Annotated in this window: 64 protein-coding genes (2 of these 64 running past the window's edge); 7 read left to right on the forward strand and 57 right to left on the reverse strand. The window is 71.6% G+C overall.

All coding sequences use genetic code 11. The features are described from left to right. The 3 genes in view from tsaE to IEW03_RS14765 are tightly spaced (at most 8 nt apart) and all read right to left on the reverse strand, a layout consistent with a single transcriptional unit that may run on beyond the window. Positions 1-323, reverse strand: the 5' portion of a protein-coding gene (gene tsaE, locus IEW03_RS14755) for a tRNA (adenosine(37)-N6)-threonylcarbamoyltransferase complex ATPase subunit type 1 TsaE (RefSeq protein WP_188524464.1). The gene continues 217 nt to the left of window position 1, outside the view; the window shows 323 of its 540 coding nt (coding positions 1-323); it begins with the start codon at positions 321-323; the stop codon falls past the left edge of the window. Further along, positions 320-1582 carry an alanine racemase gene (gene alr, locus IEW03_RS14760; protein ID WP_188524465.1) on the reverse strand — a complete coding sequence of 421 codons (1263 nt, stop codon included), beginning with the start codon at positions 1580-1582 and terminating at the stop codon, positions 320-322. The genes tsaE and alr overlap by 4 nt, the downstream gene beginning before the upstream one ends. A gap of 8 nt (positions 1583-1590) precedes the next feature. Further along, positions 1591-2619, reverse strand: a complete 1029-nt coding sequence (locus IEW03_RS14765) for a pseudouridine synthase (RefSeq protein ID WP_229738172.1) — start codon at positions 2617-2619, stop codon at positions 1591-1593. 40 nt (positions 2620-2659) lie between these two features. On the opposite strand from IEW03_RS14765, the gene IEW03_RS14770 reads away from it, so the two are divergent. Next, complete coding sequence (locus tag IEW03_RS14770; RefSeq protein WP_188524467.1) at positions 2660-3142, forward strand: glutathione peroxidase; 483 nt, start codon at positions 2660-2662, stop codon at positions 3140-3142. A gap of 26 nt (positions 3143-3168) precedes the next feature. Here the strand turns inward: IEW03_RS14770 and IEW03_RS14775 are convergent, their stop codons facing one another. Genes IEW03_RS14775 through IEW03_RS14790 form a run of 4 tightly spaced genes read right to left on the reverse strand, consistent with a single transcriptional unit; the run spans position 3169 to position 7083 of the window. Next, entirely contained in the window at positions 3169-3774 is a 606-nt protein-coding gene (locus IEW03_RS14775; RefSeq protein ID WP_188524468.1) for an acetyltransferase, read from the reverse strand. A gap of 38 nt (positions 3775-3812) precedes the next feature. Next, complete coding sequence (locus tag IEW03_RS14780) at positions 3813-4601, reverse strand: class I SAM-dependent methyltransferase (RefSeq protein ID WP_188524469.1); 789 nt, start codon at positions 4599-4601, stop codon at positions 3813-3815. Continuing rightward, positions 4598-6238, reverse strand: a complete 1641-nt coding sequence (locus IEW03_RS14785) for a bifunctional ADP-dependent NAD(P)H-hydrate dehydratase/NAD(P)H-hydrate epimerase (protein WP_188524470.1) — start codon at positions 6236-6238, stop codon at positions 4598-4600. Before IEW03_RS14785 ends, IEW03_RS14780 begins: the two co-directional genes overlap by 4 nt. Beyond that, entirely contained in the window at positions 6235-7083 is an 849-nt protein-coding gene (locus IEW03_RS14790) for a formylglycine-generating enzyme family protein (RefSeq protein WP_188524471.1), read from the reverse strand. Before IEW03_RS14790 ends, IEW03_RS14785 begins: the two co-directional genes overlap by 4 nt. A gap of 48 nt (positions 7084-7131) precedes the next feature. On the opposite strand from IEW03_RS14790, the gene IEW03_RS14795 reads away from it, so the two are divergent. Continuing rightward, positions 7132-8187 (forward strand): LLM class F420-dependent oxidoreductase, encoded by a 1056-nt coding sequence (locus IEW03_RS14795; protein WP_188524472.1) that lies wholly within the window; start codon positions 7132-7134, stop codon positions 8185-8187. Positions 8188-8206: 19 nt separating this feature from the next. Next, positions 8207-9052: an alpha/beta fold hydrolase gene (locus tag IEW03_RS14800; RefSeq protein WP_188524473.1), complete on the forward strand. Its 846-nt coding sequence runs from the start codon at positions 8207-8209 to the stop codon at positions 9050-9052. Between the two features lie 8 nt (positions 9053-9060). On the opposite strand, the gene IEW03_RS14805 is transcribed toward IEW03_RS14800, so the two are convergent. Next, a complete protein-coding gene (locus tag IEW03_RS14805; protein WP_188524474.1) occupies positions 9061-9411 on the reverse strand; it encodes a holo-ACP synthase in 351 nt (116 codons plus the stop codon). A gap of 80 nt (positions 9412-9491) precedes the next feature. On the opposite strand from IEW03_RS14805, the gene IEW03_RS14810 reads away from it, so the two are divergent. Continuing rightward, complete coding sequence (locus tag IEW03_RS14810) at positions 9492-10319, forward strand: alpha/beta fold hydrolase (RefSeq protein ID WP_188524475.1); 828 nt, start codon at positions 9492-9494, stop codon at positions 10317-10319. Between the two features lie 40 nt (positions 10320-10359). On the opposite strand, the gene IEW03_RS14815 is transcribed toward IEW03_RS14810, so the two are convergent. Next, complete coding sequence (locus tag IEW03_RS14815) at positions 10360-10701, reverse strand: nucleoside triphosphate pyrophosphohydrolase family protein (RefSeq protein ID WP_188524476.1); 342 nt, start codon at positions 10699-10701, stop codon at positions 10360-10362. Positions 10702-10738: 37 nt separating this feature from the next. After that, positions 10739-12646, reverse strand: a complete 1908-nt coding sequence (glmS, locus tag IEW03_RS14820) for a glutamine--fructose-6-phosphate transaminase (isomerizing) (RefSeq protein WP_188524477.1) — start codon at positions 12644-12646, stop codon at positions 10739-10741. A 90-nt stretch (positions 12647-12736) separates the two neighbouring features. Between glmS and coaA the strand changes: the two genes are divergently transcribed. Then, on the forward strand, positions 12737-13762 hold the full coding sequence (coaA, locus tag IEW03_RS14825; RefSeq protein ID WP_371870633.1) for a type I pantothenate kinase: 1026 nt from the start codon (positions 12737-12739) through the stop codon (positions 13760-13762). A gap of 3 nt (positions 13763-13765) precedes the next feature. Here coaA and IEW03_RS14830 read toward each other — a convergent pair whose 3' ends face one another. The 5 genes from IEW03_RS14830 to rplM all read right to left on the reverse strand — a co-directional run bounded on the left by IEW03_RS14830 (position 13766) and on the right by rplM (position 17806). Beyond that, positions 13766-14440 carry a DedA family protein gene (locus tag IEW03_RS14830; protein ID WP_229738173.1) on the reverse strand — a complete coding sequence of 225 codons (675 nt, stop codon included), beginning with the start codon at positions 14438-14440 and terminating at the stop codon, positions 13766-13768. A gap of 169 nt (positions 14441-14609) precedes the next feature. Continuing rightward, positions 14610-15287 (reverse strand): peptide deformylase, encoded by a 678-nt coding sequence (locus tag IEW03_RS14835; protein ID WP_188524479.1) that lies wholly within the window; start codon positions 15285-15287, stop codon positions 14610-14612. 10 nt (positions 15288-15297) lie between these two features. Further along, the gene (gene glmM, locus IEW03_RS14840) at positions 15298-16662 is read right to left on the reverse strand and encodes a phosphoglucosamine mutase (protein ID WP_188524569.1); all 1365 of its coding nucleotides are present in this window, start codon (positions 16660-16662) and stop codon (positions 15298-15300) included. Between the two features lie 176 nt (positions 16663-16838). Then, positions 16839-17324, reverse strand: coding sequence for a 30S ribosomal protein S9 (gene rpsI, locus IEW03_RS14845; RefSeq protein ID WP_188524480.1), 486 nt, complete (start codon positions 17322-17324; stop codon positions 16839-16841). 32 nt (positions 17325-17356) lie between these two features. After that, the gene (rplM, locus tag IEW03_RS14850) at positions 17357-17806 is read right to left on the reverse strand and encodes a 50S ribosomal protein L13 (RefSeq protein WP_188524481.1); all 450 of its coding nucleotides are present in this window, start codon (positions 17804-17806) and stop codon (positions 17357-17359) included. Between the two features lie 256 nt (positions 17807-18062). On the opposite strand from rplM, the gene IEW03_RS14855 reads away from it, so the two are divergent. Then, positions 18063-18476, forward strand: coding sequence for a DUF5709 domain-containing protein (locus IEW03_RS14855; protein ID WP_188524482.1), 414 nt, complete (start codon positions 18063-18065; stop codon positions 18474-18476). Between the two features lie 111 nt (positions 18477-18587). Here IEW03_RS14855 and truA read toward each other — a convergent pair whose 3' ends face one another. Next, positions 18588-19499: a tRNA pseudouridine(38-40) synthase TruA gene (gene truA, locus IEW03_RS14860; protein ID WP_229738176.1), complete on the reverse strand. Its 912-nt coding sequence runs from the start codon at positions 19497-19499 to the stop codon at positions 18588-18590. A 28-nt stretch (positions 19500-19527) separates the two neighbouring features. Here truA and IEW03_RS14865 point away from each other — a divergent pair, with 28 nt between their 5' ends. Further along, positions 19528-20373, forward strand: coding sequence for an ROK family protein (locus IEW03_RS14865; protein WP_188524483.1), 846 nt, complete (start codon positions 19528-19530; stop codon positions 20371-20373). Positions 20374-20399: 26 nt separating this feature from the next. Here the strand turns inward: IEW03_RS14865 and IEW03_RS14870 are convergent, their stop codons facing one another. The 41 genes from IEW03_RS14870 to IEW03_RS15070 form a co-directional block, all read right to left on the reverse strand. Then, positions 20400-21203 (reverse strand): alpha/beta fold hydrolase, encoded by an 804-nt coding sequence (locus tag IEW03_RS14870; protein WP_229738178.1) that lies wholly within the window; start codon positions 21201-21203, stop codon positions 20400-20402. Positions 21204-21292: 89 nt separating this feature from the next. After that, positions 21293-21823 (reverse strand): 50S ribosomal protein L17, encoded by a 531-nt coding sequence (gene rplQ, locus IEW03_RS14875; protein WP_188524484.1) that lies wholly within the window; start codon positions 21821-21823, stop codon positions 21293-21295. Between the two features lie 76 nt (positions 21824-21899). After that, complete coding sequence (locus tag IEW03_RS14880; RefSeq protein WP_188524485.1) at positions 21900-22916, reverse strand: DNA-directed RNA polymerase subunit alpha; 1017 nt, start codon at positions 22914-22916, stop codon at positions 21900-21902. Positions 22917-23064: 148 nt separating this feature from the next. Beyond that, positions 23065-23472, reverse strand: a complete 408-nt coding sequence (rpsK, locus tag IEW03_RS14885) for a 30S ribosomal protein S11 (RefSeq protein WP_188524486.1) — start codon at positions 23470-23472, stop codon at positions 23065-23067. 71 nt (positions 23473-23543) lie between these two features. Continuing rightward, on the reverse strand, positions 23544-23918 hold the full coding sequence (gene rpsM, locus IEW03_RS14890) for a 30S ribosomal protein S13 (protein ID WP_188524487.1): 375 nt from the start codon (positions 23916-23918) through the stop codon (positions 23544-23546). A 176-nt stretch (positions 23919-24094) separates the two neighbouring features. After that, on the reverse strand, positions 24095-24208 hold the full coding sequence (gene rpmJ / locus IEW03_RS14895) for a 50S ribosomal protein L36 (RefSeq protein ID WP_003956441.1): 114 nt from the start codon (positions 24206-24208) through the stop codon (positions 24095-24097). 70 nt (positions 24209-24278) lie between these two features. Next, entirely contained in the window at positions 24279-24500 is a 222-nt protein-coding gene (gene infA / locus IEW03_RS14900; protein ID WP_012877432.1) for a translation initiation factor IF-1, read from the reverse strand. A gap of 256 nt (positions 24501-24756) precedes the next feature. Next, the gene (gene map, locus IEW03_RS14905) at positions 24757-25653 is read right to left on the reverse strand and encodes a type I methionyl aminopeptidase (protein WP_188524488.1); all 897 of its coding nucleotides are present in this window, start codon (positions 25651-25653) and stop codon (positions 24757-24759) included. A gap of 14 nt (positions 25654-25667) precedes the next feature. Further along, a complete protein-coding gene (locus IEW03_RS14910; RefSeq protein ID WP_188524572.1) occupies positions 25668-26225 on the reverse strand; it encodes an adenylate kinase in 558 nt (185 codons plus the stop codon). A 92-nt stretch (positions 26226-26317) separates the two neighbouring features. Further along, positions 26318-27616: a preprotein translocase subunit SecY gene (gene secY, locus IEW03_RS14915; protein WP_188524489.1), complete on the reverse strand. Its 1299-nt coding sequence runs from the start codon at positions 27614-27616 to the stop codon at positions 26318-26320. 305 nt (positions 27617-27921) lie between these two features. Beyond that, entirely contained in the window at positions 27922-28386 is a 465-nt protein-coding gene (gene rplO / locus IEW03_RS14920; RefSeq protein ID WP_188524490.1) for a 50S ribosomal protein L15, read from the reverse strand. A 2-nt stretch (positions 28387-28388) separates the two neighbouring features. Next, positions 28389-28571, reverse strand: coding sequence for a 50S ribosomal protein L30 (rpmD, locus tag IEW03_RS14925; RefSeq protein WP_106267288.1), 183 nt, complete (start codon positions 28569-28571; stop codon positions 28389-28391). Beyond that, positions 28571-29239 (reverse strand): 30S ribosomal protein S5, encoded by a 669-nt coding sequence (gene rpsE, locus IEW03_RS14930; RefSeq protein ID WP_188524491.1) that lies wholly within the window; start codon positions 29237-29239, stop codon positions 28571-28573. Before rpsE ends, rpmD begins: the two co-directional genes overlap by 1 nt. A gap of 43 nt (positions 29240-29282) precedes the next feature. Beyond that, positions 29283-29654, reverse strand: coding sequence for a 50S ribosomal protein L18 (gene rplR, locus IEW03_RS14935; RefSeq protein WP_188524492.1), 372 nt, complete (start codon positions 29652-29654; stop codon positions 29283-29285). Next, a complete protein-coding gene (gene rplF / locus IEW03_RS14940; RefSeq protein WP_188524493.1) occupies positions 29654-30190 on the reverse strand; it encodes a 50S ribosomal protein L6 in 537 nt (178 codons plus the stop codon). The genes rplR and rplF overlap by 1 nt, the downstream gene beginning before the upstream one ends. A gap of 19 nt (positions 30191-30209) precedes the next feature. Beyond that, on the reverse strand, positions 30210-30608 hold the full coding sequence (gene rpsH / locus IEW03_RS14945; RefSeq protein ID WP_188524494.1) for a 30S ribosomal protein S8: 399 nt from the start codon (positions 30606-30608) through the stop codon (positions 30210-30212). A gap of 79 nt (positions 30609-30687) precedes the next feature. Then, positions 30688-30873 carry a type Z 30S ribosomal protein S14 gene (locus IEW03_RS14950; RefSeq protein ID WP_188524495.1) on the reverse strand — a complete coding sequence of 62 codons (186 nt, stop codon included), beginning with the start codon at positions 30871-30873 and terminating at the stop codon, positions 30688-30690. A gap of 1 nt (position 30874) precedes the next feature. After that, positions 30875-31447, reverse strand: a complete 573-nt coding sequence (rplE, locus tag IEW03_RS14955; RefSeq protein ID WP_188524496.1) for a 50S ribosomal protein L5 — start codon at positions 31445-31447, stop codon at positions 30875-30877. Further along, positions 31447-31788 (reverse strand): 50S ribosomal protein L24, encoded by a 342-nt coding sequence (rplX, locus tag IEW03_RS14960; RefSeq protein WP_188524497.1) that lies wholly within the window; start codon positions 31786-31788, stop codon positions 31447-31449. Before rplX ends, rplE begins: the two co-directional genes overlap by 1 nt. Before the next feature lie 2 nt (positions 31789-31790). Continuing rightward, positions 31791-32159, reverse strand: coding sequence for a 50S ribosomal protein L14 (rplN, locus tag IEW03_RS14965; RefSeq protein ID WP_188524498.1), 369 nt, complete (start codon positions 32157-32159; stop codon positions 31791-31793). A 140-nt stretch (positions 32160-32299) separates the two neighbouring features. Continuing rightward, a complete protein-coding gene (rpsQ, locus tag IEW03_RS14970) occupies positions 32300-32590 on the reverse strand; it encodes a 30S ribosomal protein S17 (protein WP_188524499.1) in 291 nt (96 codons plus the stop codon). 7 nt (positions 32591-32597) lie between these two features. Next, on the reverse strand, positions 32598-32837 hold the full coding sequence (rpmC, locus tag IEW03_RS14975; RefSeq protein WP_188524500.1) for a 50S ribosomal protein L29: 240 nt from the start codon (positions 32835-32837) through the stop codon (positions 32598-32600). Beyond that, on the reverse strand, positions 32837-33256 hold the full coding sequence (rplP, locus tag IEW03_RS14980; RefSeq protein WP_188524501.1) for a 50S ribosomal protein L16: 420 nt from the start codon (positions 33254-33256) through the stop codon (positions 32837-32839). The genes rpmC and rplP overlap by 1 nt, the downstream gene beginning before the upstream one ends. A 3-nt stretch (positions 33257-33259) precedes the next feature. After that, entirely contained in the window at positions 33260-34099 is an 840-nt protein-coding gene (gene rpsC / locus IEW03_RS14985; protein ID WP_188524502.1) for a 30S ribosomal protein S3, read from the reverse strand. Then, the gene (gene rplV, locus IEW03_RS14990) at positions 34099-34467 is read right to left on the reverse strand and encodes a 50S ribosomal protein L22 (RefSeq protein ID WP_188524503.1); all 369 of its coding nucleotides are present in this window, start codon (positions 34465-34467) and stop codon (positions 34099-34101) included. Before rplV ends, rpsC begins: the two co-directional genes overlap by 1 nt. A 58-nt stretch (positions 34468-34525) precedes the next feature. After that, the gene (gene rpsS, locus IEW03_RS14995) at positions 34526-34807 is read right to left on the reverse strand and encodes a 30S ribosomal protein S19 (RefSeq protein ID WP_188524504.1); all 282 of its coding nucleotides are present in this window, start codon (positions 34805-34807) and stop codon (positions 34526-34528) included. A 14-nt stretch (positions 34808-34821) separates the two neighbouring features. Next, entirely contained in the window at positions 34822-35658 is an 837-nt protein-coding gene (gene rplB / locus IEW03_RS15000; protein ID WP_188524505.1) for a 50S ribosomal protein L2, read from the reverse strand. A gap of 31 nt (positions 35659-35689) precedes the next feature. Further along, positions 35690-35992: a 50S ribosomal protein L23 gene (gene rplW / locus IEW03_RS15005; RefSeq protein WP_188524506.1), complete on the reverse strand. Its 303-nt coding sequence runs from the start codon at positions 35990-35992 to the stop codon at positions 35690-35692. After that, positions 35989-36687: a 50S ribosomal protein L4 gene (gene rplD / locus IEW03_RS15010; RefSeq protein ID WP_188524507.1), complete on the reverse strand. Its 699-nt coding sequence runs from the start codon at positions 36685-36687 to the stop codon at positions 35989-35991. Before rplD ends, rplW begins: the two co-directional genes overlap by 4 nt. A 5-nt stretch (positions 36688-36692) precedes the next feature. Beyond that, positions 36693-37346 (reverse strand): 50S ribosomal protein L3, encoded by a 654-nt coding sequence (rplC, locus tag IEW03_RS15015; RefSeq protein ID WP_188524508.1) that lies wholly within the window; start codon positions 37344-37346, stop codon positions 36693-36695. A gap of 14 nt (positions 37347-37360) precedes the next feature. Next, positions 37361-37669 carry a 30S ribosomal protein S10 gene (gene rpsJ / locus IEW03_RS15020; protein WP_013837837.1) on the reverse strand — a complete coding sequence of 103 codons (309 nt, stop codon included), beginning with the start codon at positions 37667-37669 and terminating at the stop codon, positions 37361-37363. 469 nt (positions 37670-38138) lie between these two features. Beyond that, positions 38139-39335 (reverse strand): elongation factor Tu, encoded by a 1197-nt coding sequence (gene tuf / locus IEW03_RS15025; protein WP_188524509.1) that lies wholly within the window; start codon positions 39333-39335, stop codon positions 38139-38141. 128 nt (positions 39336-39463) lie between these two features. Next, positions 39464-41566: an elongation factor G gene (fusA, locus tag IEW03_RS15030; RefSeq protein WP_188524510.1), complete on the reverse strand. Its 2103-nt coding sequence runs from the start codon at positions 41564-41566 to the stop codon at positions 39464-39466. Between the two features lie 113 nt (positions 41567-41679). Continuing rightward, positions 41680-42150 (reverse strand): 30S ribosomal protein S7, encoded by a 471-nt coding sequence (gene rpsG / locus IEW03_RS15035; RefSeq protein WP_188524511.1) that lies wholly within the window; start codon positions 42148-42150, stop codon positions 41680-41682. Further along, positions 42150-42524 (reverse strand): 30S ribosomal protein S12, encoded by a 375-nt coding sequence (gene rpsL, locus IEW03_RS15040; RefSeq protein ID WP_188524512.1) that lies wholly within the window; start codon positions 42522-42524, stop codon positions 42150-42152. Before rpsL ends, rpsG begins: the two co-directional genes overlap by 1 nt. 394 nt (positions 42525-42918) lie before the next feature. Then, complete coding sequence (locus tag IEW03_RS15045; protein WP_188524513.1) at positions 42919-46800, reverse strand: DNA-directed RNA polymerase subunit beta'; 3882 nt, start codon at positions 46798-46800, stop codon at positions 42919-42921. Between the two features lie 57 nt (positions 46801-46857). Next, positions 46858-50370 (reverse strand): DNA-directed RNA polymerase subunit beta, encoded by a 3513-nt coding sequence (rpoB, locus tag IEW03_RS15050; protein WP_188524514.1) that lies wholly within the window; start codon positions 50368-50370, stop codon positions 46858-46860. Between the two features lie 533 nt (positions 50371-50903). Continuing rightward, entirely contained in the window at positions 50904-51293 is a 390-nt protein-coding gene (rplL, locus tag IEW03_RS15055) for a 50S ribosomal protein L7/L12 (protein WP_188524515.1), read from the reverse strand. Positions 51294-51412: 119 nt separating this feature from the next. After that, positions 51413-51943 (reverse strand): 50S ribosomal protein L10, encoded by a 531-nt coding sequence (gene rplJ / locus IEW03_RS15060; RefSeq protein WP_188524516.1) that lies wholly within the window; start codon positions 51941-51943, stop codon positions 51413-51415. A 277-nt stretch (positions 51944-52220) separates the two neighbouring features. Next, on the reverse strand, positions 52221-54782 hold the full coding sequence (locus tag IEW03_RS15065; protein WP_188524517.1) for a CHAT domain-containing protein: 2562 nt from the start codon (positions 54780-54782) through the stop codon (positions 52221-52223). A 17-nt stretch (positions 54783-54799) separates the two neighbouring features. Then, positions 54800-55382, reverse strand: the 3' portion of a protein-coding gene (locus IEW03_RS15070; RefSeq protein WP_188524518.1) for a S8 family peptidase. 1220 nt of this gene lie beyond the right edge of the window; only the last 583 of its 1803 coding nucleotides appear in the window; its start codon lies off the right edge, out of view; the stop codon is at positions 54800-54802.

A 55382-nucleotide genomic window follows, 5' to 3' on the forward strand; every position in this document is an offset into this window, starting at 1 on the left:
AGGTCCAGGGCGTCGAGCTCGTCCAGCCCGCCGAGCCGGTACGCGTCGACGTGCACGAGCCCGGGCCCGACGGTCCCGTCGGCGCGGGGCAGCGGCGGGTGCTCGCGGGCGACGATGAACGTCGGCGAGGCGACGTGGCCGCGCACGCCCAGCGCGGCCCCCAGCCCCTGGGTGAGCGTGGTCTTGCCCGCGCCCAGGTCGCCGGTGAGGATCACCAGGTCCCCCGCCCGCAGGACGGCGGCCAGCGCCGCCCCGAGGGCGCGCGCGGCGTCGGCGTCGGGCAGGTCCACCCGGGCCTGCGGCGTGCTGGTGGTGTCGGTCATGATGCGTCCTTCCCGGCAGCCGCCTCCGGCTCGCCGACGTGCACCCGCGGGACACGGCTCCCGATGCCGGTGACGATCTCGTAGCTGATGGTGCCCGCCGCCTGCGCCCAGTCCGTGGCGTTCGGCACGAGCGCGCCGCGCGCGACGCCGTCGGACTCGCCGAACAGGGTCACGACGTCCCCCGGCCGCTCCGTGGCGGCCGGGCCCAGGTCGAGCACGAACTGGTCCATGCAGACCCGGCCCGCCACGCGCAGCACCCGGGCCGCGCTCCCCCGGCCGACGCCCACCGGCCCGCCGACGCCGAGCTCGCCCCCCGACGCGTGCCGCTGGATGCCGTCGGCGTAGCCGAGCGGGACGACGCCGAGCCGCGTGTCCTGCGTCGTCGTGTACCGGTGGCCGTAGGAGACGCCGTGCCCGGCCGGGACGTCCTTGACGGTCACGAGCCGGGCCTGCAGCGTCATCGCGCCCCGCAGGCCGAAGTCCCCGGGCGCCCCCAGCTCCGGGGCCGGGCTGTGGCCGTAGACGGAGATGCCCGGGCGCACCAGGTCGTAGTGCAGCCGCGGGTCGGTGAGGACGGCGGCGGAGTTGGCCAGGTGCCGCACCTCCGGCGCCAGGCCCGCGGCCTCGACCGTCGACACCGCGTCGTCGAACGCGCGCGCCTGGAGGGCGATGGACGGGTGGCCGGGCTCGTCCGCGCACGCGAGGTGCGACATCACGCCGACGACGCGCACGTCCCCGGCCGCCTCGAGGGCGGCCGCGCGGCGCACGACGTCCGGCAGGTCGGCCGGCGTGATCCCGTTGCGCCCGAGCCCGGTGTCGACCTTGAGGTGCACCCGCGCGGGCCGTCCCGCGGCGCGGGCGGCGGCGACGACCTCGTCGAGGGCCCACGGGGCGGCGACCCCGACGTCGACCTGCGCGGCGACGAGCCGTTCGAACGGCGCACCCGGGGCGCAGAGCCAGGTGAGCACCCGCGCGTGGTCGGGGGTGACGCCACCGGCACGCAGCGCCAGCGCCTCCGCCGGGACCGCGGTGCCGAGCCACGTCGCGCCGCCCGCGAGCGCCGCCCGGGCCACCGGCAGCATGCCGTGCCCGTACCCGTCGGCCTTGACCACCGCCATCACCGCCGCGCCCGACGCGTACCCGCCCAGCGTGCGGACGTTGTCGCGCACGGCGACGAGGTCGACGACGGCGCGTGCGGACGCCTCCGCCGCGAACGGCAGGTCGGCGGCACGGGGGACGGCGAGGGCGCTCACGGTCATGGATTCTCTCACCGGCCGGGCGGTCCCGGCTCCGGGGCCGGCTCCGAGGCCGGCCCCGCGGACGACCTGGACCATGCAGCGAGCGTGCGGCGCGAGACGAACCGGCGGCGCTCGCCGGTCAGCGGGTCGTCGAGCTCCACGCTGCGGGACAGCAGCTGCAGCGGAGCGTCCGGGTCGTCGGGGGCGTCGGCGCGCAGCTCGGGCCAGAACGTGTCGCCCAGGATCGGCAGGCCCAGCGACGCCAGGTGCAGGCGCAGCTGGTGCGTCTTGCCGGTGTGCGGCTCGAGCCGGTACAGGCCGACGCCGCGGTCTTCGTCGCGCGCGACGAGCTCGATCCGGGACTCGGCGTTCGGCTCCCCGGGCTCCTCGACCGCCCGCACCACGCCGCGGTGCTTGACGATGCGCGACCGCACCACCTGCGGGCCGTCGGCGAGCGCCGACCCGGCGGGCGGCAGCGGCGCGACCGCCTCGTACGTCTTGCGCACGGCGCGGTCCTGGAACGCCGTCTGGTACGCGCCCCGCACCTGCGGGCGCACGGTCAGCACGAGCACGCCCGCCGTCGGGCGGTCGAGCCGGTGCGCCGGCGCCAGGTCGGGCAGGTCGAGGGTGGCGCGCAGGTGCACCAGGACCGTGCGGGTCACCCACCGGCCGCGGGGCATCGTCGCGACGAGGTGCGGCTTGTCGACGACGAGCAGGTCGTCGTCACGGTGCAGGACCTCGAGCTCCGCCAGCGCTGGGACCTCGGGCTCGTCGGCGGGCGGGTCGCGGTACAGGTAGAGGAAGCCGCGCGGCTCGAACGGCGTGGACGCGTCGACCACTGCGCCGGCCCCGGTGACGACCTCGCCCGCCGCGAGCTTCTCGGCCAGCCGGGCGGCGTCGTGCGGGAACCGGTCCAGCAGGTACGCGGCCGCGGTCGGGTAGCGGGCGACGCTGGCCGCGTCGTGGGGCAGCACGAGGCGGGTCGGGTTGAGCCCGTCGCGCACCGGCAGCGGCGGCCGGTGCGGGCGCGGGCCGCGGCGGGTCGGATCGGCGGGCACTCCTCCATTGTCTCGCCCCATGAGGCGGCATGATGGGCGGATGAGCCTCTACGACATCCCGTTCGAGCGCATGGACGGCACCACCACCTCCCTGGCGGACCACCGCGACGACGTGGTGCTCGTGGTCAACGTCGCGTCCCGGTGCGGGCTCGCCCCGCAGTACGAGACCCTCGAGCAGCTGCAGAAGACGTACGCCGCCCGCGGGTTCACGGTGCTCGGCTTCCCGAGCAACCAGTTCCTCCAGGAGCTGTCCACCGACGAGAAGGTCGCCGAGTTCTGCTCCACCACCTACGGCGTCACCTTCCCCGTGCTCGCCAGGGTCCGCGTGAACGGTCGGCACACCCACCCGCTGTACGCCGAGCTGAAGAAGTCCACCGACGACGGCGGGCACACCGGCCGCGTCCGGTGGAACTTCGAGAAGTTCCTCGTGCTCCCCGGCGGCGACGTGCACCGCTTCTCCCCCAAGACGGTGCCCGACGACCCGGCGCTCGTCGGCGTCATCGAGAAGGCCCTGCCCCGGTAGCCGACCCTCGCCGGGTCGGTCCGGCGTCAGGGCGCGACGAGGTGCAGCCAACGCTCGGTGACGGCGTAGCCCAGCGCCTCGTTCGCCCGCCGCGACCCGACGTTGGCGCCCGCGCCGCCGGTGCCGAAGCGGACGTGCCCCGCACCGGCGAGCGCGAGCAGCGCCGCCGCCTTGACGGCGGTCGCCAGGCCACGGCGACGCACCTCCGACCGCGTGACCGTGAAGTCGGTGTCGATCCGATCGGACGCCGGGTACAGCACGGTCGCGGCGTCCAGCCGGCCGTCGGCGGCGAACGCCCCGAAGGCCCAGCGGTCCCCGCCCTCGAGCGCGGCCGCGAGCACCGCCCCATCGGGCACGTCGTGCGAGGTCGCCACGGTCACCGGGTAGTCCGCCGCGGCGCCGGCGTCGAGCTCGACGAGGGCCGCAGCCTCCTCGGGCACGAGCTCGCGGACCGTCCACCCCGCACCGCGGACGGCGGCCACGGCGGCGCGGCAGGTCGCGGCCACGGCGGGCGTGACCGTGAGGCGCGCGCCCCACGACTCCCCCTGGACCTGAGCCCCGGCGGCGAGCAGGCGGACGGCCTCCGGGTCGTCGGAGCGCAGGACCCGCACGGCGGGGACGTTCGTCGTCACCGGCACACCGTAGCGACGTCGTCCCCGGTGGTGTGCCCTCAGTCCGACGGCCGGCTCACGACCAGCACGAGCGAGCCGTCGAAGGTCGGCTGCGTGCGCAGGTGCCCGTACCGGCGGTCCCACTCCCCGGAGGCGAGGTCGCCGCCCAGCCGGTCGGTGAACCGCTCCTGGACCGCGGGGCCGACGAAGCTCCACGCGGAGTTCGCACGGCGCGCCTCCGGGTCGAGCAGGCCCTCCGGGCGGCCGTAGTAGGCCTCCCCGAAGCGGTCGACGCAGCCGAGCGGGACCGGCAGCCCGATCACCTCGACGCGCCCGCCGAGCCCGGCGGCCACCCGATCGAGGCTCGGATAGCGGGCCGCCTCCGTCGCGATCACCTCGGGCGCGTACTCGTGCAGCCAGAACCGGTCGAGGAGCGCGGGGTCGCACGTCATGACGACCACCGGCCCGGCGGCCACCCGGCGCAGCTCCCGCAGTCCACCCTCGAGGTCGGCCCACTGGTGCACGGAGAAGGTCGTCATGGCGGCGTCGAACGCGTCGTCGCCGAACGGCAGCGCCTCGGCCGTGGCGTCCACCGCGGGGACGAGGTCCGGCGGCCGCTGCGCGCGCATCGACGCCGACGGCTCGACGGCGGTCACCGTTCGGTCCCGCGGCTCGTACGAGCCGGCGCCGGCGCCGACGTTCAGCACGGCGGCGGCGTCGCCGAGCGCCGCGGCGATCGCCGCCTCGAACGCCGGCTCCGGCTGCCGGTACCGGGTGTACCCGCCACCGATCGTCGCGTAGTCGGCGTCGCCGGCGGAGCCGTCGGGCGTGCGGGCCGAGGGCGTCATGCGGGTTCCTCGGGCCGGCGGGTCGGCGGGCAGGTCCCCCGGGGGCGTCGTGACGACAGCAGGCGGGCGACCTCCGCGGGCACGGCGTGCGCGACGTCCAGCGCCGCGACCGGCCCGCCCGGGTTCGCCCGGTGCGCCGCGCGACCGTGCACGAGGGCGGCGGCCGCGGCCACCTCGGCGGCCCGCTCCGGATGGCGGACGACCTCGTCCGCGCGGGCGGCGAGCATCGCCCCCAGCAGGCCGGCCAGCACGTCGCCGGCTCCGGCCGTGGCGAGCCAGCCGGGGCCGTCGGACTGCGCGTACGCCACGCCGGGCCCGGCGACGACGGTCACGCCGCCCTTGAGGAGCACGGTCGCGCCGGTCAGGTCGTGCGCTCGGCGGGCCCAGCGCAGCGGCTCCGCCTCGACGTCCGCGCGCCGCACGTCCTCGCCGCGGGAGCGCAGCAGCGCCGTCAGCTCGCCCGCGTGCGGGGTGACGACGAACCACGGCGGGGAGTCGTCGTCCAGGAGGCCGAGCCCGCCCGCGTCGACGACGGCCGGCACCGGCCCGCCCGCCAGGCCCCCGAGCCCGCCCGACGCGGCCACGAGCCCGGCCCGGCCGCGCTCGTGCTGCCCGTCGTCCTGTCCCTCGTCCTCCGCCTCGGGGCCGCCGGGGACGCCGGGGCCCACCACCCACGCCTGCACGCGGCCGGGGACGGTGACCACCTCCGGCCGCGCCCCCACCACGACCCGCCCGACCTCGACCGACCCGCGGTAGCGCACCATCCCGGCCCCGGCGCAGACGGCGCCGGTCGTCGTCAGCACCGCCGCACCCGGGTACGTCGCCGTGCCCGCGACGACCCCCACGACGCCGCGCGTGTACTTGTGGTCCGCGGCGCCGGGGACCGGCCACGACCGCGCGACGTCGTCGGGCTCCAGACGCCGCACCGCCGGCGGGTCGTCGAGGTGCAGCCCGATGTCGACGACGGCCACCTCCCCCGCCAGCCCGGCCGCGGGCGGCAGCAGCAGCCCCGGCTTGGCGGCCCCGAACGTCACGGTCCGGTCCGCCGCCAGCACGGGGCCGGCCACCGCGCCGTCGTCCACCCCGATCCCGGACGGCACGTCGACGGCCACCACCCACGCCCGCCTCGTCGCTCGGGGTGCGGCCTCGTCGAGGGCGGGCGCCTGGGCCGTCTCCAGGGCCCCCACCAGGGCCGCCACCAGATCGGCGGCGAGGCCGCGCAGCGGCCCGCGAGCGCCGAGGCCGACAAGTCCGTCGAGCACGACGTCGGACCGTGCGACGTCGCCGGCCACCGCGCCGACCCGCCCGGGGGCCGCGAACAGCTCGACCACCCGTCCGCCGGCACGCCGCAGCGCCGTCAGCCCGCCGGGGTGCGCGCGCTCGTCGACGAGGACGGCGGTCACCCCCAGACCCCTCCGCGCGAGCACCGCCCCCGCGTGCAGCGCGTCGCCGCCGTTGTTGCCGGCGCCCACCAGCAGCACGACGCGGGCGCCGCGGACCGTGCCCCGGCGCGCCGCGACGTCACGCACCACCTGCGTCGCGAGCGCGAACGACGCCCGCTCCATCAGCGGCACCCCCTCGGCCAGCAGGGGCTCCTCGGCGGCGCGGACGTCGGCGGCGGACCAGGCGGAGATCATGAGTGGCATCCTGCCCCGTGCGGGGCGTCGTCGCCGGTCGCGGCGCCCACCTCGCCGGCCGCGGGGTGGTCCACGAGCTCGCGCAACGGCGTCCATCCGAGCGGGAGCGGCCCGCGCACGTCGGCCCGCTCACGGTCCCGCCGGGCCGACCATCCCTGGGCTGTGTCCCCGCCGGGCGCTCCCACGACGCCGCGGGCGACACGGAACCCCACGTCCTCGAGCCGGGCCTCCGGCAGGCTCCCGCGTCGTACGGACGCCCGGACGCTCCACCGCGGATCCGCCCAGCCGCCGCCGCGCAGCACCCGGTAGTCGGCGTACCGCGCGGGGTCGGCGTAGTCCCAGCACCACTCCCAGACGTTGCCGAGCATGTCGAACGCGCCGAAGGCGTTCGGCGCCTTGCCGGCCACGGGTTGCGGACCCGGCACGTCGTCCAGGGCCGTCCACGCCGTCGTCTCCAGCGGGCCGTAGGTCGGTCCCGTGCTCCCGGCACGGGCTGCGTGCTCCCACTCGCCTTCCGTCGGCAGCCGGTAGCCGTCGGCGTGGACGTCCCAGGCGACCCGCCGCCCGGCGACCCGGTAGGCCGGCCGCAGGCCCGCGCGGGCCGATGCGGCGTTGCACCAGGCCACGGCGTCGAACCACGAGACCGGTTGCACGGGCAGCCGGCCACCGGCGGGGCCCGTCGGCCGGGGAGACCCTGCGGCCGTCCACGCCTGCGCCGTGACCGGGGTGCGCCCGATCTCGAAGGGCATCAGGTCGACGGCGCGCGAGGTCCCGGAGCGCGCGTCCCGCAGCGTCACCGTGCCGCCCGGCACCGCGACCGTCTCGACGGCGTTCTCGGTCGTCATGCGCCCAGGCTAGGCGCCCGTGCCGTGGGCGGGCATAGGCTCGGGGCCATGCGATTCGGACTCTTCATCCCGCAGGGCTGGCGCCACTCGCTCACCGACGTCCCCCCGGAGCAGCACTGGGAGACGATGCTGTCTCTCCTCCACTACGCCGACAACGCCGCGGCGGGCGAACCGGTCCCGGGCGGACCCTGGGCCTGGGACTCGGTCTGGGTGTACGACCACTTCCACACGGTCCCGGTGCCCAGCACCGAGGCGACGCACGAGGCGTGGACGCTGATGGCGGCGTTCGCGGCCGCGTCCCAGCGCGTCAAGCTCGGGCAGATGTGCACGTGCATGTCGTACCGGAACCCGGCCTACCTGGCGAAGGTCGCGGCCACGGTCGACCACGTCTCCGGCGGCCGCGCGCAGATGGGCATCGGCGCCGGCTGGTACGAGCACGAGTGGCGGGCGTACGGCTACGGCTTCCCCCGCGCCGGGGAACGCATCCGCGCGCTCGACGAGGGCGTGCAGATCATGACGCAGATGTGGCGCACCGGGTCGTCGGGCCGGTTCGACGGCGAGACCTACCAGGTGGACGGCGCCCTGTGCTACCCGCAGCCGCTGCAGCGCCTGCCCGTCGGCGACGGCGGCGCCGAGGTGCCGAGCATCCCGCTGTGGATCGCAGGCGGCGGCGAGAAGAAGACGCTGCGGGTCGCGGCACGCTTCGCGCAGTACACGAACTTCGCGGGCGACCCGGAGACGTTCACGCACAAGTCGCGGATCCTGGAGCAGCACTGCGCCGACGTCGGCACCGACTTCGGGGCGATCACCCGCAGCTCGGACTACAACGTCGTCATCGGCGAGAACCAGGCCGAGGTGGACGACCGGTTCGCGTGGATCTCCTCGCACTTCCGCAAGCACGCGCCCGGCGAGAAGGGCGAGAACGAGATCGCGAACTGGCGCAACAGCCCGTTGGTGGGCACGCCCGAGCAGGTCGTCGAGGCCCTGACCGACCTGCAGCAGCGCGGCATGACGTACGCCATCACGTACTTCCCGAACGCCGCCGCGGACCGCGACCAGATCGAGCTGTTCCAGCGGCAGGTCGTCCCCGCGCTCCAGGACTGACCGGGGCGTGACACCGCCCGTGACCAGACGCCACGAGCTCGACCTCCCCGACGGGCGGCGCCTGGTCGTGCACGACGACGGCGGGCGCCCGGGTGCGCCCGCCGTCGTCTGGCACCACGGCTCGCCCCAGTCCGGCGCGCTGCTGCCGCCCGTCGCCGAGGCCGCGGCGGCCCGCGGGCTGCGCGCGGTCTCCGGCGCCCGCGCCGGGTACGGCGGCTCCACGCGCCGGCCCGGGCGGACCGTGGCCGGCTCCGCCGCCGACCTGGCGCACGCCCTGGACGAGCTCGGGGTGACGCGCTGTGTCGCCGTCGGCGCCTCGGGCGGGGGTCCGCACGCCCTGGCCCTCGCGGCGCTGCGCCCCGACCTGGTGGCCGGCGTCGTCACGCTCGCGGGACCGGCCCCGTTCCCGGGCGCCGACGCCGGGAGCGACGTCGAGGGGTGGTTCGCCGGCATGGCGGACGACGGCGGGCTGCGGTCCGCGCTCGAGGGCACCGCCGCGCGTGCGGCGCACCAGGAGACCGCCGAGTTCGACGAGTCGAGCTTCACCCCCGCCGACCACGCGATGTTCGCCGGCCCGTGGGGCGCCCTCGGCGAGGACGCCGGCCGGGCCGGCGAGGCCTGGCCGGGCGGGCTCGTGGACGACGACGTGGCGTTCGTCCGGCCCTGGGGCGTCGAGCTCGCCGACGTCGCGGCACCCGTCCTCGTGGTGCAGGGCGGCGCCGACCGCGTCGTGCCGCGCCGGCACGCCGACCTGCTGCTGGACGCGCTGCCCGCCGGCGAGCTGTGGCTGCGCCCCCGCGACGGTCACATCAGCGTGCTCGACGCGCTCCCCGTCGCGCTCGACTGGTTGCGCCCGCTCGCCTGAGGCGGGGCTCAGCCCTCCGCCACGACCATCGCCGAGGAGATGCCGGCGTCGTGCGAGATCGACAGGTGCCAGGCCTTCACGCCGAGCTCGTCGGCCCGGGCCAGCACGGTGCCGCGCAGCTCGACCTGGGGAGGCCCGCCGACGGTGCGGTGCACGGTCGCGTCGTGCCAGTGCATGGTGCCGGGAGCTCCGAGTGCCTTGGCGATGGCCTCCTTGGCCGCGAACCGCGCGGCCAGCGAGGACGCCGGCAGGTCGCGCTCGGCCTCGGTGAACAGCTTCTCGCGCAGCCGCGGCGTGCGCTCGAGGGTCGCCATGAACCTCTCGACGTCGACGACGTCGATGCCCACCCCGATGATCATGGGCCTCAGCCTAGGACCCTGCGAGGCTCGCCCCCCGGGCCGGCGGGCGGATGTCGGTGCCTGCTCCTAGGGTCCGGCCCATGCTCGTCGACGCCGCAGGCTCCCCGGTCCACTACGTCGAGCGCGGCGCCGCGGCCGGCCCCGACGCCTCCACGACGGTCCTCCTGCACGGGTTCCCGGTCGACCACCGCCTCATGCTCACCGCGTTCGAGGGCGCGTTCGCGGCCCGTCCCGGGCAGCGGCGCCTCTACCTCGACCTGCCCGGCATGGGTGCGAGCCCGGCGTCCGGGGTCGCGAGCACGGACGACGTGCTCGCGGTGGTGCGGGCCGCGATCGACGCGCTGGTCCCGGGCCCGTACACGCTGGTGGGCGAGTCGTACGGCGGGTACCTGGCCCGCGGCCTCGTGGCCGCAGACCCCGAACGGGTCCGAGGGCTCGGCCTGCTCTGCCCGATGATCGTGCCCGAGCACGCGGCCCGCGACGTCCCGGAGCACCGGGTGCTCGTCCGCGACGAAGGGCTGCTGCGGGAGGTGGGCGCGGCCGCCCTCGACGCGGACGACGTCGGCGTCGTGCAGACGCCCGAGACCTGGCGGCGCACCGAGGTCGAGGTGGCTCCCGGCCTCGCGGCCGCCGACGACGCCGCCGTGGCGCGCATCGGGTCCCGCTATGCCGGGACGTTCCCGCTCGAGCCGGAGCCCTACGACGGCCCGACCCTCTTCGTGCTCGGCCGACAGGACTCCTCGACGGGGTACCGCGACGCCTGGCACCTCCTCGAGCACTACCCGCGCGCCACGTTCGCCGTCCTCGACCGCGCCGGGCACAACCTGCAGATCGAGCAGCCCGCGCTGTTCGAGGCGCTCGTGGGCGAGTGGCTCGACCGCGTCGACGAGGCCGCGGCCGCCGGGTAGCCGAGGGCGGGCCGCGCAGGTGCCGCGCGGTCGCGGTGGGCTACGGCGCGCGCACCCCTGCCTCGTCCTGGGGCTCCACGAGGTGGCGGAACCTGAACCACTTGCGCTCGATCTCCGCCTCGAGGTCGACGTCGAAGCGGCGCGCGACCAGCAGCACCTGCGCGAGCACGTCCGCCAGCTCGGCCCGGAACGCCGCGTCGACGGTCGCGCCGTCGCCCCGGTCCCGCGAGCGCCCCGACCGGGCGAGGTAGGCCTGGGTGAGCTCGCCGATCTCCTCGTGCAGCTTGAGCACGAGCCAGTCGTCGGTGCGGGGCACGCCGAAGCGCCGCTCGTACACCCGCGAGATGATCTCGACCTCGTCGGTCAGCTCCGCCAGCTCCATGCCCGCAGACTACGCGCGCGGGCCGGCCGCGCGACGGTCACTCGACGGTGACGGACTTCGCCAGGTTGCGCGGCTGGTCGACGTCGAGGCCCTTCGCCGTGGCGAGCTCCATCGCGAAGATCTGCAGCGGCACCACGGCCAGCAGCGGCTGCATCAGCGACGGGGCCTTGGGGATCCAGAAGATCTCGTCGGCGTACCGGCGCACCTCGTCGTCGCCGTCCTCCGCGATGACCAGCGTCCGCGCCCCGCGGGCCCGGATCTCCTGGATGTTCGAGGTGACCTTGGCGTGCAGCTGGTCGCGCCCGCGCGGGGACGGCACCACGACGAACACGGGCTGGCCGGCGTCGATCAGCGCGATCGGTCCGTGCTTGAGCTCGCCGGCGGCGAAGCCCTCGGCGTGGATGTAGGCGAGCTCCTTGAGCTTGAGCGCCCCCTCGAGCGCGACCGGGAAGCCCACGTGCCGGCCGAGGAAGAGCACCTTGTCGGCGTCCTTCATCGACCGCGCCGTGGCGCGCACGTACTCGCTGCGCTCGATGACGGTCTGCACCTTGCGGGGCATGTCCCGCAGCTCGTCGAGGAGCGCGGTGATCTCGTCCGCGTACTTGTTGCCGCGCAGCTGCGCGAGGTAGAGCCCGAGCACGTAGGCCGCGGTGATCTGCGACAGGAACGCCTTCGTGGAGGCGACGGCGATCTCGGGGCCGGCGTGCGTGTACAGCACGGCGTCCGACTCGCGCGGGATGGTCGACCCGTTCGTGTTGACGATCGACAGCACCTTGGCGCCCTGCTCGCGCGCGTGCCGCACGGCCATGAGGGTGTCCATGGTCTCGCCGGACTGCGAGATGGCCACCACGAGCGTCTTCTCGTTCACGATCGGGTCGCGGTAGCGGAACTCGTGCGCCAGCTCGACCTCGACCGGGATGCGGCACCAGTGCTCGATGGCGTACTTGGCGACGTGCCCGGCGTAGGCGGCGGTGCCGCACGCGATGACGATGATCTTGTCGACGGCGCGCAGCACCGACTCGTCGATGCGCAGGTCGTCCAGCACCAGGCGGCCCTGGGCGTCGGAGCGCCCGAGCAGCGTGTCGGTGACGGCCTGCGGCTGGTCGTGGATCTCCTTGTCCATGAAGGACGCGAAGCCGCCCTTCTCCGCGGCGGCCGCGTCCCAGTCGACCGTGAACCGCTTGCCCTCGGCGGGGGCGTCGTCGAAGTCGGACACCGCCACCGTGGTCGGCGTGATCGTCACGACCTGGTCCTGACCGAGCTCCAGCGCCTCCTTCGTGTGCGACACGAACGCGGCGACGTCGGAGCCGAGGAAGTTCTCGCCCTCGCCCAGGCCGACGACCAGCGGCGAGTCGTGCCGGGCGCCGACCACGGTGTCGGGGGCGTCCACGTGGACGGCGAGCAGGGTGAACGTGCCCTCGAGGCGGCGGGCGGTGGCCGCCATCGCGGCCGTCAGGTCGCCGGTGCGCCGGTACTCGCGGGCGAGCAGCTGCGCCGCGACCTCGGTGTCCGTCTCGGAGACGAAGACGGCGCCCTCGGCGTGCAGCTCGGCACGCAGGGCGGCGAAGTTCTCGACGATGCCGTTGTGGATGACCGCGAGGCGGCCGTCGTCGGCCAGGTGCGGGTGCGCGTTGACGTCGGTCGGCCCGCCGTGCGTGGCCCAGCGCGTGTGGCCGATGGCGGCGGTCGCCGCCGGCAGCGGCTGCGCCTCGATCTCCGCGACGAGGTTGTTCAGCTTGCCCGACTTCTTCGCGGAGCGGACCCGCGGCTGCCCCGGGCCGACGAGCGCGACGCCGGCCGAGTCGTACCCGCGGTACTCCAGGCGGCGCAGGCCCTCGAGGGCGACCTCCAGGGGACGCCCCGACGGGCTCGGGGAGGTGGTGTCCCCTGAGATGGACGCACCTTCGGCGAGTCCCAGACCGGTGTATCCGACGATGCCGCACATGGGGGCGAGTCTACCGGCGCGCCCACCGTGGCCCGACGCCCGGTTGGGGATGCTCGGCGCGCATCGGGCAGAATCGGGCGGGTGGTACCTCTGCCTCCCGAACCGGCGCCCGCGGACGCCCCCGGCACCGCGCCGTCCCGCACGTCCCCGCAGCCGCTCGGCGACCACCTCACGCGCCTGGCGCCCGCCTCGCCGTACGTGGACCTCGACCGCGCGGCGTGGAGCCGGCTGTCCGCGTCGACGCCGCTGCCGCTGACGGACGCAGACGTCGAGCGGCTGCGCGGCCTGGGCGACCCGATCGACCTCGCGGAGGTCGACGCCGTCTACCGGCCCCTCTCGCGGCTGCTCAACCTGTACGTGTCGGCGACGGCGGGCCTGCACCGCGCGACGTCCACGTTCCTGCACGAGGAGCCGCCGCGCACCCCGTACGTCATCGGCGTCGCCGGCTCGGTCGCCGTCGGCAAGTCGACCACCGCCCGCGTGCTGCGGGAGATGATGGCCCGCTGGCCCGACACCCCGCACGTGGAGCTCGTGACCACCGACGGGTTCCTGTACCCCAACGCCGAGCTGCAGCGCCGCGGGATCATGGACCGCAAGGGCTTCCCCGAGTCGTACGACCGGCGCGCGCTCATCCGGTTCCTGTCGAAGATCAAGGCCGGCCACTCCGAGGTGCGCGCCCCGGTGTACTCGCACGTGGTCTACGACATCGTGCCCGGCGAGGAGGTCGTGGTGCGGCGCCCCGAGGTGCTGATCGTCGAGGGCCTCAACGTGCTGCAGCCCGCGCGCCCCTCCTCCGTCGACGAGTCGACGGTCGCCGTCAGCGACTTCTTCGACTTCTCCATCTACGTCGACGCCCGCACCCGCAACGTCCGGCAGTGGTACGTCGAGCGGTTCCTGCAGCTGCGTCGCACGGCGTTCAGCCGGCCGGAGTCGTACTTCCGGCGCTACGCCGACCTGTCGGACGCCGAGGCGACCGCCAAGGCGCTGTCGATCTGGGAGTCGATCAACGCCCCGAACCTGGAGCAGAACGTACTGCCCACCCGCGGTCGGGCGACGCTGGTGCTCACGAAGGGTTCCGACCACTCCGTCCAGCGGGTGCGCCTGCGCAAGCTCTGACGGTCACGCCGCCTGGCGCGTCTCGTCGGTCTCCTCGCCCTCCGGGGTGGCCGGCGGCCGCTCGGCGAGGGCGGGCAGCCGCCCGGCGCCGGTGATCCGCTGCACCACCTGGTCGACGAGGATGCCGAGCAGGATGCCCGCCACGACGCCCACGGCCATGGCGAGCAGCGTGTTGTGGCCGAGCCAGGACGCCGCGGCCAGACCGATGAGCATCGAGTAGATCCCCCAGGTCACGGCGGCGATCGCCGAGACCAGCATGAACCGGGCGCGCGGGTAGCCCACCGCCCCCGCGGTCATGTTCACCGCGACGCGCCCGATCGGCACGTACCGCGCCGCCATGATGAACGACGCCCCCCGGTGGTCGAGGGCGTGCCGCGCCCACGCCACGGCCTTGCGGCCGCGCGCGGAGCGCAGGAAGCCGAACCGCTCCGTGCCGACGGCGCGACCGATCTGGTAGGCGATCTGGTCGCCCGTCCACGCCCCGGCGACGGCGAGGGCGAGGATTCCCGGCAGCCAGGGCACCCCCTCCGCGTGCGCGAGCACGGTGAGGGTGATGACCACGGACTCGCTGGGGATCGGCGGGAAGAACCCGTCGATCGTGGCGAAGACGTACATCGCGGGGTAGATCCACGCGGACGCACCCAGGTGAATGATCCAGGTCTCCAGCTGACCCAGCATCGTCGACAGCGTCTCCAGCACGGTCCCTCGGTTCGTCGGCCGGCAGGGTGCCTCCGGCGGTCGCACGACGCCGGACGGCGTCACGGCACCAGCCTAGGCAGAGGTGGCGCCCAGGAAGCATGGGGATTTCCCCCGGTTCCACCCTGAACCCGGAAGATTCACCCGGGGTTCACGAGTCGCCGCGCGCGACGGGCAGCGCGAAGCCCAGACCTGCCGCGGCGGGCGCCGGGTCCGGGCTCGCGGCCCAGTACCGCGCGAGGTTCTCGTTCGACGTCAGCGAGCGGGTCTCGGCGTGGTCGAGGTAGAGCTCGCCCGCCAGGTGGTCGGTCTCGTGCTGCACGATCCGCGCCGGCCAGCCGGTCAGCACCTCGTCGACGGGCTCCCCCGCCTCGTCGGTGCCCGTGAGCCGCACGCGCCGGTGCCGCGCGACGACCGCCGACCAGCCGGCGACCGACAGGCACCCCTCGAAGAACGCGACACGCTCCGCCCCTGCGCCCCCGCCGGCTGGGCCGGGCAGCGGCTCGTAGCGGGGGTTGACCAGCACCCGGAACGGCACCGCGGTCCGCTCCCGCGGGTCGTCGTCCACCGTCCCGGCGTCCTCGACCACGGCGATCGCCAGGGAGATGCCCACCTGCGGCGCCGCGAGCCCGACCCCGGGCGCGGCGCGCATGGTCCGGCGCATCGCCTCCACCAGCCGGGGCAGGAGGTCGCCGAGCTGACCGTCGTAGCGGGCGGCGGGCGCGCGCAGCACGGGCGCGCCGGCCTGGACGATCGGCAGGACGCCCTCGGACCGCTCGTCGGCCCGGTCCAGCAGGTCCGCCACGGCGGCCCGCAGCGCGTCGCTCACCGGCCGGCGCTCACAGCGCGAGGCGGTCGCGCACCACCGCCGCGAGCGTGTCGGCGACGCCGTCGGCCTGCGTCTGGGTGGAGGCCTCCACCATGACGCGCACCACGGGCTCGGTGCCCGACGGGCGCAGCAGCACCCGGCCGGTCTCGCCGAGCAGCGCCTCCGCGTTCGCGACCGCCGTGAGCACGCCCTCGTCGTCGCCGGCGCGGGCCTTGTCGACGCCCTTGACGTTGAGGAGCGTCTGCGGCAGCCGGGGGACGTCGCCCGCGAGGTCGGCGAGGCGGCGGCCGGTGGACTTCACGCGTGCCGCCAGGTGCAGGGCCGTGAGGACGCCGTCGCCGGTGGTGGCGTGGTCGGACAGGATGATGTGGCCGGACTGCTCCCCGCCGAGCCCGTAGCCGTGGGCGCGCATCTCCTCCAGCACGTACCGGTCCCCCACCCCGGTCTGCACGGTGGAGATGCCGGCCTCGCGCATCGCGAGCAGGAGCCCGAGGTTGCTCATCACGGTCACGACGAGCGTGTCGCCGGGCAGGCGCCCCTCGTCGTGGAGCGACCGGGCCAGGATCCCGAGGATCTGGTCGCCGTCGACGAGCGCGCCCCCGTGGTCCACCGCGAGACAGCGGTCCGCGTCGCCGTCGAACGCGACGCCGAAGTCGGCCTCGGCCGCGACGACCACGGCCTGCAGCTGCTCGGGGTGCGTGGAGCCGGCCTTCTCGTTGATGTTGCGCCCGTCGGGGCTGGCGTTGATGACGACGACGTCGGCGCCGGCCTCGCGCAGCGCGTCGGGACCCACCTGGCTGGCGGCGCCGTTGGCGGCGTCCACGGCGATCCGCAGGCCCTCCAGCGGGCGGGTGTCGGGCGTCGTGCCGACGCTGGCCACGAGGTGCTCGACGTACTGCTGCGCGGCGATGCCCGTGTCGGAGCGCATGCGCCCGACGTCGGCACCGACGGGCAGCTCCCACTCGCGCCCGAGGCACTTCTCGATCTCGTCCTCGACGGTGTCGGGCAGCTTGAAGCCGCCACGGGCGAAGAACTTGATGCCGTTGTCGGGCATCGGGTTGTGCGACGCGGAGATCATGACGCCGAGATCCATGTCCATGGCCCCGACCAGGTGTGCCAGCGCCGGGGTCGGCAGGACGCCGAGGTCGACCACGTCGACGCCGGAGCTCGCGAGCCCGGCGGCCACGGCGGCGGACAGGAACTCGCCCGACGCGCGGGGGTCGCGCCCCACCACGGCACGAGGACGGTGCCCCGCGAACTCGCCCGAGGCCCCCAGCACGTGCGCGGCCGCGCCGCCCAGCTGGAGCGCCAGCTCTGCGGTCACGTCCCGGTTCGCCAGGCCACGGACCCCGTCCGTGCCGAACAGTCGCACGATGTCTTCCTCCTCAGGACCGGCTGCCGGCGGGCTTCCCCCGCCGGCGGTGCGTCCCGCCACGGCCGGCGCACCGGTCGATCGTAGCGGGACGGACGAACGGCCCCGCCGGATCTCTCCGACGGGGCCGTCCGGTGCTGCACGTCGCACTGCCGATCGTTCGGCAGGGCGACGGTGGATCAGCGCTTCGAGTACTGCGGCGCCTTGCGGGCCTTCTTGAGACCGGCCTTCTTGGACTCCACGGCACGCGGGTCGCGGGTCAGGAAGCCCGCCTTCTTCAGCGCGGGGCGGTTCGCCTCGGTGTCGATGGCGTTGAGCGCGCGGGCGATGCCCAGGCGCAGCGCACCGGCCTGGCCCGAGGGGCCACCGCCGGCAATGCGGGCGATGACGTCGAAACGGCCCTCGACCTCGACGAGCTTCAGCGGGTCGTTGACCAGCTGCTGGTGCACCTTGTTCGGGAAGTAGTCCTCGAGGGTGCGACCGTTGATCTTCCACTGCCCGGTGCCGGGGACGAGGCGCACGCGCGCCACGGCCTCCTTGCGGCGGCCGACGGCCTGGCCCGGAGCGGTGATGGACTGGCCGCCGTCCGCGACGGGCGCGGCGGTCTCGGTGGTGTAAGAGCTGGGCGTGTTGTCCAGCTCGGTGTCGACGGTGGTCTCTGCCACTGTGATTCCTTCGCTTTGCATCCGGCAGCGGCTCAGGCCTGCTGCGAAACCTGGGTGATCTCGAACGGCTGGGGCTGCTGCGCCGCGTGGGGGTGCTCGGAGCCTCGGTAGACCTTGAGCTTGTCGAGCTGGGCGCGGCCGAGCGAGGTCTTGGGGAGCATGCCGTTGACGGCCTTCTCCACGGCCCGCTCCGGGTTCTTCTCGAGGAGCTCGCCGTAGTTGACCGAGCGCAGACCGCCCGGGTAGCCCGAGTGGCGGTAGGCCAGCTTGGTCTCGCGCTTGTTGCCGCTCAGGGCGACCTTGTCCGCGTTGATGACGATGACGAAGTCACCGCCGTCGACGTGCGGAGCAAAGGTCGGCTTGTGCTTCCCGCGCAGGAGCGTGGCGACCTGGCTCGCCAGGCGGCCCAGGACGACGTCGGTAGCGTCGACGACGTACCAGTCGCGCTGGACCTCGCCGGGCTTGGGGGTGTAAGTACGCACGGTTGCGTCACCTTTTCGTGTTCGTGGTCGTCGGGCCGAAGCGTTGCCCGATGAGACAGGTGTTGTGCGCGGGTGCTCCATGATGGCGTCCTGGCCAGGGCGAGGTCGGTGCGAGTGGGCGCGCTGACGACGCGGGACGCCGGAGTCAAAGCACAACGGCTGTCAAGTCTAGCGACCGCGACGCCGCGGAGCAAAGCGGCGTCCGCCACACGGCGCCGCGGGTGCGGGCGCCGACCCTCCGTTGCACCGTGGAGAGATGACGGACGAGACACCGGGCACCACACCGAACCCGCTCACCGGCGCGGAGGGCGACGAGGACCAGCTCCCCGAGGAGGACACCCTGCTCGACCCCGAGCTCACGGACAAGCTCGACGAGGGGTACTCGCCGCTCGAGCGGCCGCGCTCCAACCACTGGGGCGAGACGGCGTGGGAGGAGTCCGCCGGTGAGCCCTTCGACCGCCGGCTGCGCGAGGAGGAGCCGGACGTCTGGGAGTCCGACCCGCTCGACCGCCCCGACACCAGCCGCGCCGGCCGCCTGGTGGCCGACGACGAGGCAGACCCCGGCGAGGACGGGGACCGGGACAACGACGTCTACGGCGAGGACGCCGGCATCGACGGCGCGGGGGCCAGCGCCGAGGAGGCCGCCGTGCACTGGGTCGACGAGCCCTGAGGCGGAGCACAGCGGAGGGTGCGGGCCGAGGAACGAGGCACTCGCCCGTAGCGGAGCGCAGCCTCAGGGCGATCGAAGGAACGAGCCCTGAGGCCCCGGGACCCCGCCGGGTCAGCCGGCGGGGTCCCGGTCGACCTCGTCCGCGCGGCGCCGGGCACGGATCCGCTCGGCACGGTCGGCGAGCCCGGCGTCGTCGGGGTACGCGACCTCCTCGAGCACCAGGCCCCGCGCCGCGACCACGGCCGCGGCGGCGGACCGCGAGCGCCCCGCGAGCACCTCGGCGGGGTCGGACTCCGCCCGCCGCCCCTCGCCCACGGCGATCGACATCCCGACCAGCGCGCGCACCATCGAGTGACAGAAGGCGTCGGCCTGGACCGTCGCGACCACCAGGCCCTCGTCGGGGCCCGCCGTGGGGCGCTCCCAGGACAGCCGGGTGAGCTCGCGGATCGTCGTGGCGCCCTCCCGCGGCCTGCAGAAGGCCGCGAAGTCGTGCAGCCCGACGAGCGGCTGCACCGCACGGTGCATCGCGTCGACGTCGAGCGGCCGGCGGTGCCACAGCACCCAGTCCCGTCGCAACGGGTCGCGCAGGCCGGGAGCGTCGGCGATCCGGTACGCGTACCGGCGGTGGAGCGCGGAGAACCGGGCGTCGAAGCCGTCGGGGGCCGCGCTCGCGCGATGCACCACGACGTCGGGCGGCAGGACGCCGGCGAGGCGGTCCGCGAGCGCTTCGCCCGGCGCACGGTCCGACCGCCCGGGCATGGCGGCCCAGCGGTCGGCAGGGACGTCGACGTGCGCCACCTGGCCACGCGCGTGCACCCCGGCGTCGGTGCGCCCGGCGACGGTGAGCCGCGGCCGGGGCAGGCCCAGCGGCCCGGTGCGCAGCACGGTCGCCAGGGCGTCCTCGAGCACGCCCTGCACGGTCCGCAGCCGCGGTTGCGCGGCCCAGCCCGCGAACCGGGTGCCGTCGTACGCCAGGTCGAGCCGGACCCGCAGGGAGCCGTCCGGGGGTGTCGTGGTGCTCACCGCCCCATTGTGGCCGGATGATGGCTGGATGCCCGACCCACGACCCGTGACCCGGCCCGCCCCGCACACCGGCGACTCCCCACGCCCTCGGACGGCGGCCGAGCCCGACAGCCCGCCGCACGCCGTCCTCACCCTCGCCGTCGACTGCGGCGGCGGGGGGATCAAGGCGAACGTGCTCGACGCCGCCGGCACCGCGCACGCCGCGCCGGTGCGCGTGCCGACCCCCTATCCCCTGCCGCCGTCCCTGCTGGTGGACACGGTCGCGCAGATCGCCGGCTCGCTGCCTCCGGCCGACCGGGTCGCGCTGGGCATGCCGGGGATGGTCCGCCACGGGGTCGTCGTGCACACGCCCCACTACGTCACCCGCGCGGGCCCGAGGACGCGGGTGCTGCCCGAGCTCGTGGACGCGTGGGCGAGCTTCGACGTGCGGGGCGCGCTCGCGGCCCGGCTCGGCATGCCTGCGCTGGTGCTCAACGACGCGGAGATGCACGGCGCCGGGGTCATCGCCGGGTCCGGCGTGGAGCTCGTGCTCACCCTCGGCACCGGGCTGGGCTCCGCCCTGTTCGACGGCGGCCGCCTCGCGCCGCACCTCGAGTGGTCGCGCGCCCCGGTGCGCCGCGGCGCCTCCTACGACCAGTACATCGGCGAGCCGGAGCGCAGGCGCCTCGGTGACGGGCTGTGGTCGCGCCGCGTCGTGACCATGATCGACGGCCTGCGACCCGTGTTCTGGTGGGACCGGCTCTACCTGGGCGGGGGGAACTCCCGGCGCGTGACGCCACCGGCCCTGGCGCGGCTGGGCGACGACGTCGTCGTGGTCCCGAACTCGGCTGCGCTGGTCGGCGGCGCCCGGGCGTGGGACCTGCCGCTCGACTGAGGCGGAGGTGCAGCGGAACCGCAGACTCAGGCGACAGGCAGCTCGACTGCGGCCACGGCCTCGAGCAGCGTGCGGGTGAACGTCACGGGGGCATCGAGGCTGACCAGGTGCCGCGCCCCGGGGACGACGACGAGCCTCGCCGTCGCCCCGCCCGCGCGCACGGCGTCGAGCATCGCACGCTCCGACCCGCGGAAGTGGTCGTACCGGCCGTTGACGAACCACATCGGGCCGGAGCCCGTCCGGAGTGCGGCGAGCGTGTCGATGCGGGCGACCTCGCCGAGCACCTGCGCCATGGAGGTCAGCGCGAACCCGCCGGCGCCGAGGTCGTCGGCGCCCTCGGTCGTGAGCAGGAGCCGCACGAAGGTGTCGTTCAGCCACGCCCCGTGGTCGGGCCAGCCCTCGATCCAGCGGGCGAGCCGCAACCACGCCGGGCGCAGCGGCGACGACGTCGGCGTGCTGCAGGCGGCCGCCACGACGCCGGCGCACTCGGCGGGGTGCCGGGCCCGGTGCTCGATCGCGAGATAGCCGCCCAGGGACAGCCCCGCCACCAGGGCCCGGCCCCCGAGGGCGTGGACGCCGTCGCGCACCGCGTCCACGGCGCCGTCCAGCGTGAACGGTTCCGCGCGGCGCTCGCCGTGCCCCGGAAGGTCCACCGCCACGGCCGCGACGCCCGCCGCCCCGAGCGAGGACAGCTGCCTGCGCCACATCGTGCGTGACGTGCGCGACCCGTGGACCAGGACGACGGGCGGCGGCGCGGGCGGACGCCGTCGCCCGCCCTCCCGCGCGCGTGCGTTCGGCATGGTCACGGCGTCCGTGGTCCCGGCCTGCATGGTCCCACCGTAGGAACGAGAGAGCCCCGCGCCACCGGAGGGTGGTGCGGGGCTCGCTCGTCGGTCGCTCGAGGCGCGGGAGCCGGAGGTCAGGCCTCCTTGGTCTCCTCGGTCGCGTCGTCGGCCTTGGCCTCGGCCGGAGCCTCGGTCGCCTCGTCGGCGGGGGCCTCGGTGGTCTCCTCGACCGGCTCCTCGGCCTTCTTCGGCGCAGCCTTCTCGGCGGCCTTCGTGGCCTCCTTGACGACGGCCTGCTTGGGGCTGACCGGCTCGGTCACGAGCTCGATGACCGCCATGGGCGCGTTGTCGCCCTTACGGTTGCCGACCTTGGTGATACGCGTGTAGCCACCGTTGCGCTCGGCCATGGCCGGGGCGATCTCGGTGAACAGCGTGTGCACCACGGACTTGTCGCGGATGACGGTCAGCACGCGACGACGCGCGTGCAGGTCGCCGCGCTTCGCGAACGTGATGAGGCGCTCAGCCAGGGGGCGCAGGCGCTTGGCCTTCGTCTCCGTGGTGGTGATGCGGCCGTGCTCGAAGAGCGCCGTCGACAGGTTCGCGAGGATCAGTCGCTCGTGCGCCGGGCCGCCGCCGAGACGCGGACCCTTGGTGGGGGTAGGCATTTCTGGTTCTCCTTGAGGGTGGTTCCGCGCCGCGCGGCCCAGTCAGGCTGAGCGGGCCGCTGCGGGCGCGGAGGCGTCAGTACGACTGCTCGTCGGGGTACGCCGACCCGTCGTCCGAACCGCTGAAGTACGCGGCGCCGGACGGGTCGAAGTCGAGCGGCGAGTCCTTGAGGGCCAGGCCGAGCTCGGCGAGCTTCTCCTTGACCTCGTTGATGGACTTCGCACCGAAGTTGCGGATGTCGAGCAGGTCGGCCTCGCTGCGCGCCACGAGCTCACCCACCTGGTGGATGCCCTCGCGCTTGAGGCAGTTGTACGACCGGATCGTGAGGTTGAGCTCCTCGATCGGCAGCGCCAGGTCCGCGGCCAGCGCGGTGTCCGTCGGCGACGGACCGATCTCGATGCCCTCGGCCTCGACGTTCAGCTCGCGGGCGAGACCGAACAACTCGACGAGCGTCTTGCCGGCGGAGGCGAGCGCGTCGCGCGGCGCGATGGCCGGCTTCGACTCGACGTCGACGATCAGCTTGTCGAAGTCCGTGCGCTGCTCGACACGGGTGGCCTCGACCTTGTAGGTGACCTTGAGGACCGGCGAGTAGATCGAGTCGACCGGGATGCGGCCGATCTCGGCCTCGTCCGACTTGTTCTGCGCGGCGGACACGTAGCCACGCCCACGCTCGACGGTCAGCTCGATCTCGAGCTTGCCCTTGTCGTTGAGCGTGGCGATGTGCAGGTCGGGGTTGTGCACCTCGACGCCCGCCGGCGGGACGATGTCCGCGGCGGTGACCACGCCCGCGCCCGTCTTGCGCAGGTACATCACGACCGGCTCGTCGTTCTCGGAGGAGACGACGAGGTTCTTGATGTTGAGGATGACCTCGGTGACGTCCTCCTTGACGCCCGGCACGGTGGAGAACTCGTGCAGGACGCCGTCGATGCGGATGGAGGTGACGGCCGCACCGGGGATGGACGACAGGAGCGTCCGGCGCAGGGAGTTGCCGAGGGTGTAGCCGAAGCCAGGCTCGAGCGGCTCGATGGAGAAGCGCGAACGGTGCTCCGAGATGACCTCTTCGGTCAGGGTGGGGCGCTGTGCGATCAGCACTGTGAAGGTCCTTTCAGTGTGCGTCCGCCATATGACGCATCACGGATCCGCGATCACTACTCGCGGCCCGGGGCGGGCTTCGGTCCACCCGCCCGGGCAGACTGCGGCGTCGTGGCGCCCGGTGCCGGGCGCCACGACGTCGGGAGGGTCAGACGCGGCGACGCTTCGGGGGGCGGCAGCCGTTGTGCGCCTGGGGCGTCACGTCCTGGATCGAGCCGACCTCGAGGCCGGTCGCCTGCAGGGAGCGGATGGCGGTCTCACGACCGGAACCCGGGCCCTTGACGAAGACGTCGACCTTCTTCACGCCGTGCTCCTGGGCACGGCGGGCCGCCGACTCGGCGGCGAGCTGGGCGGCGTACGGGGTCGACTTGCGCGAGCCCTTGAAGCCGACGTGGCCGGCCGAGGCCCACGAGATCACGGCGCCCGAGGGGTCGGTGATCGAGACGATCGTGTTGTTGAAGGTGCTCTTGATGTGCGCCTGGCCGAGCGGGACGTTCTTCTTGTCCTTGCGGCGCGGCTTGCGCGAAGCAGCCGTGGCACGAGTCTTGGGAGGCATGTGCTCGTTCTCTCCTGGTCTGAGGTCGTCGGACCGGGGCGGGCGCTAGCCCGCCTTCCGGACTGCTGGCGTCAGCGGGACTTCTTCTTGCCCGCGACGGTGCGCTTCGGGCCCTTGCGGGTGCGCGCGTTGGTCTTGGTGCGCTGGCCACGCACGGGGAGCCCGCGACGGTGACGCAGACCCTGGTAGGTGCCGATCTCGACCTTGCGGCGGATGTCGGCGGCGACCTCACGGCGGAGGTCACCCTCGAGCTGGAAGTTGCCCTCCAGGTAGTCGCGCAGCGCGACGAGCTCGGCGTCGCCGAGGTCCTTGACGCGCAGGTCCGGGCTGACCCCGGTCGCCGCCAGCGTCTGCTGGGCGCGGGTACGGCCGACGCCGTAGATGTAGGTGAGCGCAACCTCGAGCCGCTTCTCGCGGGGGAGGTCAACGCCGATAAGACGTGCCATGTGCCTTCCGGCTCCTGTACTTCGTCCAGAGGTCTGGAGCACCATCTCCCCGCGACGACCGCGGGCCCCGGCCCCTGGACCGAGGGTTCCCCCGCCCCCGCAGAGGGGTCGGGTTCGTGGTGGTGCACTGCTGGCGACGGCGAGCCGTCACCGGGTCGATCTCGTGATCGGGGCGATCAGCCCTGGCGCTGCTTGTGGCGCAGGTTGTCGCAGATCACCATGACGCGACCGTGCCGGCGGATCACCTTGCACTTGTCGCAGATCTTCTTGACGCTCGGCTTGACCTTCATCAGTGTTCCTCCGCCGCCGCGCGCACGCCGGCCGGTGCCGGCGCCACGACGGCGCTCGATGGGGTGGTGGTTACTTGTAGCGGTAGACGATCCGGCCGCGGGACAGGTCGTACGGGCTGAGCTCGACCACGACCCGGTCCTCGGGAAGGATCCGGATGTAGTGCTGACGCATCTTGCCCGAGATGTGAGCGAGGACCTTGTGACCGTTGGCCAGCTCCACGCGGAACATCGCGTTCGGCAGGGCTTCGATCACGCTGCCCTCGATCTCGATGACGCCGTCCTTCTTTGCCATGTCCTCCGCTAACTCTCGTCTGGTCCCGGGCACCCGCCAACAACGCGCGGGAGGCTCGGATGTCGTGCGTGCCGCCTGCTCACCCTCGGCCTCGCCCACCGGCACGGAGCCGGACGAACTCTGGGCTGCATCGAGGAACTGCCGAACGGACTACACCCGACAGAACATCGTACTCCATCGCACCAGCAGGTGCGACCGGCGTCCGTGTGCGCCCGGACACCTCCGTCCGCGGCCCCGCCGGGCCGCGGACGGCGCTTCAGTCGTCCAGCGCGACGGGCGTCACGCCGAACGGCGCGAGCCCCGCGCGACCGCCGTCCTGCGCGGTCAGCACGCTGATCCCCGCGTCGGTGATCGCGACGCTGTGCTCCCAGTGGGCGGCACGCGACCCGTCGGAGGTCACGACCGTCCAGTCGTCCTCCAGGACCCGCGTCGCCCCGCTGCCCGACGTGACCATCGGCTCCACGGCCAGGCACATCCCCGTCCGCAGACGGGGCCCGCGGTCGGAGGTGCGGAAGTTCACGACGTCCGGCGGCTGGTGCATCGCGGAGCCGATCCCGTGGCCGACGTACTCCTCCACGATGCCGTACTCCACGCCCTCGGCGTCACCCGCCAGCTCGACCGCCGTCTCCACCGCCGCACCGACAGCGCCCAGCCTGCCGCCGTCGGCCGCGAGGGCGGCGATGCCGGCCCACATCGCGGTGCGCGTGGCCCGGGCCAGCGCCACGTCGGGCGCATGCCCGCCCGTGCCGTCCTGCTCCCCCCGCACGAACCCGTCGAGGTCGATCGGCCCGGTGGGACCGAGCACCATCGTCATGGCGGAGTCCCCGTGCCAGCCGTCGACGACGGCCCCGCAGTCGATGGACACGACGTCCCCGACCTCGAGCACACGGTCGGAGGGGATGCCGTGGATGACCTCGTCGTTGACCGACGCGCACAGGGTCGCGGGGTACCCGTGGTAGCCGAGGAAGTTCGGGGTCGCCCCCGCCTCGGCGATGACGCGGGCGGCCACGGCGTCCAGGTCCGCCGTCGTCACGCCAGGACGGGCGGCGTCACGCACGGCCGCGAGGGCGCGCGCGACGACGAGCCCCGCGCGACGCATCACACGGATCTGGTCGAGCGTCTTGATCTCGACACGCTCGCGGGAGAAGAACACGCCTGCGGTGCCCCTCAGCCCAGCTCCGACGCCAGCGCCTGGACGACCCGCTCGGTGACCTCGTCGATCTCCCCGATGCCGTCGACCTTGGCCAGCAGGCCCCGCTCGGCGTAGGCGGCCGTCAGCGGCGCGGTCTGCTCGTCGTAGATGTCGAGCCGGCGCGCGATCGCCTCCGGCGTGTCGTCCTCACGGCCCTCGAGCTCGGCGCGCTTGGTGATCCGGGCCAGCAGCTCGTCCCGATCGGCCGTGAGCTCCACGACGCCGTCCAGCTGCCAGCCGAGGTCGGCGAGGATGCCGTCGAGCGCCTCGACCTGGTGGGCGTTGCGCGGGTAACCGTCCAGCAGGAACCCGCCGCTGACGTCGTCCTCGCCCAGGCGCGAGCGCACCATGGCGTCCGTGACCTCGTCGGGCACGAGCTCGCCCTTGGCGGTGTACTCCTGGGCGAGGCGGCCGAGCTCGGTGCCGCCCTTGATGTTGGCGCGGAAGATGTCGCCCGTGGAGATCGCCGGGATCTCGAAGAGCTCGGCGAGACGCGCAGCCTGCGTGCCCTTGCCCGCGCCCTGCGGCCCCATGATCACCAGGCGGGTGACACGGGCCTCGGAGCTCGGGGCGCCGTGCAGCTCACGGCGGGTGGTCGGGGCGCTCGCGCCCCCGTTCGTCTCGGTCAACGGAGGAACCCTTCGTAATGACGCTGCTGGAGCTGGGAGTCGATCTGCTTCACGGTCTCCAGACCGACACCGACGATGATGAGGATCGACGTGCCGCCGAACGGGATGTTCGTGGTCACGCCGAGCATGACGAGCACGATCGTCGGGATGAGCGCGACGATCGCGAGGTACACGGAGCCGGCTGCCGTGATGCGGGTGATCACGTAGTCCAGGTACTCCGCGGTGGGCCGCCCGGCACGGATGCCCGGGATGAACCCGCCGTACTTCTTCATGTTGTCCGCGACCTCGTCCGGGTTGAACGTGATCGACGTGTAGAAGAAGGCGAAGAAGATGACCATCACGACGTACAGCGCGATGTACAGCGGGTCGTCCTGCTGGACCAGGTTGTTGGAGATCCACACCACCCAGTCCGCGGTCTGGTCGCCGAACTGGGCGAGCAGGCCCGGGATCGCAAGGATCGACGCCGCGAAGATGACCGGGATGACGCCGGCCATGTTGATCTTGATCGGGATGTAGGTGCTCGTCCCGCCGTACATGCGGCGGCCCACCATGCGCTTGGCGTACTGGACCGGGATGCGGCGCTGGGACTGCTCGACGAAGACGACGAGCCCCACGACGAGCACGATCACCAGGATCATGATGATGAAGTTCAGCGGACCGTTGGCGCCGCCCGCGATCGACCACAGGGCCGACGGGAAGCTCGCCGCGATCGACGTGAAGATGAGCAGCGACATGCCGTTGCCGACGCCGCGCTCGGTGATCATCTCGCCGAGCCACATGACCAGGCCGGTGCCCGCGGTCATCGTGATCACCATGAGCGTCGCCGTCATGAAGCTGTCGTCGGCGATGACGTCCACCGGGCAGCCGGGGAACAGCATCCCCGTGCGCGCCGTCGTGATGATCGTGGTCGACTGCAGGATCGCCAGGGCGATCGTGAGGTACCGCGTGTACTGGGTGAGCTTCGACTGACCCGACTGGCCCTCCTTGTGCAGGGCCTCGAAACGTGGGATCACGACGCGCAGCAGCTGCACGATGATGCTCGCGGTGATGTACGGCATGATGCCGAGCGCGAAGATCGACAGCTGCAGGAGCGCCCCGCCGCTGAAGACGTTGACGAGGCCGAGCAGCGACGTGCTGCCCTCGAGCACCGCCACGCACTGCTGGACGTTGCCGTAGTCGACGCCTGGGGTCGGCACGAGCGACCCCACACGGAAGAGCGCCATGATCGCGATCGTGAACAGCAGCTTGCGCCGCAGGTCCGGTGTCCGGAAAGCCCGGCCGAATGCGCTGAGCACCTATCCTCCTGGCCCGCCGCGGCGGGTGGTCGTGTCGCCGGTCTCCCGGCGAGGTGTGACGCGAGACGCGCCCGGACCCTGGGGCCCCGTCGCCGTCGCGCCGACTCGGTCGTGGGTCCGGCCGGACGTCCCGGCGAGCGTCGCACGCCCGCCTGTCGGGCGCGCGACGCGGACCGTGACGGATTCTACGTGCCCCCGACGCGTGATCCGGACCACACGCCGCGAGTGCGGCCGCGCGGTACGCCGTCGGTCGGGAGCACACAGGGCCGGCAGCGCGTGCGCGCTACCGGCCCTGCGACAGGACGTCAGTCCTCGGAGACCGAGCCGCCGGCCGCCAGGATCTTGTCCTTGGCGGAGCCGGACAGCGCGTCGACCGCGACGTCCAGCTTGACGGTGATCTCCCCCGTGCCGAGCACCTTCACCGGCTGACCCTTGCGGACCGCGCCCTTGGCGACGAGGTCCTCGACGGTGACGGAGCCACCCTCGGGGTACAGCGAGGCGAGCTTGTCCAGGTTCACGACCTGGTACTCGACGCGGAACGGGTTGGTGAACCCACGCAGCTTCGGGAGGCGCATGTGCAGAGGCATCTGCCCGCCCTCGAAGCCCGCGGGGACCTGGTAACGAGCCTTCGTACCCTTGGTACCGCGGCCCGCCGTCTTGCCCTTCGACGCCTCGCCTCGACCCACGCGGGTCTTGGCGGTCTTGGCGCCGGGAGCCGGACGCAGGTGGTGCATCTTGAGAGGCTGCGCCTTCTCGGTGTTGTCGGCCATAATCACTCGACCTCCTCGACGGTGACGAGATGCGCCACCGTGGTGACCATGCCGCGGATCTCCGGGCGGTCCTCCTTCACGGCGGTGTCGCCGATCCGCTTGAGGCCGAGGGTCCGCAGCGTGTCACGCTGGTTCTGCTTGCCGCCGATGGCGGACTTGACCTGGGTGACCTTGAGCCTGGCCATCACGCACCCACCTTCTCGCCGGACTTCTCCGCCTTGGCGGCGAGGCCCGCGGCCTGGGCACGAAGGAGCGGGGCCGGAGCCACGTCCTCGAGCGGCAGGCCACGACGCGCGGCCACGGCGGCCGGCTCCTCGAGGCCCTTGAGGGCCGCGACGGTGGCACGCACGATGTTCAGCGCGTTCACCGAGCCGAGCGACTTGCTCAGCACGTCGTGGATACCGGCGCACTCCAGCACGGCGCGCACCGGACCACCGGCGATCACACCGGTACCCGGCGACGCCGGACGCAGGAACACGACGCCGGCGGCGTCCTCACCCGTGATGGGGTGCGGGATGGTGCCCTGGATGCGAGGGACGCGGAAGAAGTTCTTCTTCGCCTCCTCGACGCCCTTGGCGATCGCCGCGGGCACCTCCTTGGCCTTGCCGTAGCCGACACCCACGGTGCCGTCGCCGTCGCCCACCACGACCAGCGCGGTGAAGCTGAAGCGGCGACCACCCTTGACGACCTTCGAGACGCGGTTGATCGTGACCACGCGCTCGACGAAGGCGTTCTTGTCGGCCGCGTCGCCGCGGCCGCCGCGCCGGTCGTCGCGACGGCCGCCGCGGCGACCGTCGCCCTTGTTGGACTCGTTGGCGCCCTGGGGGGCGCCGGTGCGCTGCCCTGCAGCCATCAGAGGATCCTCATCTTCCGTGCGAAATCGCGGACGTCGGCCATCACAGCTCCAGCCCCGCTTCCCGGGCGCCGTCGGCGACCGCAGCCACCCGGCCGTGGTACTTGTTGCCACCGCGGTCGAAGACCACGGTCTCGACGCCGGCAGCCTTGGCACGCGCCGCGACGAGCTCGCCCACCTTGCGGGCCTTGGCGGTCTTGTCGGCCTCGAGGGTGCGCAGGTCCGCCTCGAGCGTCGAGGCGGAGGCGACCGTCTTGCCGACGGTGTCGTCCACGACCTGCGCCACCATGTGGCGCGAGGAGCGGGTGACGACCAGGCGCGGACGAGCCGCGGTGCCCTTGATCTTCTTGCGCAGGCGAAGATGACGGCGCTGACGAGCGACGGACTTGCCCTTGCCCAGTACCTTCAGTGCCATCACTTACCAGCCTTTCCGACCTTGCGGCGGACGACCTCGCCGGCGTAACGCACACCCTTGCCCTTGTAGGGCTCGGGCTTGCGGATCTTGCGGATGTTCGCTGCGACCTCGCCGACCTGCTGCTTGTCGATGCCGGCCACGGAGAACTTCGTGGGGCTCTCCACCGTGAAGGTGATGCCCTCGGGGGCCGAGACGACCACCGGGTGCGAGAACCCGAGAGCGAACTCGAGGGTCTGACCCTTGGCGGCGACACGGTAACCGGTGCCGACGATCTCGAGCTTCTTCTCGTAGCCCTGGCTGACACCGGTGACGATGTTCGACAGCAGGGTGCGGGTCAGGCCGTGCAGCGCACGGGACTCGCGCTCGTCGTCAGGACGGGACACCACGAGGGTGGCCTCCTCCTGCGCGACCGTGATGGGGGCGGGCACCGTGTGCTCGAGGGTCCCCTTGGGGCCCTTGATGGTCACGAGTGCACCGCTGATGGTGACGTCCACGCCGGCCGGGACCGGAACGGGGAGCTTGCCGATTCGAGACATGGCGGTTCTCCTTTCCGGATTACCAGACGTAGGCGAGGACTTCGCCGCCGACGCCCTTGGCCTGGGCCTGACGGTCGGTCAGCAGACCGGAGGACGTGGACAGGATCGCCACGCCCAGTCCGCCGAGGACCTTGGGCAGGTTGGTGGACTTCGCGTAGACGCGCAGACCGGGCTTGGACACGCGGCGCACGCCGGACAGCGCGCGCTCACGGCTGGGGCCGTACTTGAGCGAGAGGGTGAGGCTCTTGCCCACCTTCGCGTCCTCGACGTTCCAGCCGGTGATGTAGCCCTCGGCCTGGAGGATCTCGGCGATGTGCGACTTCAGCTTCGAGTGCGGCATGGTGACCGTCTCGTGGTGGGCCGAGTTCGCGTTTCGCAGACGCGTGAGCATGTCTGCGATCGGGTCGGTCATGGTCATTGGGCTCTAGCCCTTCCTCACCGGGGTATCCGGGCGGCGACGCTCTGCGCGCACCGCCCGGACCTACGGCGTAGTGGTTTTACCAGCTGCTCTTGGTGACGCCGGGAAGCTCGCCACGGTGCGCCATGTCGCGGAGGCAGACACGGCACAGGCCGAACTTCCGGTACACCGAGTGCGGACGACCGCACTTCTGGCACCGGGTGTAGGCGCGGACGGCGAACTTCGGCTTGGCGTTCGCCTTGTTGATCAGGGCCTTCTTCGCCATGTCAGTTCTCCTTGAAGGGGAAGCCGAGACGGCGCAGCAGGGAGCGGCCCTCGTCATCGGTCGTCGCCGTGGTCACGACCGTGATGTCCATACCGCGGACACGGTCGATCTTGTCCTGGTCGATCTCGTGGAACATCGACTGCTCCGTGAGACCGAAGGTGTAGTTCCCGTGGCCGTCGAACTGCTTGGGGCTCAGGCCGCGGAAGTCGCGGATGCGCGGCAGCGCGACCGACAGCAGCCGGTCGAGGAACTCCCACATCCGGTCGCCGCGCAGCGTGACGTGCGCGCCGATCGGCATGCCCTCGCGCAGCTTGAACTGCGCGATCGACTTGCGGGCCCGGGTGACCTGCGGCTTCTGACCGGTGATCGCGGTCAGGTCGCGGATGGCGCCCTCGATGAGCTTGGAGTCCTTGGCGGCGTCACCGACACCCATGTTGACGACGATCTTCGTCAGACCGGCGACCTGGTGGATGTTCTGGTGGCCGAACTCCTCGGTCAGCGCCGCGATGATCTCGTTGCGGTACTTCTCCTTGAGGCGCGGCGTCGCCGGGGCCTCGAGAGTGGTCTCGGTCATCAGATGTCCTTCCCGGAACGCTTGGCGACGCGCACGCGGACCGTGCGGGTACGACCGTCGCGCTCGACCTGCTCGGTGCGGAACCCGACGCGGGTGCCCTTCTTGGTCTCCGGGTCGACGAGCATCACGTTCGAGACGTGGATCGAGGCCTCGACGGTCTCGATGCCACCCGTGCGGGTGCCGCGAGCCGTCTGGCCGGCCTTGACGTGCTTCGTGACGCGCTGCACGCCCTCGACCACGAGACGGTCGGTCTCGGTCAGCACCTCGAGCACGCGGCCCGTCTTGCCCTTGTCACGACCGGCGATCACGATCACCTGGTCGCCCTTCTTGATCTTCGCCATGGTCAGAGCACCTCCGGTGCGAGCGAGATGATCTTCATGAACCGCTTGTCGCGCAGCTCACGGCCGACCGGGCCGAAGATGCGGGTGCCACGGGGCTCGCCGTCGTTCTTCAGGATCACGGCGGCGTTCTCGTCGAACTTGATGTAGGAACCGTCGGGACGACGGCGCTCCTTGGCGGTCCGGACGATGACAGCCTTGATGACGTCGCCCTTCTTCACGTTGCCGCCCGGGATCGCGTCCTTGACGGTGGCGACGATGGTGTCGCCGATACCGGCGTAGCGACGGCCGGATCCACCGAGAACACGGATGCAGAGAATCTCCTTGGCACCCGTGTTGTCGGCGACCCGCAGTCGCGACTCCTGCTGGATCATCGATTGATCTCCTGTCGTCGAGCTGGTTCTCGTCCCTCGCGGGCGAGCCTTGCCGAACGGATAGTTGCTGTGGTGGCCGGGACGGACCGCATACGTGTGTCACGGCCCGCCCCGGCCGAAGGATCAGAGACCCTCAGGGGTCACTTGGCCTTCTCGAGGATCTCCGTCAGGCGCCACCGCTTGGTCGCGGACAGCGGACGGGTCTCCATGATCTCGACCAGGTCGCCGATGCCGGCGGAGTCCTGCTCGTCGTGCGCCTTCACCTTGGTGGTGGTGCGCAGGACCTTGCCGTAGAGCGGGTGCTTCTTGCGGTCCTCGACCTCGACGACGATGGTCTTGGCCATCTTGTCGCTGACGACGTACCCGCGACGCACCTTGCGCGTGCTGCGCTCGGCCTCGACGGCGGCCTCGGTGTTCGTGTTGTCGCTCATCGCTGCCTCACTCACTCACGCTCGGTGCCGTACGGATGCCGAGCTCGCGCTCCCGCAGGATCGTGTAGATCCGCGAGATGTCGCGCTTCACGGCCTTGATCCGACCGTGGGACTCCAGCTGGCCGGTGGCCGACTGGAAACGGAGGTTGAACAGCTCCTCCTTGGCCTTCTTCAGCTCCGCGACGAGCTTCTCGTCGTCGAAGCCGTCCAGGTCGGCAGGAGCCATGCCCTTGGTTCCGACTGCCATCAGTTCGCACCACCCTCGCGCACCACGAAACGGCACTTCATCGGGAGCTTGTGGATCGCGCGGCGCATGGCCTCACGGGCCAGCTGCTCGTCGACACCGGCCAGCTCGAAGACGATGCGGCCGGGCTTGACGTTGGCGACCCACCACTCGGGCGAGCCCTTACCGGAACCCATGCGGGTCTCGGCGGGCTTCTTGGTCAGGGGGCGGTCCGGGTAGATGTTGATCCAGACCTTGCCGCCACGCTTGATGTGGCGGGTCATCGCAATACGAGCAGCCTCGATCTGCCGGTTGGTGACGTAGGCGGGCTCGAGAGCCTGGATGCCGTAGTCGCCGAAGGCGATCGTGGTGCCACCCTTGGCCGCGCCGGAGCGCGACGGGTGGTGCTGCTTGCGGTGCTTGAGCCTGCGCGGGATCAGCATGACTCAGGCCTCCGTTCCGGACTCGGGGGCCGGCGCCGCCTGCTCGGCCGGGGCCTGCGCCGCGCCGGACGCGGGTGCTGCCTCGGCGGCGGGCTGGGCCGGACGCTCGGTGCGGCGACCGCCACCACGACGCTCACCACGCTCCGGACGACCGCCACGACCCCCACGGGGTGCGGAGGTGGCCTGCTGCGCGGCGAACTCCTTCTCGGTCATGTCGCCCTTGTAGATCCACACCTTCACGCCGATGCGGCCGAAGGTGGTGCGGGCCTCGTAGAAGCCGTAGTCGATGTACGCGCGCAGCGTGTGCAGCGGCACACGACCCTCGCGGTAGAACTCCGAACGGCTCATCTCGGCGCCGCCGAGGCGGCCCGAGACCTGCACGCGGATGCCCTTCGCACCGGCGCGCTGCGCGGACTGGATGCCCTTGCGCATGGCGCGGCGGAACGAGACACGGCTCGCGAGCTGCTCGGCGATACCCTGCGCGACGAGCTGCGAGTCGATCTCCGCGTTCTTGACCTCGAGGATGTTGAGCTGGACCTGCTTGCCGGTGAGCTTCTCGAGCTCGCCGCGGATGCGGTCCGCCTCGGCACCCCGGCGGCCGATGACGATGCCCGGGCGCGCCGTGTGGATGTCCACGCGGACGCGGTCGCGGGTGCGCTCGACCTCGACCTTGGAGATGCCGGCCCGCTCGAGGCCGGTGCTCATCAGCTTGCGGATCTGCACGTCCTCGCGGACGTAGTCGCGGTACCGCTGTCCGGGCTTGGTGCTGTCGGCGAACCAGCGCGACCGGTGGTCGGTGGTGATGCCGAGGCGGTACCCGTGCGGGTGAACCTTCTGCCCCACTATCGGGCCCCTTCCTTCTGCTCACGCGGTGCGACGACCACGGTGATGTGGCTGGTGCGCTTGAGGACCTGGCTCGCACGACCCTGCGCCCGCGGCCGGAACCGCTTGAGCGTCGGCCCCTCGTCGACGAACGCCGCCGAGACGAAGAGCTCCGTCTCGTCGAAGCGCTCGCTGGCGCGGTCGGCCTTCACCCGAGCGTTCGCGACGGCGCTCTCCACAACCTTGCGGATCGGCTCGCTCGCCGCCTGCGGCGCGAACTTCAGCACCGCGACGGCCTCAGCGGCCTGCTTGCCACGGATGAGGTCCACGACGCGCCGGGCCTTCTGGGGCGTGACACGGACGAACCGCGCCTGCGCCTTGGCTTCCATTGCTGTCCTGCTTCCTTTTCTCAGACCGTCAGGGTCCGTCGCCAGGCTGACCCGGGGGTCAGCGGCGACGGCCCTTCTTGTCGTCCTTCACGTGGCCGCGGAAGGTTCGCGTGGGAGCGAACTCGCCGAGCTTGTGACCGACCATCGACTCGGTCACGAAAACCGGGGTGTGCTTCCGGCCGTCGTGCACGGCGAAGGTGTGGCCGAGGAAGTCGGGCGTGATGACCGACCGGCGGGACCAGGTCTTGATGACGTTCTTGGTCCCCTTCTCGTTCTGACCGTCCACCTTCTTCTGCAGGTGGTCGTCGACGAAGGGGCCCTTCTTCAGGCTACGAGGCATGTGTCAGGCTCCTATCAGCGCTTCTTGCCGGTGCGGCGACGGCGGACGATCATCTTGTCGCTCGGCTTGTTGGGGCGGCGGGTCCGGCCCTCGGGCTGGCCCCACGGGCTGACCGGGTGGCGACCACCGGAGGTCTTGCCCTCACCACCACCGTGCGGGTGGTCAACCGGGTTCATGACGACACCGCGCACGGTCGGGCGGACGCCCTTCCAGCGCTTGCGGCCGGCCTTGCCCCAGTTGATGTTGGACTGCTCGGCGTTGCCGACCTCGCCGACCGTGGCGCGGCAGCGCAGGTCGACGTTGCGGATCTCGCCGGACGGCATGCGCAGCTGTCCGTACGGCCCGTCCTTGGCGACGAGCTGCACCGACGCACCGGCCGAACGGGCGATCTTCGCACCGCCGCCGGGCCGCAGCTCGACAGCGTGGATGACCGTACCGGTCGGGATGTTGCGCAGCGGCAGGTTGTTGCCGGGCTTGATGTCGGCGCCGGCTCCGGCCTCGACCACGTCGCCCTGCGACAGCTTGTTCGGCGCGATGATGTAGCGCTTCGTGCCGTCCGCGTAGTGCAGCAGCGCGATGCGCGCCGTGCGGTTCGGGTCGTACTCGATGTGCGCCACCTTGGCGGGCACACCGTCCTTGTCGTGCCGACGGAAGTCGATCACACGGTAGGCGCGCTTGTGGCCACCGCCCTTGTGACGGGTGGTGATACGGCCGGAGCTGTTACGACCCCCCGTCTTGGACAGCGGACGGACCAGAGACTTCTCCGGCTGCGAGCGCGTGATCTCGACGAAGTCGGCGACGCTGGAGCCGCGGCGGCCGGGCGTCGTCGGCTTGTACTTACGGATTCCCATGGAAAGTGTCCTCGATCTGCTCTCGTCCGGGTCAGCCGACCGGACCGCCGAAGATGTCGATCGTGCCCTCACGGAGGGTGACGATCGCGCGCTTCGTGTCCTTGCGCTTGCCCAGGCCGTAGCGCGTGCGACGCGCCTTGCCCTTGCGGTTGATCGTGTTCACCGAGTCGACCTTGACGCCGAAGACCTGCTCGACCGCGATCTTGATCTCGGTCTTGTTGGCCCGCGGGTCCACGACGAAGGTGTACTTGCCCTCGTCGAGGAGGTTGTAGGACTTCTCGGAGACGACCGGCGCGATCAGGATGTCGCGCGGGTCCTTCGTCACGGCGGTCACTTCGTGGCCTCCTCGGTCTCGGCCGCCTCGGACTCCGTGGCGACGGCCTTCACCGACTTGCCCGTGGCCGGGCCAGCCAGGAACGCGTCGAGCGCGCCCTGCGTGAAGACGACGTCGTCGGAGACGAGCACGTCGTAGGTGTTGAGCTGGTCCGCCGAGATGAGGTGGACACGCTCGACGTTGCGCAGCGACTTGATGGTCAGCTCGTCCGCGCGCTCGGTGACCACGAGGACGTGCGTGCGCTCGGTGAGCGCCTCGATCGTCTTCACGGCGGTCTTGGTCGACGGCACGCCGTCGATGCCGAAGCCGGCGACGACGTGCACGCGACCGGCACGGGCCCGGTCGGAGAGGGCACCGCGCAGGGCGGCGGCCTTCATCTTCTTCGGGGTCCGCTGGTCGTAGCTGCGCGGCTGCGGGCCGTGGACGGTGCCACCGCCGGCGAACTGCGGGGCGCGCGTCGAACCCTGGCGGGCGCGGCCGGTGCCCTTCTGCTTGTAGGGCTTGCGGCCACCGCCGCGGACCTCGCCGCGGGTCTTGGTGGCGTGCGTGCCCTGCCGGGCGGCGGCGCGCTGGGCGACGACCACCTGGTGGATCAGCGGGACGTTGGTGACGACGTCGAACACCTCAGCGGGGAGCTCGGCGGAGCCGGCCTTCTTGCCCTGGGCGTCGAGCACGTCGACAGTCTGGTGAGCCATTGGTGTCACGCACCCTTCGCAGCGGTACGCACGACGACGACGCCACCCTTGGGGCCGGGCACCGCGCCCTTGACGAGCAGCAGGCCCTTCTCGGCGTCGACCGCGTGGACGGTCAGGTTCTGGACGGTCTGACGGACGTGGCCCATCCGACCGGCCATGCGCAGGCCCTTGAAGACTCGCGACGGCGTCGAGGCGCCACCGATCGAGCCGGCCTTGCGGTGGTTGCGGTGCGCACCGTGGGAGGCGCCCACGCCGGAGAAGCCGTGACGCTTCATGACGCCGGCGGTGCCCTTGCCCTTGGTGGTGCCGGTGACGTCGACCACGGCGCCGGCCTCGAAGGCCTCCGCGGTGATCTCCTGCCCGAGCGTGAACTCGGCGGCGTCGGAGGTGCGAACCTCGGCCACGTGACGGCGCGGCGTGACGCCGGCCTTCTCGAAGTGGCCCTTGAGCGGCTTGGTGACCTTGCGCGGGTCGATCTGGCCGGCCGCGAGCTGGACGGCGGCGTAGCCGTCGCCCTCCGCGGAGCGGACCTGGGTCACGACGTTCGTGGGCACTGCCACGACGGTGACGGGGACCAGGCGGCCGTTCTCGTCCCACAGCTGGGTCATGCCGAGCTTGGTGCCGAGCAGCGCGGTCACGTTCTTCTGCTGGTTGGTCATGATCTCCCCCAGCCTCAGAGCTTGATCTCGATGTTCACGTCAGCCGGCAGGTCGATACGCATGAGCGAGTCGACGGCCTTCGGCGTGGGGTCGATGATGTCGATGAGCCGCTTGTGCGTGCGCATCTCGAAGTGCTCGCGGCTGTCCTTGTACTTGTGAGGCGACCGGATGACGGTGAAGACGTTCTTCTCCGTCGGCAGCGGCACCGGACCCACGACCGTCGCACCAGCGCGCGTCACCGTGTCGACGATCTTGCGCGCCGAGCTGTCGATGACCTCGTGGTCGTAGGACTTGAGCCGGATGCGGATCTTCTGTCCCGCCATGGCGTCGTCTGACTCTCTCTCTCGAACCGCTACTGTCCGACCCCCGCGCTCGGGCGTGTCGCCATTGGCGACGGTCCCGGGCGCACACCGAATCGGTGAGGGCCGTTGAATGTGGTCCGCAGCGCGGACCACGACGTCTGTCGAGCCTGTCGAGACGTGTGTGTCTCGCGGGGCGCTCGTGCGTGTCGACAGCCGGCAACCCCGCGAACCCCGCACGGCGGGGACCGCTCCAGGTGACAGGGCCGGATCCCGGATGACTCCGGGACCGGACATGCACCGTGGTGCTACACACTGTTCGACACGAGAAAGAACGCGCCCGTGACAGGCAACCTGAACATCTTGCCACACGAGTCCGCCCCGGACCAAGCCGGAAGGCGTACGACGGGGTGTGACGCCCGACGCACCGGAGGCCCGGACCCCTGCGGGGCCCGAGCCTCCGGGTGCTGAGCGGAAGGCTCAGCCGGTCAGATCACTTGATGATCTTGGTGACGCGGCCGGACCCGACCGTGCGGCCACCCTCACGGATGGCGAAGCCGAGGCCCTCCTCCATGGCGATCGGCTGGATCAGCTCGACCGTCATCTCGGTGTTGTCGCCGGGCATGACCATCTCGGTGCCCTCGGGCAGCGTGATGACGCCGGTGACGTCGGTGGTGCGGAAGTAGAACTGCGGACGGTAGTTCGAGTAGAACGGGTTGTGACGCCCGCCCTCGTCCTTGCCCAGGATGTAGACCTGAGCCTCGAAGTCCGTGTGCGGGGTGATCGAACCCGGCTTCACGACGACCTGGCCGCGCTCGACGTCGTCACGCTTGAGACCGCGCAGCAGCAGACCGGTGTTGTCGCCGGCCTGAGCCTGGTCCATCTGCTTGTGGAACGTCTCGATACCGGTGACCGTGGTCTTCTGCGGGGAGCGGATGCCGACGATCTCGACCTCGGAGTTGACGTCGAGCGTGCCGCGCTCCACCTTGCCGGTCACGACGGTGCCGCGGCCGGTGATGGTGAAGACGTCCTCGACGGGCATGAGGAACGGCTTGTCGAGCTCACGCTGCGGCTCGGGGACGTTCTCGTCCACGGCCTCCATGAGCTCGAGCACCTTGGCGGTCCACTCGGGGTCGCCCTCGAGCGCCTTGAGGCCGGAGACGCGCACGACCGGCGCGTTGTCGCCGTCGAACTCCTGCGACGACAGCAGCTCGCGGACCTCCATCTCGACGAGCTCGAGGATCTCCTCGTCGTCGACCATGTCGGCCTTGTTCAGCGCCACCAGCAGGTAGGGCACGCCCACCTGGCGGGCCAGGAGCACGTGCTCGCGCGTCTGGGCCATCGGGCCGTCGGTCGCCGCGACCACGAGGATCGCGCCGTCCATCTGCGCCGCACCGGTGATCATGTTCTTGATGTAGTCGGCGTGACCCGGGGCGTCGACGTGCGCGTAGTGGCGCGCCGGCGTCTCGTACTCGATGTGCGCGATGTTGATCGTGATACCGCGCTGCTTCTCCTCCGGCGCGGCGTCGATCTCGTCGAAGTTACGCAGCGTGTTCGCCGGCAGGTCCGGGTACTTCTCCGCAAGCGTCTTCGAGATCGCGGCGGTCAGCGTCGTCTTACCGTGGTCGACGTGCCCGATCGTGCCGATGTTGACGTGCGGCTTGGTCCGCTCGAACTTGGCCTTAGCCACTGGGGTCCTCCTGGGACTTGGGTAGATGTTCCCGAACGTTGCGAGACTCGGCCAAGAAGCCTACATCCCGCGGGGCGACGGGGTTTCCTACAGGTTGATTGTCGTGCTGGTCGTCGACCTGTGGGGACTCACTCGCCCCGGGTCTTCTTGATGATCTCGTCAGCAACGTTACGAGGAACCTCGGCGTAGCTGTCGAACTGCATCGAGTACACCGCACGGCCCTGCGTCTTGGAACGCAGGTCACCGATGTACCCGAACATCTCACTCAACGGTACCTGGGCGCGCACGACCTTGACGCCCGTCGCGTCCTCCATGGACTGGATCATCCCACGACGCGAGTTGAGGTCACCGATCACTTCGCCCATGTACTCCTCGGGCGTCCGGACCTCGACGGCCATGACGGGCTCGAGCAGGACCGGGTCGGCCCGCTTGATGCCCTCCTTGAAGACCATCGAACCCGCGATCTTGAACGCCATCTCCGAGGAGTCGACGTCGTGGTAGGCACCGTCGAGCAGCGTGGCCTTGACCCCCACGACAGGGAACCCGGCGAGCACGCCCTGCTCCATCGCCGCCTGGATACCGGCGTCGACGGAGGGGATGTACTCGCGCGGGATGCGGCCACCGGTCACCGAGTTGGTGAACTCGTAGAGCTCGCCCTCGGCCGTGTCGAGCGGCTCGAAGGTCACCTGGACCTTCGCGAACTGACCCGAACCACCGGTCTGCTTCTTGTGCGTGTAGTCGATCTTCTCCGCGGCGCGGCGGATCGTCTCGCGGTACGCGACCTGCGGCTTGCCGACGTTCGCCTCGACCTTGAACTCGCGACGCATGCGGTCGACGAGGATGTCGAGGTGGAGCTCGCCCATGCCGCCGATGACGGTCTGGCCGGTCTCCTCGTCCAGGCTGACGCGGTACGTCGGGTCCTCGGCCAGGAGCTTCTGGATCGCGGTCGACATCTTCTCCTGGTCGGCCTTCGTCTTCGGCTCGATGGCCACGTCGATGACCGGCTCGGGGAAGGACATCGCCTCGAGGATGACCGGGTGCGCCGCATCGCTCAGGGTGTCACCGGTGGTGACGTCCTTGAGGCCGATGAACGCGTAGATGTGCCCGGCCTGCGCCTCGTCGACCGGGTTCTCCTTGTTGGAGTGCATCTGGAAGAGCTTGCCGATGCGCTCCTTCTTCCCCTTGGTCGTGTTGAGCACCTGGGCGCCCTGCTCGACCTTGCCGGAGTAGACGCGCACGTAGGTGAGCTTGCCGAAGAACGGGTGCGTCGCGACCTTGAACGCCAGGCCCGAGAAGGGCTCCGTGGCGTCCGCGTGACGCTCCACGACCTTCTCCGCGTCCTTCACGTCGTGCCCCTCGATGGAGGGCACGTCGAGCGGGGAGGGCAGGTAGTCGATCACGGCGTCGAGCATGGGCTGCACGCCCTTGTTCTTGTACGCCGAGCCGCACAGCACCGGGAAGGCCGCGGAGTTGATGACGAGCTTGCGGATGCCGCTCTTGATCTCGGCGACCGTGAGCTCCTCGCCCCCGAGGAACTTCTCGAGCAGGTCGTCGTCCGCCTCAGCAACCGCCTCGACGAGCTCGGCCCGGTACTGCTCGGCCTTCTCGACGAGGTCCGCGGGGATCTCCTCGATCTCGTAGCTCTCGCCGAGCTTGGTCTCGCCGTGCCACACGAGCGCCTTCATCTCGAGCAGGTCGACGACGCCGGTGAAGTCGTTCTCGGCACCGATCGGCAGCTGGATGACGAGCGGCTTCGCCTTGAGGCGCTCGACGATCGTCTTGACGGTGAAGTAGAAGTCCGCACCGAGCTTGTCCATCTTGTTGACGAAGCAGATGCGCGGGACGTCGTACTTGTCCGCCTGGCGCCACACCGTCTCGGACTGGGGCTCGACACCCTCCTTGCCGTCGAACACCGCGACGGCACCGTCGAGGACGCGCAGGGAGCGCTCGACCTCGACCGTGAAGTCCACGTGACCCGGGGTGTCGATGATGTTGATCTGGTTGTCCTTCCAGTAACAGGTCGTCGCGGCGGACGTGATCGTGATGCCGCGCTCCTGCTCCTGCTCCATCCAGTCCATCGTCGACGCACCGTCGTGCGTCTCACCGATCTTGTAGTTCACACCCGTGTAGTAAAGGATGCGCTCGGTGGTCGTCGTCTTGCCGGCATCGATGTGGGCCATGATGCCGATGTTGCGGACCTTCTTCAGGTCGGTCAGCACGTCGAGTGCCACGGTGTCTTACCCCTTGTCGGTGGAAGGTCGGAAGCCGGGGCCGGAGGACCGGCCCCCGGCCGGCTCCGGATCCGCGGACGGCCCCGGGGGTCACCCGGGGCCGTCCGAGCGCATCACCAGCGGTAGTGCGCGAAGGCCTTGTTGGAGTCGGCCATCTTGTGCATGTCCTCGCGACGCTTCACCGCGGCACCGAGGCCGTTCGACGCGTCCAGGATCTCGTTCATCAGCCGCTCGGTCATGGTCTTCTCGCGGCGAGCGCGCGAGAAGTCCGTGAGCCAGCGCAGGGCGAGCGTCGTCGAGCGCGCGGGGCGCACGTCGACCGGCACCTGGTAGGTGGCGCCACCGACACGGCGCGAGCGGACCTCGAGCGCCGGGCGGACGTTCTCCAGCGCGCGCTTGAGCACGACGACGGGGTCCTGGTCGGTCTTGGCGCGGACGCCCTCGAGGGCGCCGTAGACGATCGCCTCGGCGGTCGACTTCTTGCCGTCGACGAGGACCTTGTTGATCAGCTGCGTCACGACGGGCGACCCGTAGACGGGGTCGACGATGAGCGGCCGCTTGGGGGCCGGACCCTTGCGAGGCATCAGGCCTTCTCCTTCTTCGCGCCGTACTTGCTACGAGCCTGCTTGCGGTTCTTGACACCCTGGGTGTCGAGCGCGCCGCGCACGATCTTGTAGCGGACACCCGGGAGGTCCTTCACACGACCACCGCGCACGAGCACGATCGAGTGCTCCTGCAGGTTGTGGCCGACGCCGGGGATGTACGCGGTGACCTCGGTACCGGAGGAGAGCTTCACACGCGCGACCTTGCGGAGCGCGGAGTTCGGCTTCTTGGGGGTGGTGGTGTACACGCGGGTGCACACGCCGCGCCGCTGGGGGGAGTCCCGGAGGGCCGGCGTCTTGGACGCCACGGCCTTCGTGCTCCGGCCCTTGCGGACGAGCTGCTGGATCGTAGGCACTACGTCTCCGTCGTCTTCTCGAGCTCTCGAGAGCCGGCCGGCCCTCGACGGTGGTCTGTCTGGCTTGTGCGTGCCGATCGCATGCGGCACCCGCGGCCCTCACGGACCGCAACGCCACTTACCACCGGCTCGATGGCCCGGGCCGCTCCCCCGCCCTCACGGGCGGTCGGGTGCAGACCGCGGGATGCTCGTGCGCTCGCGACGCCTGCGCCTCCGGCGGACCCCTCGAGCGCTTCCCTCGACGAACGAGGGACTCGGGTGGTCAGCGGGTGGCACGGCACGACGGCACGGGCACGGCTACCAAGATTACCCGCGGAATCAAGCGGGGTCAAAGGAAGCAGGAGGGGCGCACGTGTGACGTGCGCCCCTCCCGTGCTACCACTGCGTCAGGAGATCAGCGGAAGTCCCCGAAGTCCAGGTCCTCCAGCGGGATCGCCTCGCCGGAGCCCATGCCGAGCGTCGGGAAGTCGATCTCGTCGTAGCCGAAGCTCGGGTAGAGCTCCGCCTTCGCCTGCTCGGTCGGCTCCACCTCGATGTTCCGGTACCGGGCGAGGCCCGTGCCGGCGGGGATGAGCTTACCGATGATGACGTTCTCCTTGAGGCCCAGCAGCGGGTCACGACGACCGCTCATCGACGCCTCGGTCAGCACCCGGGTCGTCTCCTGGAAGGAGGCGGCCGAGAGCCACGAGTCGGTGGCGAGCGACGCCTTCGTGATGCCCATGAGCTCCGGACGGCCGGCGGCCGGCTGGCCACCCTCCGACACGGCCCGGCGGTTCGCGTCCTCGAAACGCATCCGCTCGGCGAGCTCACCCGGCAGCAGGTGCGAGTCGCCCGAGTCCAGCACGGTCACGCGACGCAGCATCTGCCGCACGATGACCTCGATGTGCTTGTCGTGGATGTCCACGCCCTGCGAACGGTAGGTCTCCTGGACCTCGTCCACCAGGTGCTTCTGCGTGGCACGCGGGCCGAGGATGCGCAGCACCTTCTTCGGGTCGACCGCGCCCTGGACGAGCTGCGTGCCGACCTGGACCTGCTCGCCGTCCGCGATGAGGAGGCGCGCACGCTTCGTCACCGGGTACCGGATCTCCTCGCCGCCGTCCGCCGGCGTGAGGACGAGGTGACGCGTACGGTCCGAGTCCTCGATCGTCACGGTGCCGGTGTACTCCGCGATCGGCGCCTCACCCTTGGGGGTGCGGGCCTCGAAGAGCTCGGTGACGCGCGGCAGACCCTGCGTGATGTCGTCGGCCGAGGCCACACCACCGGTGTGGAACGTCCGCATCGTCAGCTGGGTGCCGGGCTCGCCGATGGACTGCGCGGCGATGATGCCGACGGCCTCGCCGATGTCCACGAGCTTGCCCGTGGCGAGCGACCGGCCGTAGCACTTGGCGCAGGTACCGACGCGCGACTCGCACGTGAGCACGGAGCGGACCTTGACGCTCTCGATCCCGGCGGCGATGACCTTGTCGATCACCACGTCGCCGGCGTCCGAGCCCGCCTCGGCCACGACCGTGCCGTCCTCGGCGACGACGTCCGTCGCGAAGGTGCGCGAGTAGATGCTCGTCTCCACGCGCGGGTGCGGCACCAGCACGTCACCGATGCGCTCGGCGACGGGCAGCGCGAGACCGCGCTCGGTGCCGCAGTCCTCCTCGCGGATGATGACGTCCTGCGACACGTCCACGAGACGACGGGTCAGGTAGCCCGAGTCCGCGGTACGCAGCGCCGTGTCCGCCAGGCCCTTGCGGGCACCGTGCGAGGCGATGAAGTACTCGAGGACGGACAGGCCCTCGCGGTAGTTGGACTTGATCGGACGAGGGATGATCTCGCCCTTCGGGTTCGCCACGAGACCGCGCATACCGGCGATCTGACGGACCTGCATCCAGTTACCACGGGCGCCCGAGGACACCATGCGGTAGAGCGTGTTGCGCGAGTCGTTCTCGAGGTTGTCGCGCATGACCGACGCGATCTTGTCGGTGGCCTGCGTCCAGATCTCGATGAGCTCCTGACGCCGCTCGTCGTCGGTGATCAGACCCTTCTCGAACTGGTCCTGCACCTTGAGCGCACGCTGCTCGTGCTCGTCGAGGATCGTGTTCTTGGCCTCGGGCATCGCGACGTCGGAGATCGCGATGGTGACCCCGGAGCGCGTGGCCCAGCGGTAGCCGGCGTCCTTGAGCGCGTCGAGGGACGTCGCGACGTCGACCTTGGGGTAGCGCTCCGCCAGGTCGTTGACGATCGTCGAGAGCTCCTTCTTGCCGACCACGCCGTTCTGGAACGGGTAGTCGATCGGCAGCGCCTCGTTGAAGATCGTGCGGCCCAGCGTGGTCTCGAACAGCAGGGTCTCTCCGGGCTCCCAGCCCTCGGGCGCCTCGAAGCCCTTGGTCGGCGGCACGAGGTCGTCGACACGCAGCTTGATCGTGGCGTTGAGGTCCAGCTCGCCGCGGTCGAACGCCATGATCGCCTCGGACTGCGACGAGAACACGCGGCCCTCGCCGACGGCCCCGGGGCGGTCGGAGGTGAGGTGGTGCAGACCGATGATCATGTCCTGCGAGGGCATGGTCACCGGACGGCCGTCCGACGGCTTGAGGATGTTGTTGCTCGAGAGCATGAGGATGCGGGCCTCGGCCTGCGCCTCGGCGCTCAGGGGCAGGTGGACCGCCATCTGGTCGCCGTCGAAGTCCGCGTTGAACGCGGCGCACACGAGCGGGTGCAGGTGGATGGCCTTGCCCTCGACCAGCTGCGGCTCGAACGCCTGGATGCCCAGACGGTGCAGCGTGGGCGCGCGGTTGAGCAGCACGGGGTGCTCCTGGATGACCTCTTCGAGGACGTCCCACACCTCGCCGCGGGTGCGCTCGACCATGCGCTTGGCGCTCTTGATGTTCTGCGCGTGGTTGAGCTCCACGAGCCGCTTCATGACGAACGGCTTGAACAGCTCGAGCGCCATCTGCTTGGGCAGGCCGCACTGGTGCAGCTTGAGCTGCGGGCCGACGACGATGACCGAACGGCCCGAGTAGTCGACGCGCTTGCCGAGCAGGTTCTGGCGGAACCGGCCCTGCTTGCCCTTGAGCATGTCGGAGATCGACTTCAGCGGACGGTTGCCCGGCCCGGTGACCGGACGGCCGCGGCGGCCGTTGTCGAACAGCGAGTCGACGGCCTCCTGGAGCATCCGCTTCTCGTTGTTGACGATGATCTCCGGCGCGCCCAGGTCGAGCAGGCGCTTGAGCCGGTTGTTGCGGTTGATGACCCGGCGGTACAGGTCGTTCAGGTCGCTGGTCGCGAACCGGCCACCGTCGAGCTGCACCATCGGGCGCAGGTCCGGCGGGATGACCGGGACGGCGTCGAGCACCATCGCGGTGGGCGAGTTCGTCGTCGTCAGGAACGCGTTGACGACCTTGAGGCGCTTGAGCGCACGGGTCTTGCGCTGCCCCTTGCCGGAGCGGATGGTCTCGCGCAGCGACTCGGCCTCGGCCTCCAGGTCGAAGCTCTCCAGGCGCTTCTGGATCGCGGAAGCGCCCATCGAGCCCTCGAAGTAGGTGCCGTAGCGGTCCTGGAGCGAGCGGTACAGCATCTCGTCGCCCTCGAGGTCCGCGACCTTGAGGTTCTTGAAGCGGTCCCAGACCTGCTCGAGACGGTCGAGCTCGGCGTCGGCCCGCTTGCGCAGCTGCGCCATCTCGCGCTCGGCGGAGTCGCGCACCTTGCGGCGCGCGTCGGCCTTGGCGCCCTCGGCCTCCAGCTCGGCCAGGTCGGCCTCGAGCTTGGCGGCACGGGTGTTGATGTCGTTGTCGCGGCGGTCCGAGATCTCCTTCTTCTCCAGGTCGATCTCGTTCTGGAGGTTCGGGAGGTCCTCGGTGCGCGCCTCGTCGTCGACCCACGTGATCATGTAGGCCGCGAAGTAGATGACCTTCTCCAGGTCCTTCGGCGCGAGGTCGAGCAGGTAGCCCAGTCGCGACGGCACACCCTTGAAGAACCAGATGTGCGTGACCGGCGCGGCGAGCTCGATGTGGCCCATGCGCTCACGACGGACCTTGGAGCGGGTCACCTCGACGCCGCAGCGCTCGCAGATGATGCCCTTGAAGCGCACGCGCTTGTACTTGCCGCAGTAGCACTCCCAGTCCCGGGTGGGGCCGAAGATCTTCTCGCAGAAGAGCCCGTCCTTCTCCGGCTTGAGCGTGCGGTAGTTGATGGTCTCGGGCTTCTTGACCTCCCCGTGCGACCAGGCACGGATGTCGTCGGCCGTAGCCAGGCCGATACGCAGCTCGTCGAAGACGTTGACGTCGAGCAAGATGTCCTACTTCCTCAAAGCTTCTTGAATGTCGTGAAGTTCAGCTGGTCGCTGGGATCAGATCTCGTCGACGGTGGCGGCCGAGTTGGGGCGGCGGGACAGGTCGATCCCGAGCTCCTCCGCGGCGCGGTACACCTCGTCGTCCGACTCCTTCATCTCGATGGAGGAGCCGTCGCTCGAGAGCACCTCGACGTTCAGGCACAGCGACTGCATCTCCTTGAGGAGCACCTTGAAGGACTCCGGGATGCCCGAGTCGGGGATGTTCTCGCCCTTGACGATCGCCTCGTACACCTTGACGCGGCCGGGGACGTCGTCCGACTTGATGGTGAGCAGCTCCTGCAGCGTGTAGGCCGCGCCGTACGCCTCGAGGGCCCACACCTCCATCTCGCCGAACCGCTGGCCACCGAACTGCGCCTTACCACCCAGCGGCTGCTGCGTGATCATCGAGTACGGGCCGGTCGAGCGCGCGTGGATCTTGTCGTCGACCAGGTGGTGGAGCTTGAGGATGTACATGTAGCCCACCGACACCGGGTCGCCGAACGGCTCCCCGGAACGGCCGTCGAACAGGTGCGCCTTGCCGTCGGTGGCGACCATGCGCTCGCCGTCACGGTTCGGCAGCGTCGAGGAGATGAGGCCGCGCAGGGCGTCCTCCTCCAGACCGTCGAAGACCGGCGTCGCCACCGGGGTGCCCGGCTGCGACGTCGCCGCGACCGCGGGGACCTTCTCCTTCCAGGAGAGGTCGTCGCCCTCGGCCAGCTCGACGTCCCAGCCACGGCTGGCCACCCAGCCGAGGTGGGTCTCGAGGACCTGGCCGACGTTCATGCGGCCGGGCACGCCCAGCGGGTTGAGGATGACGTCGACCGGCGTGCCGTCAGGCAGGAACGGCATGTCCTCCTGCGGCAGGATCTTCGAGATGACGCCCTTGTTGCCGTGACGACCCGCGAGCTTGTCGCCCACGGTGATCTTGCGGCGCTGGGCGATGTAGACGCGGACCAGCTGGTTCACGCCGGCGGGCAGCTCGTCGCCGTCCTCGCGGTTGAACTCGCGGACGCCGATGACGGTGCCGGACTCGCCGTGGGGCACCTTGAGGGACGTGTCGCGCACCTCGCGGGCCTTCTCGCCGAAGATGGCGCGCAGCAGGCGCTCCTCCGGGGTCAGCTCGGTCTCGCCCTTCGGCGTGACCTTGCCGACCAGCACGTCGCCGGCGCCGACCTCGGCGCCGATACGGATGACACCGCGCTCGTCGAGGTCCGCCAGGACGTCCTCGGCGACGTTCGGGATGTCCCGGGTGATCTCCTCGGGGCCGAGCTTCGTGTCGCGGGCGTCGACCTCGTGCTCCTCGATGTGGATCGAGGACAGCACGTCGTCCTCCACGAGGCGCTGCGACAGGATGATCGCGTCCTCGTAGTTGTGGCCCTCCCACGACATGAACGCCACGAGCAGGTTGCGGCCGAGCGCGAGGTCGCCCTCGTCGGTCGCCGGGCCGTCGGCCAGCACGGAGCCGACCTCGACCCGCTGGCCCTCGTCGACCAGCACGCGCTGGTTGTAGCTCGTGCCCTGGTTCGAGCGGCGGAACTTCGCCGCGCGGTAGGAGCCCGTGGTGCCGTCGTCGTTCGCGACGAGCACCAGGTCCGCGGAGACCTCCGTGACGACACCGGGCTTGGTGGCCACGATGACGTCGCCGGCGTCGACCGCCGCGCGCCGCTCCATGCCGGTGCCGACCAGCGGCGCCTCGGAGCGGACCAGCGGCACGGCCTGGCGCTGCATGTTCGCGCCCATGAGGGCACGGTTCGCGTCGTCGTGCTCGAGGAACGGGATGAGCGCCGTCGCGACCGACACCATCTGGCGCGGGGAGACGTCCATGAAGTCGACCTCGGTCGGCGGCAGGTCGTCCGTCTCGCCGCCCTTGGTGCGCACCAGGACGCGGTCGGAGAGGAACGAGCCGTCGGCCGCGAGGGCGGTGTTCGCCTGCGCGATGACGTAACGGTCCTCGTCGTCGGCCGTGAGGTACACGACCTCGTCGGTGACCTTGCTGTTCACGACCTTGCGGTACGGCGTCTCGATGAAGCCGAACGGGTTGATGCGACCGAACGACGCGAGCGAGCCGATGAGGCCGATGTTCGGGCCCTCAGGGGTCTCGATCGGGCACATGCGGCCGTAGTGCGACGGGTGGACGTCACGGACCTCCATGCCGGCGCGGTCGCGGGACAGACCACCCGGGCCGAGGGCGTTGAGGCGACGCTTGTGCGTCAGGCCCGCGAGCGGGTTGTTCTGGTCCATGAACTGCGACAGCTGCGAGGTGCCGAAGAACTCGCGGATCGACGCCACCACCGGGCGGATGTTGATCAGCGTCTGCGGGGTGATCGCCTCGACGTCCTGCGTGGTCATGCGCTCGCGCACGACGCGCTCCATGCGGGACAGGCCGGTGCGGACCTGGTTCTGGATGAGCTCGCCGACGGCGCGGATGCGGCGGTTGCCGAAGTGGTCGATGTCGTCCGTCTCGACGCGCACCTCGACCGGCTCGCCGTCGCGCGTGCCCGGCATGGTCGCGTGGTCGGCGTGCAGGGCGGCGAGGTACTTGATCGTCGCGACGACGTCCGTGATCGACAGCGTCGAGTCGGACAGCGGCGCGTCGACGCCCAGCTTCTTGCTGACCTTGTAACGACCGACCTTGGCCAGGTCGTAACGCTTCGGGTTGAAGTAGAAGTTCTCCAGCAGCGCGCGGCCGGCCTCGACCGTGGGCGGCTCGCCCGGGCGGATCTTGCGGTACAGGTCGACGAGCGCCTCGTCCTGGGTGTGGACGTGGTCCTTCTCGAGCGTGTCCAGCACCGACGGGTACTCGGCGAACTCCTCGCGGATCTCCGACTCGGTCATGCCGAGCGCCTTGAGCAGCACCGTGACGGGCTGCTTGCGCTTGCGGTCGACGCGCACGCCGACGGCGTCGCGCTTGTCGATCTCGAACTCGAGCCAGGCACCGCGCGAGGGGATGACCTTCGCGGAGAAGACGTCCTTGTCGCTCGTCTTGTCGGGCTGACGCTCGAAGTACACGCCCGGGGACCGCACGAGCTGGCTGACGACGACGCGCTCCGTGCCGTTGATGACGAACGTGCCGCGCTCGGTCATGAGCGGGAAGTCGCCCATGAAGACCGTCTGGCTCTTGATCTCACCGGTCGTGTAGTTGACGAACTCCGCGGTCACGAACAGCGGGGCCGCGTAGGTGAAGTCCTTCTCCTTGCACTCCTCCGACGTGTACTTCGGGGGCTCGAAGCGGTGGTTCGAGAAGGAGAGGGACATCGACTGGCCGAAGTCCTCGATCGGCGAGATCTCCTCGAAGATCTCCTCGAGGCCGGAGGCGGCCGGGACGTCCTGTCGCCCGGAGGCGGTGGCCGCCTCCACCCGGGCCTGCCAGGCCGGGTTGCCGAGGAGCCAGTCGAAGCTCTCGGTCTGCAGCCCGAGGAGGTCGGGGACCTCGAGCGGCTCGTAGATCTTGGCGAAGGAGACGCGGCGGGAAGCGGTGCGGTTCGCGATGGCGTCGGCGGACGGAGCAGAAGGGGTGCGCGAGGCAGCCAAGAGGGGTCCTTCCCTGCAGTTCGATGGCACGCTGTACGCTCTGCGAGGCTGGGGGCGCCGGACCGCGGGCGCGAGAACCGTCCAGGGGTCACGAAGTGGTGACCACGGGTGGGCGGGACTTCGTCGGCGGGGAGGCGTCGGGGCACAAGCGAGCGCAAAGCGCTAGCGTAGCCGGAACGTCGAGACTTGTCCACTCGCACGGGCACACCAGTGGACGCCCTCGATTCCGGGTGATGAGGACGTTGTCTCGGTGGCCGCCATATGCCGCCCAAGAAACGGTTGTCGTCCCACGATACCCGCACCCTCCGGCCCGCACCACCCTCGGCCACGCGCCCCGGCGGAGGCGTCCGTCACAGACGGATGCCGGGAACGACGCACGACGCACCGCGGCCCGAGCGACCCCTGGAGGCACGACGAGGCCCGCACCCCTCAGGGGATGCGGGCCTCGTGCGGCGAGCTGCGGCTCAGACCGCGGCGGTCACGTCAAAATGTGCGACGACATCCTCGGCGACCGCGCGGCCGGGCCGCGTCGATCACTTGAGGGTGACCGTGGCGCCGGCGCCCTCGAGAGCGGCCTTGGCCTTCTCGGCGGCGTCCTTGTCGGCAGCCTCGAGAACCGGCTTCGGCGCGCCGTCGACCAGGTCCTTGGCCTCCTTGAGACCGAGGGACGTGAGCGCGCGCACCTCCTTGATGACCTGGATCTTCTTGTCACCGGCGGCCTCGAGGATGACGTCGAACTCCGTCTTCTCCTCGGCGGCGGCAGCCTCGCCACCGCCGGCGGCGGGGGCGGCGACGGCAACGGCGGCCGGCGCAGCAGCGGTGACCTCGAAGGTCTCCTCGAAGGCCTTCACGAAGTCGTTGAGCTCGATGAGGGTGAGCTCCTTGAAAGCGTCCAGCAGCTCGTCGGTGGTGAGCTTCGCCATGGTGGCGTTCCTTTCGATCTGTGTCCCGTGGCGCCTGTCGGCCGTCCACGTGATCCGGGGGTGCGTCCTGGGGCCTGCGCCCGGCAGAAGCAGAGGGGGTTGTGCTTGCCGTACCGCCGTCAGGCGGCGACGGCCTCCGATTCCTGCTTCTGACGCAGGGCATCGATGACGCGAGCGGCCTCGGCGGGCTTCGCGGTGAAGGCGTAGGCAGCCTGGTAGAGCTTGGCCTTCATCGCGCCGGCCGCCTTGGCCAGCAGGACCTCGCGGGACTCGAGGTCCGCGAGCTGGGTGATCTCTGCAGCGGTCAGGGCGTTCCCGTCGAGGACACCGCCCTTGATGACCAGAGCAGGGTTCGCCTTGGCGAAGTCACGCAGACCCTTGGCGGCCTCGACCGGGTCCCCGGTCACGAACGCGATCGCGGAAGGACCCTTGAGGTCGGCGTCGAGGGACTCGATGCCGGCTTCCTTGGCCGCGATGGACGTCAGCGTGTTCTTCACCACGGCGTAGGTTGCGTTGCCGCTGAGCGACCGACGCAGCTCCTTGAGCTGCGCGACGGTGAGCCCGCGGTACTCGGTCAGCACGGCCGCGTTCGACCCGCGGAACTTGTCCGCGACCTCTGCGACTGCGGCTGCCTTGTCCGGCCTCGCCATGGCAATCCTTCCGGTGGTGGTGCCACCGGTACCCGGGAGACGAGAAGAGCCCCGGCGCAGGTGCGCACGGGGCTCGGAGCTCACAGCGGGCTGTGGTTCGTCGTTCGTGTCGCCTGCGCAGGCCCCCGCACGTTCACGGGACTTCGGTCTTCGGCTTCCTGGGCGGACCCGGGCAGCGTCTGACGACCGGCGGTCTTGGGTTACCCGAGAACAATACACGACGACGGACACCCGACCGCACCCGCCCGGTGTGGCTTGGGCCACGGTCTCCCCGGCGTCACAGGACGAGCGGGCCGAAGCAGACGAGCGGGACCGGCTCGGGCTCGTCGGCGACCGCGCGCGCGAGCGCCTCCCCCGGTCGCAGCCCGGCGCGCAGGCCCTCGTGGAGTGCGGGCATGACCCGCACCGCGACGTCGTCCCGCAAGGGGGCGACCGCCGCGATCACCGCCCGTGCGCCCATACGCAGCAGCACGCTCGTCAGACCGAGCGGCTCCCCTCCGTGCCGGATGCTCACCGACCCGACGTCACAGGCGGACAGCACCACGACCGACCGCGAGAGATCGCGGCCGTCGAGCTCGTGGGCGAACAGCGGACCGTCGGCCAGGAGGAGGCTCGAGAACATCGGGTTCTCCGGCTCGTGGGTCCCGTGGGCCGCGACGTGGACTACCGGCGCCCCCTCGATGGCCTCCGACACGGCCGCGCACGTGGCGGCGGGCCCGGTCAGGAGCCGGGCCCCGCTCCCCCAGGCGGCCGCGACCTGCTCGGCCTCCGTGACCGCCTGGCCCAGACCTGCCCCGGCCACCGAGAGCCCCGGACCTGGCGTCCAGTCGGCCTCGCCGCGGGCGACCCACGAGTTGACCACCGTCGACAGCCCACGTCGGGACGGCAGGGCCGCCCACGGCAACGACACCAGCCTGTCACGGGCCGCGACGTAGACGGGCCGTGCGCCGATGTCGAGCTGCCCGAGCAGGAGCCCGTCGAGACGTCCCAGAGCGGCCCGCAGCGAGGCAAGCACCACCTCCCGCATCGCGGTCGGCAGCAGAGGGTTCGCCAGGACCTGCTGGTCGGCGCGGACCCTCCGCGCGAGCTCGAGGTAGGGCGGCAACGGACCGAGGTCGATCAGCCGTGCCCCGGCCCCGTCGAGCCGGATCACGCGCACGCGGCCACCGTTCATCGTCAGGTTCAACACGACCCGGTCGGAGCCGGCGGCCCGGAGCTCGGCGCGCAGCGCCCGGGCCGACGCGGGGGTGGGAACGCCCCCGTCTCCGCCGGAGTGCCAGGTGCGCTCCCTCGCCTGGTGCTGCAGCTGCCGAGCGTCCCGGTGCAGGCCTGCTCGGGCGCCCATGTCCCGGCCCGTGGCCTGCTCGTCGGCCCTGAGCAGCCTGGCGCGCTCCATGAGGCGTCTTGCCGACACCACGAGCTCCGCCGTCCGCGGGTCGTCCGGCGGCCGCACCCTGCCGGAGCCGGCGAACGTCGCGCGACCGCGTTCCAGCGCGTCGAAGAGCGGGTCCGGGGAGGTCGAGAGCAGTGCCGCGTCGATGTCCACACCCTGGAGACGGATGCCGTGCGCGGCGGCGCCGGTCACCGCCTCGACAGCGCCGAGCTGCTGCCGCTGCCCGGCGAGAAGGCGGTATCCCCGCCGTACCGCCGTGAGTCCCGAGCGCCGGTTCCCCTCACCGAACGTGCAGAGCGCGGCGACGACCTGCGCCCGCACGCGTGCGCCGAGCGCCATCCCCGGTGCCGGGGGGAGCATGCGCAGCTGCGCCCGCGACTCGTCGAACCTCCCGGCGCGGGCCCAGGCCTCCGCGGACAGCAGCCGGGCGTCGATGAGGATGCGTTCACCGCCCGGTTCGGCGCTCGCCCGCTCGCCGAGCTCCTCGGCGGCACGTGCCACCCGCAGGAGCTGAGCTCCCGAGGTGTCCTCGACGATCATGCCGAACCGCGCGTCCAGACCCACGAGCTCGGCGCGCAGCGCGATGACACCATGGCCCGCCCGGCGGGCCCGGTCGCGCACCCGCCCGGCGAGCGCCTGCGCCTCGGCGTGCCGGGCGAGGCCCACGAGGCACCGTGCCTGCTCGAGCTCCGCGTCCAGCAGGTCGCGCGCTCCGCCCGTGGCCGCCAGGATCTCCGCCGCCCTCCGGAGCGCGGACTCCGCATCGGTCAGGAGCCCCGCCTCGTACAGCACCGCAGCCTTGTCCATGAGCCCGACGCCGGCGTGCTCCGGCGGCGCCGCCTCCGCAGCCCCGTCCATCGCACGGAGCGCCGCCGGCAGGTCGCCCCCCAGGTACAGGGCGTACCCGAGGTTGTGCTCGGCCATCGGGACGAGCTGCCCGTCACCGACCGCCCGCGCGATCTCCAGGCATCGTTGGAGGTCGTCGACCGCCTCGTCGATCTCGCCGACCTCGAGAAGCAGGGAACCGCGGTTGATGAGCACCGGGAGCATCTCGGTCTCGTCCACCAAGCCCTCCAGCGCCGTGTCGAGCTCGCGCCGTGCGCCGTCGTGGTCTCCCGAGCGCAGGAGCTGCAGCCCGAGGCTCGCGTGGACGAGCGCGACCAGCTCGGCGCTGCCGGCGCGCAGCGCCATCGCACCCGCGGCGGCGAGCTTGGCGAGGACGACCTCGCGGTCGGCGCCCAGCTCTCCCTCGCACGCGGCGATCCCCACGAGCACGCGGGCACGAAGGGCGGCGACCTGGCCGGCCGCGACGTCGGCATCGAGCGCGTCGAGCCGCGCCAGCACGCCCCGGTAGCGATCGAGCGCGCCGGCGAACTGCCGGTGAGCGCGCGCGTGCGCCCGGATCTGGTCGACTTCGCCTCGGACGGCCGCCAGCGCGTCGCTCATGCCTCACCCTTCGTGCATCACCCCGGGGTGGACACGTCGCCGTGCGACAGGCCTCCTGTCGCCCCTGAGATGGCTCGCCAGACCGCCGCCACTCGCTCCGCGGCGCCCCCGTCGGCCGAGCCGACCGATCCGGCGAGCGTAGCGTCGTCGCCCCGGGCACGCCGGTCCCGGTCCGCGAGCAGCTCGCGGGCGATCTCGCCCGCGAGGACCGGTGCCGCGAACGACGTGCCGCTCCAGGTCGCGAAGCCTCCCTGGAAGCCCTCGGGGTCGATCGTGGAGCGGACCGCGTCGTCGTAGCGCTCCTTCAGCCGCACCGACGGTGTGAGCGGGCCGTCGAGCGTCTGCGGGACGGTGCTGACGACGGCCGCCCCCGGCCGGGTGCACGTCACCCAGGGACCGTCGTTGCTGAAGAGCGCGGTCGTCCCGTCGGGGTTCGTCGCCCCGACGGCGAGGATCGGCGGCCGGTTCTCGCTCGTGTCGCGCGGGACGGTGATCCGCGGTGGGGTCGCGCGCCGGTCGACCTCGGGGGCGAAGGCGGCCGGGTACTCGGGCCGTGTCTCGCCGTCGTTCCCCGCGGCGACCACGACCGCCACACCCTCC

The sequence above is a fragment of the Isoptericola cucumis genome, from assembly GCF_014635665.1.
Lineage (GTDB): Bacteria > Actinomycetota > Actinomycetes > Actinomycetales > Cellulomonadaceae > Isoptericola > Isoptericola cucumis.

Coding starts and splice junctions, on each gene's coding strand:
- alr (WP_188524465.1), bottom strand. CDS start 1,582: ATGACCGTGAGCGCCCTCGCCGTCCCCCGTGCCGCCGACCTGCCGTTC.
- IEW03_RS14770 (WP_188524467.1), top strand. CDS start 2,660: ATGAGCCTCTACGACATCCCGTTCGAGCGCATGGACGGCACCACCACC.
- IEW03_RS14780 (WP_188524469.1), bottom strand. CDS start 4,601: ATGACGCCCTCGGCCCGCACGCCCGACGGCTCCGCCGGCGACGCCGAC.
- IEW03_RS14785 (WP_188524470.1), bottom strand. CDS start 6,238: ATGATCTCCGCCTGGTCCGCCGCCGACGTCCGCGCCGCCGAGGAGCCC.
- IEW03_RS14790 (WP_188524471.1), bottom strand. CDS start 7,083: ATGACGACCGAGAACGCCGTCGAGACGGTCGCGGTGCCGGGCGGCACG.
- IEW03_RS14795 (WP_188524472.1), top strand. CDS start 7,132: ATGCGATTCGGACTCTTCATCCCGCAGGGCTGGCGCCACTCGCTCACC.
- IEW03_RS14805 (WP_188524474.1), bottom strand. CDS start 9,411: ATGATCATCGGGGTGGGCATCGACGTCGTCGACGTCGAGAGGTTCATG.
- IEW03_RS14810 (WP_188524475.1), top strand. CDS start 9,492: ATGCTCGTCGACGCCGCAGGCTCCCCGGTCCACTACGTCGAGCGCGGC.
- IEW03_RS14815 (WP_188524476.1), bottom strand. CDS start 10,701: ATGGAGCTGGCGGAGCTGACCGACGAGGTCGAGATCATCTCGCGGGTG.
- glmS (WP_188524477.1), bottom strand. CDS start 12,646: ATGTGCGGCATCGTCGGATACACCGGTCTGGGACTCGCCGAAGGTGCG.
- IEW03_RS14830 (WP_229738173.1), bottom strand. CDS start 14,440: ATGCTGGGTCAGCTGGAGACCTGGATCATTCACCTGGGTGCGTCCGCG.
- IEW03_RS14855 (WP_188524482.1), top strand. CDS start 18,063: ATGACGGACGAGACACCGGGCACCACACCGAACCCGCTCACCGGCGCG.
- IEW03_RS14865 (WP_188524483.1), top strand. CDS start 19,528: ATGCCCGACCCACGACCCGTGACCCGGCCCGCCCCGCACACCGGCGAC.
- IEW03_RS14870 (WP_229738178.1), bottom strand. CDS start 21,203: ATGCAGGCCGGGACCACGGACGCCGTGACCATGCCGAACGCACGCGCG.
- rplQ (WP_188524484.1), bottom strand. CDS start 21,823: ATGCCTACCCCCACCAAGGGTCCGCGTCTCGGCGGCGGCCCGGCGCAC.
- rpsK (WP_188524486.1), bottom strand. CDS start 23,472: ATGCCTCCCAAGACTCGTGCCACGGCTGCTTCGCGCAAGCCGCGCCGC.
- rpsM (WP_188524487.1), bottom strand. CDS start 23,918: ATGGCACGTCTTATCGGCGTTGACCTCCCCCGCGAGAAGCGGCTCGAG.
- rpmJ (WP_003956441.1), bottom strand. CDS start 24,208: ATGAAGGTCAAGCCGAGCGTCAAGAAGATCTGCGACAAGTGCAAGGTG.
- infA (WP_012877432.1), bottom strand. CDS start 24,500: ATGGCAAAGAAGGACGGCGTCATCGAGATCGAGGGCAGCGTGATCGAA.
- IEW03_RS14910 (WP_188524572.1), bottom strand. CDS start 26,225: ATGGGGCCGCAGGGCGCGGGCAAGGGCACGCAGGCTGCGCGTCTCGCC.
- rplO (WP_188524490.1), bottom strand. CDS start 28,386: ATGGCCGACAACACCGAGAAGGCGCAGCCTCTCAAGATGCACCACCTG.
- rpmD (WP_106267288.1), bottom strand. CDS start 28,571: ATGGCCAGGCTCAAGGTCACCCAGGTCAAGTCCGCCATCGGCGGCAAG.
- rpsE (WP_188524491.1), bottom strand. CDS start 29,239: ATGGCTGCAGGGCAGCGCACCGGCGCCCCCCAGGGCGCCAACGAGTCC.
- rplR (WP_188524492.1), bottom strand. CDS start 29,654: ATGGCACTGAAGGTACTGGGCAAGGGCAAGTCCGTCGCTCGTCAGCGC.
- rplF (WP_188524493.1), bottom strand. CDS start 30,190: ATGTCTCGAATCGGCAAGCTCCCCGTTCCGGTCCCGGCCGGCGTGGAC.
- rpsH (WP_188524494.1), bottom strand. CDS start 30,608: ATGACCATGACCGACCCGATCGCAGACATGCTCACGCGTCTGCGAAAC.
- IEW03_RS14950 (WP_188524495.1), bottom strand. CDS start 30,873: ATGGCGAAGAAGGCCCTGATCAACAAGGCGAACGCCAAGCCGAAGTTC.
- rplE (WP_188524496.1), bottom strand. CDS start 31,447: ATGACCGAGACCACTCTCGAGGCCCCGGCGACGCCGCGCCTCAAGGAG.
- rplX (WP_188524497.1), bottom strand. CDS start 31,788: ATGGCGAAGATCAAGAAGGGCGACCAGGTGATCGTGATCGCCGGTCGT.
- rplN (WP_188524498.1), bottom strand. CDS start 32,159: ATGATCCAGCAGGAGTCGCGACTGCGGGTCGCCGACAACACGGGTGCC.
- rpsQ (WP_188524499.1), bottom strand. CDS start 32,590: ATGAGCGACAACACGAACACCGAGGCCGCCGTCGAGGCCGAGCGCAGC.
- rpmC (WP_188524500.1), bottom strand. CDS start 32,837: ATGGCAGTCGGAACCAAGGGCATGGCTCCTGCCGACCTGGACGGCTTC.
- rplP (WP_188524501.1), bottom strand. CDS start 33,256: ATGCTGATCCCGCGCAGGCTCAAGCACCGCAAGCAGCACCACCCGTCG.
- rplV (WP_188524503.1), bottom strand. CDS start 34,467: ATGGAAGCCAAGGCGCAGGCGCGGTTCGTCCGTGTCACGCCCCAGAAG.
- rpsS (WP_188524504.1), bottom strand. CDS start 34,807: ATGCCTCGTAGCCTGAAGAAGGGCCCCTTCGTCGACGACCACCTGCAG.
- rplB (WP_188524505.1), bottom strand. CDS start 35,658: ATGGGAATCCGTAAGTACAAGCCGACGACGCCCGGCCGCCGCGGCTCC.
- rplD (WP_188524507.1), bottom strand. CDS start 36,687: ATGGCTCACCAGACTGTCGACGTGCTCGACGCCCAGGGCAAGAAGGCC.
- rplC (WP_188524508.1), bottom strand. CDS start 37,346: ATGACCAACCAGCAGAAGAACGTGACCGCGCTGCTCGGCACCAAGCTC.
- rpsJ (WP_013837837.1), bottom strand. CDS start 37,669: ATGGCGGGACAGAAGATCCGCATCCGGCTCAAGTCCTACGACCACGAG.
- rpsG (WP_188524511.1), bottom strand. CDS start 42,150: ATGCCTCGCAAGGGTCCGGCCCCCAAGCGGCCGCTCATCGTCGACCCC.
- rplL (WP_188524515.1), bottom strand. CDS start 51,293: ATGGCGAAGCTCACCACCGACGAGCTGCTGGACGCTTTCAAGGAGCTC.
- rplJ (WP_188524516.1), bottom strand. CDS start 51,943: ATGGCGAGGCCGGACAAGGCAGCCGCAGTCGCAGAGGTCGCGGACAAG.
- IEW03_RS15065 (WP_188524517.1), bottom strand. CDS start 54,782: ATGAGCGACGCGCTGGCGGCCGTCCGAGGCGAAGTCGACCAGATCCGG.